Below are 57,671 nucleotides of genomic sequence, written 5' to 3' on the forward strand. Positions count from 1 at the left end.
AGATAGCTTACAAGCGATTATTCTTTCGAAAGCTACTGACACGTTAAGGGCAAAGGCATGTATAGACCTTGCCTGGCAGATGATGCAACAGAACCCCGACTCGGTGCAGCGCCTGGGTAGGTTATGTTTGTCCATATTAAACAATAAGCCAAACGACTTTTTGTATGCCAAGGCATACAATATGATCGCCATTGCACAATCTATGCAGGGCAACCTGGACGAAGCACTAAAGAACTACGATACCTGTTACCTAATTAGGGAGCGCATGAAAGATACGGCAGGTATAGCAGCGGTGCTTAATAACATGGGCAATGTTTACCGATACAAGGGATGGTATGACTTGTCACTTGACTATTTTTTAAAATCTATCAAAATTGAAGAATCGCAGGGAAATCTGCGAAACATAAGCGAAGGTTACGCCAATTTGGGAACAGTTTACGGAGAAATTGAACAACTCGATAAGGCGCTTTTCTATTTCAACAAAGCCTTCCGCATGGAAGAGGAAAGTGGCGGGGGCAATTCAACAGCGGGACTGGCGGCCAATATGGCGAGCATTTATGCTTCATTAGGTAAAAATGATAGTGCTATATACTATGGTAGTTTTTCTCTACAACAGGCGCAAAAGCAGGGAGACAAATATAATCAAAGCGTAGCCTATGCGGCCTTGGGTTTTGCTAATAGCAATTTAAAAAAGTATAGCGAGGCAGCAGGCTTTCATGAAACTGCTTTGGCTATAGCCAAAGAGATTGGGGATGTTAACGGGCAAGCTCAATCATCCATGTCGCTTGGTGATATCTATAAAAATTCCGGTCAATACGATAAGGCCATTGCAAACTGCACCGAGTCTATTTTATTGGCTAAGCAGGTAGAGTCACCACTTATTTTGAAAAAGTGCTATGCTATACTTTCGGAGGTTTATCAACAGCAAGGAAATTTTCAGAAAGCACTAGTGTATAATGAGCTGTTTTTAGCCATGAATGATTCCATTATGAGCGAATCGAAACAACATGCAATGGAAGAAATGCAGGTGAAATTTGACACTGAAAAAAAGGAAACTGAAAATCGATTATTACAACAACAAAACAATATTAATAGCCTCACTATAAGTAAACAGCGAAATCAGATTATAGTACTTATTGCAGGTATTGCTTTGTTGGCTTTGTTAGGGTATTTGTTTTTTCAATATCGCAAAAACAAGCAACAACAACTTCATAACCGCCACATAATGGAACAACAGGAATTGCGAACACGAGCAATAATTGATGCTGAAGAGAAAGAACGGCAACGAATTGGCCGCGAGCTACATGATGGTGTAGGTCAAATGCTTGCAGCAGCCAAAATGAATCTGGCAAGTGTAGCCGAAACAAATGCATCCATTGCCACAGAATTAAAAAGTAAGTTACACAATGCCATTGACATGGTTGATGATTCGGCAAAGGAAATTCGTAATATTTCGCATAACATGTTGCCTAATATGCTTATCAAATCAGGCCTTGCAAATGCTGTGCGTGAGTTAGTAGATAAGATTGCATCTTCGGGCAAACTTAAGGTAGAGCTAGAGATTGTAGGTCTTGAACAGAGGCTCGATGATAACACCGAGTCTTTCTTGTTTAGGATTTTACAAGAATTGGTTGCAAACACAATCAAGCATTCAATGGCAGATAAGATTAATATGCAGCTAATCAGACATGTTGATGAACTTGTTTTTATGATGGAGGATAATGGCAAAGGATTTAATTATCAAGAAGCATTAAAAAAAAATGGAATTGGCTTAAGCAATATATTGTCCAGAGTAAATTACTTGCATGGCAAGATAGATTTTGATGCTGCGCTGGGTAGGGGCACTACGGTTACCATTACCATTCCACTATAAATTGAGTTTGCTGTTTATCAGTTTCTGCATTTGTATTAATCTATCGGCTGGGGCTCTATTGATTGCATAAAAAATAGTAAAGCCACGCAGGAGTTATAAGATAATTGAATCTATCAACATTAGTGTTTAACTCTTAAAGATCGACACTGTTATTCTCGTAATCGTGTTACAATTAAATCTCAATTTAATAAGCGATTAAAACTCAAAGTTAGTTGAAGTTCAAAAGTACCTCGCGCTTAATTTGGGATTGTTGCTCTTTGTTATTCGGCTAAAATACTTACTCGTTTAGTTGTATTGAGTGCCCTTATGCTGGTCCTAATGCATGAGTGTTTGGCGCTTTGGCCATTTTTCTGTGCACTTATTTTTTTGCAAAGCCAACAAATAGATTTATGTCAGAATGAATATTAGTCACCAAGCCCGGGCTAAAATATATCTTTTAATCAAAGCATGATGTAAAAACGATAGCTATAGAGTTTTGTTATCTTAAAGATATTTATATGTTTGCGTCACCTTATATTGAAACTCCTTTTTTTCTTGTAATGCTTGAAATTTTTTGTAGACACGTTAAGGTTAATACTAAGTAATTCAATTTTTAAACATATCATCAAAATGAACTTTAGAAAAGTCCTTTATCCAATTGTAATGGTTATGGTTGCTGCTTTATGTAGTACAAGCTATTTTTTTATGAATGAGAATAATAGGTTGACACAGGCTACTGAGAAGAAGCCGTATAAGCCGTTATTGCCTAAAGAAACGGCTGCAACTACTTCAGACAATGCTGTTGAACCAGTGTCAGTATTGAAACAGTTCCAAATTCCGGTAGCAGTAGTTGAAACAAAAGAAGAAGCTAATTGTTTGGAGCGATCTTTACAAAAGGGTAATCAGGATAAACTAGCGTCTTCTAAGCATGCAGATAATGAAGAGGCAAAGCAAACTGCTAAAGATGGTAAGGAAGAGTGTGATAAGACCTTGGCGAATGCTAGCTCTACTCAAGAAGGGAACGGACTCAACTTATTGGATGATGATTTAGTATCTGGTAATTACCCCTATGATATGAGCCAGATGAAAGATAATGACCATGCTGAAGAAGAGGAAGAAGAGAAAAAGGAAAAAGATGGGCCTGCAGAAATTCTTGCACGTGATATCCTGATGATGAAGGATCCTAAACTTGGATACGTTCCTACGGATAGATTGCTAGCTGCTAAAGATTATAAGGATCAGTTAATGGCACTTTCACTAGGGCCTCTTAGTGGAGTAAGTTGGAAAGAACAAGGTCCAATCAATCAGGGAGGCCGAAGCCGGGCAATAATGGTTGACCCTAATGATGGCACAGGCAATACCGTATGGGCTGGCAGTGTTGGTGGCGGATTATGGAAAACTACCAACATCAATTCAGCTACGCCCAATTGGACGCCTGTTAATGATTTGGCAAGTAACCTTGCAGTAACTTCTATAGCGTACGACCCTTCCAACACACAAATAATGTATTTCGCAACTGGAGAAGGCTATAACAATGGTGATGCCATACGCGGACTCGGTGTTTGGAAAAGTACCAATGGAGGAACTACATGGGCACAATTAGCTTCTACTAACAATGCTAGTTTCCACTACTGCCAGAAAGTTGAAGTTAACAGCACAGGTATTGTGTTTGTGGCAACTAAATCGGGAGGGTTACAACGCTCGGCTGATGGCGGCACAACATGGGCAAAAGTATTGGGCACAGGATTAGGAATAACAGGTGCTGCAAATAATTTTTGCTATGATGTAGACATTGCAGCTAATGGCGATGTATATGCAACGCTAAGTGGTTCGGTACATAAATCTACAAATGCCGGGGTAACTTTTGCTGCTGCACAAACCTTAGGTATAACAGCTGGTAGAATAGAATTAGCCTGTGCCCCCAGTGACGCAAGCTATGCATATGCAGTGGTTGAACTCGGCAATGTTGTGAATGGAATATTGCAAACAACTAATGGTGGCACTTCATGGACAGTGAGAACAGAACCTTTAGATGCTGATCCGGGTATTCCGGCTACAGATTTTTCAAGAGGACAGGCATGGTATGATTTAACAATTGCAGTAGATCCAAATAATAGAGACAGACTTTTTGCAGGAGGTATCGATCTTTTTTTAAGCGCTGATGGCGCTGGCACATGGACCCAGATTACACATTGGTATGGTGGTTTTGGTTTTCAAAATGTGCATGCTGATCAACATAATATTGTTTTTCAAAATGGAAGTTCTTCAGTCACTTATTTTGTAAATGATGGTGGCGTTTATCGTTCTACCAATGCGAATACTGCCACACCTACCATTTCGGATAAAGGCACAAATTACAGAACAGCGCAATTTTATGCCTGTGCAATGCATCCTGCTTCCCAAACTTCTTATTATTTGGCAGGGGCGCAGGACAATGGAACACATCAGTTTAAATTGAGTGGTCTGCAATCAACTGTGGAGGTTACCGGTGGCGATGGTGCCTGGTGTCATATCGATCAAGACCAACCTCAGTTTCAATTTACACAATATGTATTTAATGATTATTATCGGTCAAGTGATAGTGGAAATACATGGACGAATGTGACTTTTGGTGGTACAGGGCAGTTTATTAACCCTTCTGATTATGATGATGTAAATAATAGAATCTATGCTGCCAATAACTCCAACCAATACCTTCGCTGGGATGATCCTCAAACAGGTGCAACGTTTGCCGCGATTAGCGCTACTGCGTTAAATGGACAGGTGTCTGCCGTAAAGGTTTCGCCAAACACAGCAAACCGCGTATTCTTTGGCTCAGTAAGTGGAAGGGTTGTGCAAGTTGATAACGCACATACAGCTACACCAACAATCACAAATATCAGTGCCGGTTTACCAACTTCATATGTTTCTTGCGTAGAAGTTGAAACAGGAAATGATAACCACTTGCTTGCCACATTTAGCAATTACGGAGTTAATAGTGTTTGGGAAAGTACAAATGGAGGAACAAGCTGGACATCGGTAGAAGGTAACTTGCCTGATATGCCAATCCGCTGGGCTTTGTTTAATCCGAATAATAACGATCAGGTTATTATTGCTACTGAACTTGGAGTATGGAGTACCGATAACCTAAATGGAGGAACAACCAATTGGGGAGCCAGTAATTCAGGGCTTGCAAACGTAAGGGTAGACATGTTACAACTTCGTCAGAGTGATAAGTATGTGATAGCTGCCACACATGGCCGTGGTTTATACGCATCAGATTTGTTTACTACACCAACTGCAATTTTTAGTTCTGATATTCAGCTTTCTTATATCAACAGCAGCATTCAATTTACAAGCGAAAGCTATCAGTCCACTTCATGGTCATGGAATTTTGGCGATGGTTCACCACTTTCTACTGCAGAGAATCCTAGTCACACTTATACAACAGCCGGTAAATTCAATGTAACGCTAACCATAAACGCTGGGGCTTCAACTTTAACCAAAACACAGTATATTCAGATTCTACCAAACCGTGGCACTCCTTATGTGGTCGCGAGTGATGGTGGTACCTTCGAAACAAATCCTGATGATTTCGGCTCACAAGCCATACGTGGTGGCATAAACAAATGGGAGCGTGGTGTACCAACCAATTTCTTGACGACTGTTAATTCACCCCAAAATGTATGGAAAACGGACCTCGATGCAGACCTTACTGCAGGGGATTATGCCTGTGTGTTACAAACCCCATCATACAATTTTACTTCAAGCGCAAGTGCTTACACCTTGCGTTTTAGAAGAAGTATGGAAATAACTTTCTGTAATGCCCCTTTTGCGGTGCAGTTGCAATACTCAACTGATAAAGGACTTACCTGGACAAGGTTAGGTGTAAATGCCGACCCTGCTTCTACCAACTGGTATAACCGTGGGCCTGCAGCAGGATGTCCGGTTGATGTAGCTGTTTTTTCTGACCAATATGGTTGGACACTAACAGCTAATAATACATTGTGTACTTATAATATAACAACAGGCGCACCAGCATTGGTAGGACAACCTGATGTTACTTTCCGTTTTGTATTATCTGTAATACCTGGTTACCCTGGTAATGGTTATGCTGTGGATGGTTTTATGATAGATGATTTTGAAATTTTAGGACCTGTAAATGCCCCTGTTTCAAATACAAGCATAACTACTACAGGCACATTAAATCCTTTTACTTCTTGCCAGGGAGCAGTTTCTGCTGAGCAATCATTTACTGTTGCAGGTACAGGACTTACCGCAAACCTTGTGGTAACTGCACCCGCAGACTTCGAGGTTTCGTTAACATCAGGTAGTGGATTTGCAGGATCAGTTTCGTTAACCCCTTCTTCAGGTTCCGTGCCAACCACCACCATTTTGTGCGGTTGAGTGCTTTGGCTTCTGGAACTCCTGCTGGTAACGTTGCTTGCACCTCTATAGGAGCCACAACGCAAAATGTGGCTGCGAGCGGAACAGTGAATACTGCCTCGGTCATCTGCAATCCTATTAGCAATACGAATTGTGTTGGGCCTAATGGAAGTATTACCACATCAACTTCTGGCGGGGCAACCTACTTATGGAGTAATGGCGCAACTACTTCGTCTATAACCGGACTAACTTCAGGTACGTTTACAGTTACTGTTACAAATACCTTAACAGGATGTACTGCAACTTGTAGTTCAACAATTGCAAATAATGCTATCAATCCAACTGTAATATGTACACCAACAAGTAATACAAATTGTGTTGGACCTAATGGAAGTATTACCACTTCAGGTTCTGGAGGGGTAACCTACTTATGGAGTAATGGAGCAACTACTTCGTCTATAGCTGGATTAGCAACTGGTACTTTTACCGTTACCGTTACAAATACCTTAACAGGATGTACGGCAACTTGCAGTTCAAGTATAGTAAATAATGCAAGTAATCCAACTGTAACATGCACACCAACAAACAATACGAATTGCGTTGGGCCTAATGGAAGCATTACCACTTCAGGTTCTGGTGGGGTAACCTACTTATGGAGTAATGGAGCAACTACTTCGTCTATAGCTGGATTAGCGTCAGGTACGTTTACAGTTACGGTTACAAATACATTAACAGGATGTACTGCAACTTGCAGTTCAACTATTGTAAATAATGCAAGTAATCCAACTGTAACATGCACACCTACAAATAACACCAATTGTGTTGCGCCTAATGGAAATATTACCACTTCGGGTTCTGGTGGGGTAACCTACTTATGGAGTAATGGAGCAACTACTTCGTCTATAGCTGGATTAGCGTCAGGTACGTTTACAGTTACGGTTACAAATACATTAACAGGATGTACTGCAACTTGCAGTTCAACTATTGTAAATAATGCAAGTAATCCAACTGTAACATGCACACCTACAAATAACACCAATTGTGTTGCGCCTAATGGAAATATTACCACTTCGGGTTCTGGTGGGGTAACCTACTTATGGAGTAATGGAGCAACTACTTCGTCTATAGCTGGATTAGCGTCAGGTACGTTTACAGTTACGGTTACAAATACATTAACAGGATGCACAGCCACATGCTCAGCAACGGTAAGTAATATTTCAGCCAACCCGACTGTAACTTGCAGTGCTACAGATAATACAAATTGTACCACACCTAATGGAACAGTAAGTGCAACCGCTAGCGGTGTTACGTATGTTTGGAGCAATGGATCAACCAATGCAAACCAGATCGGATTAGCTGCCGGAACCTATACAGTAACGGTAACCGACCAGTCAACCGGATGTACTGCAACATGTTCTGCAACTGTAAATAATAATACAAGCAGCCCAACTGTAACTTGTGGTGCAACAGATAATACAAGTTGCACCATACCGAATGGTACAGTAACTGCTACCGCCACGGGAGTTTCATTTATGTGGGACAGTGGCAATACCAATTCAAGCCAAAGCGGATTAGCAGCCGGAACATATACCGTAACAGTAACTGATCTGTCAACAGGTTGTACAGCCACATGCTCCGCAATGGTAAATAACAATACAAGCAATCCGACAGTAACTTGTGCTGCTACTGACAATACACTATGTATCGGAGCTAATGGAACTGTAAGTGCAACCGCTAGCGGTGTTACGTATGTTTGGAGCAATGGATCAACCAATGCAAACCAGAGCGGATTAGCTGCCGGAACCTATACGGTAACGGTATTCGACCAGTCAACCGGATGTACTGCAACTTGCTCTGCAACGGTAAATAATAATACAAGCAGCCCAACTGTAACTTGTGGTGCAACAGATAATACAAGTTGCACCATACCGAATGGTACAGTAACTGCTACCGCCACGGGAGTGTCATTTATGTGGGACAGTGGCAATACCAATTCAAGCCAAAGCGGATTAGCAGCCGGAACATATACCGTAACAGTAACTGATCTGTCAACAGGTTGTACAGCCACATGCTCCGCAACGGTAAATAACAATACAAGCAATCCGACAGTAACTTGTGCTGCTACTGACAATACACTATGTATCGGAGCTAATGGAACTGTAAGTGCAACCGCTAGCGGTGTTACGTATGTTTGGAGCAATGGATCAACCAATGCAAACCAGATCGGATTAGCAGCCGGAACCTATACGGTAACGGTATTCGACCAGTCAACAGGATGTACAGCAACTTGTTCTGCAACAGTAAATGGCATTACAAGCAACCCAACTGTAACTTGTAGCGCTACAGATAATACAAGTTGCACCATACCGAATGGTACAGTAACCGCTACCGCCACGGGAGTTTCATTTATGTGGGACAATGGAAATACAAATTCAAACCAAAGCGGATTAATAGGCGGAACATATACCGTAACGGTAACTGATCTTACAACAGGATGTACAGCAACTTGTTCTGCAACAATAAATGGCATTACAAGCAACCCAACGGTAACTTGTGCAGCTACTGACAATACACTATGTGTTGGATCTAATGGAACTGTAAGTGCAACATCTAGTGGCGTAACTTATTTATGGAGTAATGGATCTACAGATGCTACCCAAAGCGGATTAGCAGCCGGAACATATACTGTAACAGTAACCGACCAGTCAACAGGATGCACAGCTACTTGTTCGGCAACGGTGCTTGATAACATTACTAATCCAACGGTAACTTGTGCAGCCACTGACAATACGCTATGTGTTGGATCTAATGGAACTGTAAGTGCAACATCTAGTGGCGTAACTTATTTATGGAGTAATGGATCTACAGATGCTACCCAAAGCGGATTAGTAGCCGGAACATATACCGTAACAGTAACTGATCTGTCAACAGGTTGTACAGCCACATGCTCCGCAACGGGCTTAATAACATTACAATCCGACGGTAACTTGTGCTGCTACCGACAATACACTATGTGTTCGGAGCTAATGGAACTGTAAGTGCAACCCTAGCGGTGTTACTTATGTTTGGAGCAATGGATCACCAATGCAACCCAAATCGGATTAGCAGCCGGAACCTATACGGTAACGGTATTCGACCAGTCAACAGGATGTACAGCAACTTGTTCGGCAACAGTAAATGGCATTACCAATCCAACTGTAACTTGTAGCGCTACAGATAATACAAGTTGCACCATACCTAATGGAACAGTAAGTGCAACCGCCACGGGAGTTTCATTTATGGGGACAATGGAAATACAAATTCAAACCAAAGCGGATTAATAGGCGGAACATATACCGTAACGGTAACCGACCTACAACAGGATGTACAGCAACTTGTTCTGCAACAATAAATGGCATTACAAGCAACCCAACGGTAACTTGTGCAGCTACTGACAATACACTATGTGTTGGATCTAATGGAACTGTAAGTGCAACATCTAGTGGCGTAACTTATTTATGGAGTAATGGATCGACTGATGCTACCCAAAGCGGATTAGCAGCCGGAACATATAGCGTAACAGTAACCGACCAGTCAACCGGATGCACAGCTACTTGTTCGGCAACGGTGCTTGATAACATTACTAATCCAACGGTAACTTGTGCAGCCACTGACAATACGCTATGTGTTGGATCTAATGGTACTGTAAGTGCAACATCTAGTGGCGTAACTTATTTATGGAGTAATGGATCGACTGATGCTACCCAAAGCGGATTAGTAGCCGGAACATATACTGTAACAGTAACCGACCAGTCAACAGGATGCACAGCTACTTGTTCGGCAACGGTGCTTGATAACATTACTAATCCAACGGTAACTTGTGCAGCCACTGACAATACGCTATGTGTTGGATCTAATGGAACTGTAAGTGCAGCATATAGTGGCGTAACTTATTTATGGAGTAATGGATCTACAGATGCTACCCAAAGCGGATTAGTATCCGGAACATATACCGTAACGGTATTTGACCAGTCAACCGGATGTACGGCAACTTGCTCAGCAACGGTGTTAGATAATATAATAGTGCCATCCGTAGTTTGCTCTGCCATTAATAATACAGATTGCAGCCAACCAAATGGTAGTGTAAGCGCCACTGCCACTAATGTTTCATATATGTGGAATAATGGAAGTACAAATTCCTCGATAAGTGGAATATTTGCAGGAACATATACGGTGACTGTAACAGATTTGACAACAGGCTGTACCGCCTCCTGTTCGGCAACAGTAATAAATAATGGAACCAACATTCCTGCTACGCCAGCAGCTATTTCCGGACCTATAGTAGTATGCCGAAATTCTACCCAGACGTATGTAATTGCATTAGTACCCGGAGCAAATACGTATACATGGACAGTACCTACAGGTGCCACTGTTACTATTGGTCAGGGAACCAATACAGCAACGGTATTTTTTAGCAACACTTCAATATCGGGCAATGTAACGGTGGTGGCATCCAATTTATGTGGAAGTAGCGCCCCTAGAAATTTGTTCGTAACGGTTGTGCCTAATGTACCTGCAATGCCAACAATTACTGGTTTGCAGCGTGGTGTATGCGGCCGCAAGAATATTGTTTATACCTGCTCTACGGTTGCCGGTGCCACATCGTATACATGGACGGTGCCAACAGGAGCTACCTTAGCAAGCGGTCAGGGAACAACAAGTATCGTAGTGCACTTTGGTAATACATTTACCGGAAGCGGATTTATAACAGTAAAAGCAAATAATGTATGCGGCAGTAGCAATACTCGTTCATACCTTGTGCATGGAAAGCTTTCTCCAACAATTATCGGAGCTAATTTTACGTGCAAGTTTCAAACCGGTGTGGTTTATTCTTGTACCCCTGTTATCGGAGCAACCAGCTATACATGGACGGTGGTTCCCGGAAGTACCATAGTAAGCGGACAAGGAACCACATCTATCGTAGTAAATTGGGGAGCTATTAATGGAGTTATCAAGGTAAAAGCCAATTCGGTTTCGGTATGTTCAGAAAGCGTAAATTCAACACACCCTGTATCGTTCACTTGTCGCGCAGGAAACGAAGGACTGTCAGCTATAGACGTTTATCCTAATCCGGCTAATGATGTATTAAATGTTGAATACGATAGTTACCTGGGAGGGGTTGCTTCCATACAGTTATTCAATTTGCTTGGCGAAGAATTAATGATGCAACAGCACCTTAGCAATGAGGGGTTGAATAAAGTAACCTTCTCGATTGATAAACTGCCGGTGGGTTGTTATATATTAAAAGTTAACAGTATGGGATATACTCAAGTGGTTAAGGTAATTAAGAACTAATACAAGGAAATTTAAAAGTGATTAAGCCGCTGTATTATACAGCGGCTTTTTGCTTTTATTAGAATGCACAGGAGAAGGAAGTGGAGGAGATCGACTAATTTTTCTTAAGAAAAATTGAGTTTATTTGCAGTTCAATTTTTTCAATCGATGCAAAATAGTATAGAGAAGTATATTAATGAAGTTACAGCTTTTGTTGCCGCCAATACTAAGGAATTAGAAGAGTTTCGAATTCAGTACACCGGGAAGAAGGGTGTGCTAACAGATTTATTCGCAGGTTTAAAAAACATAGCTCCTGAAGACCGCAAAGCATATGGTCAACAATTGAACGCACTAAAAAATGCGATAGAAGAGCGCATAAATTATTTTAGAACTCAGTTTGAAAATGGTGAAAGCACCACAGCAACAGATGATATCACCTTGCCTGCAGAACCTAATACACTTGGTAGCCGCCATCCATTAAATTTAATGCGCGACCGGATTATCGAAATATTTTCGCGTATTGGTTTTAGTATTGCTACCGGTCCTGAGATAGATGATGACTGGCATAATTTTTCTGCGCTTAATTTTCCCGAAGAGCATCCGGCTCGTGATATGCAGGATACTTTTTTTATAAGCGAAGAAGAAAAGATTGCCTTGCGCACGCATACCTCATCGGTACAAGTGCGTGTGATGGAAACACAAGCGCCTCCAATCCGAGTGATTTCTCCAGGTCGGGTTTATCGCAACGAAGCTATAAGTGCGCGCGCTCATTGTTTCTTTCATCAGGTTGAGGGTTTGTATATTGATGAGCATGTTTCATTTGCCGACATGAAACAAACCTTGTTGTATTTTGCACAAGAGATGTTTGGTAAGGATACAGAAATTCGCTTGCGACCAAGTTATTTCCCTTTTACTGAGCCAAGTGCCGAAATGGATGTAACGTGTTTCCTTTGCAATGGCAAAGGCTGTAATGTTTGTAAATACAGTGGCTGGGTAGAAATAATGGGTTGTGGGATGGTGGATCCTGCAGTGCTTGAAAATTGTGGCATCGATTGTAAAAAATATTCCGGATATGCTTTTGGTATGGGTATTGAACGCATTACCATGCTAAAATATGGTGTTAATGATTTGCGCATTTTTTCAGAAAACGATGTTCGTTTTCTGCGGCAGTTTGCCGGAATGGGATTGTAGCTTTTATAGGCTTTACCTTACATATATTTAATTTGCAATTACTCAAACCGGAAATTTATTCCAAATAAGAAGTGCCTCCCTGCTTGTGGAAAGAAAAAATTCTCTGTAGTGATAGCACCTCCAGCTTTGTACGAATAGGTATAGCCATTGCTGGCATAGTACGCATTGAGGAGGTTGGTGCAACGTGTGAATACGCTAATCTTAATTTTTTCCCCAACATTTATAGTATGATTTACTAAAAACTCTTCCTGACGATATGGGCGAAGGCTTCGGTTGCTATTGCTTGTATTGTCAAGGTATTGCCTGCCAACATATTTTGAAGTAATGGCAATAGAAAGATTTTTTATCGGTGTATAGGTGAGTTGACCAAATGCGATAGCATTTGGCGAAAAGGCAATGTCAACATTACGGTATACGTTTTCTAACTGTACACTAATATCATAATCATCCATAAAGTCCTGATATACTTTTATTTTATTTTCAGATAAAGTAAGATTTCCGGTAAACATTAATTTCTTAGATATGTTTGATTGAAATTCTATTTCTACACCTTGCCGATAACTCTGAGGAATGTTGACACGTGTATATTCACCGACATCATTAATTTTTCCGTTTAGTATAAGTTGGTTTTTGTATTGCATGCGATATCCATTTACCTTAAGCAGCAAGTTGGTAAGGCGAAGATTATATCCCGCTTCAAAGTCAAGTAAATTTTCGGGTAAGGGTGCATTTTTCAAACTGCTTTGAACAAAATCATCACGCGATGGTTCTTTGTTTGCTACCGCAACACTTGCATAAAATGTGTTTCGCGAATTGTAGTTGTAAGTAATGGCCGCTTTAGGATTTATAAAATGAAGGATAGGATTTTCTTTTTTTCCACTAACCGAAGTATATTGATAATCAACGTTGCGCCATTGCACATCGGTCTTGAACGAAAATTTATTTAATGTATAACTTAACTTGAGAAATAAATTGGCATCCATTTTCTTAGCGGTATCTGAAAAATATTGATACGGAAATTCTGTTCCATTATTAAAAGCAAGCCATTGAACATCATTAAATCTGCCCCCGATATAATTGCTAAGTCCACCTCCTGCAATGATTTCAGTATTTTTGATAGCTGTTGAAACAAAGGAGAAGACCGTACCATAAAAAATATTGTCTAACCATTTTCTTCTGATTAAGTCAGAATTTAAAATAGAATCTTGCATAGAAATAACCGGAGCAATGTTATAAGCATCAAGCAATTCTTGCTTTTTATATTCTTCGAAAAATCCTTTTCCGGTAGTTGTAAAAAAAGAAAGGTTGAGGAAATTATTTGAATTAAAACTAAAATGATTGTGCAGTTGATAATGTGTTTGACGATAGTTGTCCGTTTGATTTTTATAGGTAAACTGGTTGTAGGTGCTTCCACTGTTTAAAAGATTGTAAGCATCAGCACTGTCAAGATAGTTGCGATTAATAAACTCAAGCATTGCCATGGTATCGTTATTAAATCGTGCTTCCGGAATTCCATTCCATGCTTGGTAGGTTTTTTCGTTACCATCAATTAGTACCGCGCGTAGCGAATAATTTTTACTAAAGTAATTTCCTTCCAAAAGCATGGACGACAAATTTGAAAAGGCGCGATCTACAAATCCATCGGAGTTTATTTTTGAAACACTACCACGAAAGCTAAAATGATTAGCAAGAATGCCGCTGTTGAATTGCGCATTGCGTTTGAATGTATTGAAACTACCTCCTGAAAGATTAATTGCAACAGCAGGCTTTTCTGAAAACGATTTGGTAAACATGTTGACGCTTGCTCCAAAGGCTCCCGCGCCCTGCACCGAAGTGCCAACACCACGTTGTACCTGTATGCTTTGCAACGATGTTGCAAGGTCAGGTAAATCTACCCAATACAATTGTTGAGACTCGCCATCGTTTAAGGGTACTCCGTTTAAGGTAACATTGATGCGGGTAGCATCAGTACCTCGAATACGCATTCCAGTATAACCTACACCGGCTCCTGCATCGCTGGTTGTTACCATAGAGGTTAGCGATTGTAGCATGACAGGAATATCAACACCGGTATTCAGTTGTTCTATTTCTTTTTTGTTGAGCTTGGTATAACTAACACCCGATTTTTCGTTTGCCCTGTTTGCGGTAACCAGCACTTCGCCTGTATTAAATGATTTTAATTGCAATTGAATACGTGTTTTTGACGATGATGGAACTATAATAATTTCTTCTTTTGGTTCATAGCCAAGAATTGTTACTGTAACAGTATACGTTCCAACTTTTTTATTTTTAAATAAAAAATTTCCGTCAGCAGCACTTTGGACATTTTCGAAACTTTCCTGCAATTTAATAATGGCACCCGGAAGGGGAGCCCCAGTTTCATCGACCACGGTACCCTGCAAATAGTGCTGTGCATAGGTGCTTATATGCCAACTAATTGCAATGCAAAACATAAACAATGTTTTTACTATCATTTTAATTCAAAATTTGAGGGATATGACAAACTGCGCCAATGAAAACAAACCTTGTTAATTCCTACGCAGGCATTATCCTGTTCAGGTATTGAGGGTTTTATCTCAGCCGGAACATTGTTCACGACACCCCTTTAACTCGCGACAAATGTAATGGAAATTATAATATCATATAAAAAAGTTGTATGTAGTTGAAGTTTGTGGATAAAATTTCTCAAGTTGTTTTATGATTTTCGGGGAATCTTCTTAAAGTATCCCACCATGTTGCTCAATTGCCAGTTGGCAATTGGACTGACTGCGTTGCTATGAATTGAAAAGTATGCATTGATAATTACTGAATACGTTCAGAATAAAATCAGAAGTTTAAACAGGCTTTTCAGATTTCAATTATATTTTTTAAAAATAAAATTCTCAATGTAAGATAACAATTTTACCACTTGCCGCACCAACCTCACCCCCAGCACCTCTCCATTTGGACAGGTGAGCACCAATAACCGCCACACTCACCGCTCTCTAAAAATAAATCCCATTAGTTAGTTGCTCTATATGTAACTTTAAAATTTTTGAAACCGCCATACAAATTCACAAACTAGCCTGATTAGATATTGCTAATAATTGCAAGCACTTTCATTCTATTGGGAGGCGTAAATCGTGAATAGGCAAGATTGCACAAAGGATTACATTTTGATAACAATATAACCATTAAAGCTCCTCAATTTTCCAAGCCAATTTCGCATCTGTTAATAACAATAATGAGCAAAACTTGCTGGTAGTGTTATATTTGTGTTCTAACCAATAAAAATAAGCATTATGAATCTTACAAATATTTTAATCATTTTTAAGATCTCGGCAAGCCTATTTGTTTCATTAGTCGGCATCGACCTGGCAGTGGCGCAAAACTGGAATGGCAATTCTTACAAATTCAGCTCAGCCGACACGGTTTTTACTGTGGGTAATTTATCTACCATCGATGCATCGGGCAATCTTTTTCTGGCCGGGCAATCTAGGTGTATAGCAACCGCAGCAAACGGACAGCCTTGTATTCGGAAAATCTCATCGACCGGAGTATTTCAAAAGCAAATTTATCTGGGATACAGCACTAGTCCTTTTGATGATGTAATTCGAGATATTAAGGTGTACAACAATTCACTCTATGTAGTAATGGACGGTCAGTATAATTTTCCTCCGGGCGATCATGATATTTTGGTTTACAAGTATGACCTGAACTTGAATTTGAAATGGTCGTTTACATACAATAGCGTTGGCGACCTCGAAGATAGGGGTGTAAAAATAATAAGGGGAAATGCAGGTAGTCTGTTAGTTTTGGGAAATAGTGCCGATTCAATATGTGTGCTTAAATTAGATTCTGCATCAGGTAGTCTTCTGAAGCGAAGGAATTTTAGAAATTCCAGTTTGGATGATAGCAATACAGGTGTCGATATTCGCTATTTGAATAATGCGACTTATGTGGCAGGCACCACCGATTTGGGGCCGTTTCAAGGATCTACCGTATTATTGAAATTGGATAATAATTTGAATTTTGTATTTACTGTAATAAAGCATGCTAGTTTTTTTGGCGCTATTGTTCAACGTGATGTGGTAACAACTTTGCAATTAGATGCCGCAGGCAATTGCTTTATTGCCGGACATGTTTTTTCGAAAGCAGCCGCACCAAAAGCGCGCCCATTTTTATTGAAATATAGTTCCACGGGTGTTTTTCAGTATTTAAAAAGATATGGCTATGATAACAACGAGTGTTTTGATTTTTTTGTAGAAAGCACCGGCAATTTAATAATGTACACGAACAAAAACAGGTACCTTAGAATAAGTGCTGCCACCGGGCTTGTAACACTTGGTGCTACGGTGTTATCATCAATTAATTTTCAGGTGGCCGATGTTGCAAAAGGTGCTGATGATAACTTATATGTATATGGTAAAATGTCTTACATGCAAAATTTTAATGGTAGTCCTTTTGAATACAAAGGTGTTCAAGTTACAGGAATAAGCACTGCTGGTGTAACAAGCGTTATCTATCAGGAAAATTATCAAACTCCTTTCCGCTTAGATTTAACTTATACACCAAAACGCATATCGGTACGCAATAGCAATCAGGTATATTTTTCGATGGATGTTGATGACCTGTCGCTACTTCCTAACGAATTTTTTGTGAAGTATGGCTGCAGACAATTTACTCCTGCCCGCCTTCCGTTTGAGACTGCAGAAAATAATGCAAGTTCACTGATCGTATATCCAAATCCGGCACAAAGTATTATCAATGTTACATGGCCAACCATAGTTGCACAAGGCACGCTCCAAATATTCGACTTGCAAGGCAAACTTGTGATTACAAAAAATATTGAGGATGCTTTACAAAATGAAATCAATATTCAAAACATGCATTCAGGAACATATATAATTAAGATGATTAGCAGCAATATAGTTACAACTGATAAGTTTGTGAAATTGTAATTTCAAGTGGTAGATTAGTATTAAGTTTAGGACGCTCGCTTTTAGCGAGCGTCTTGTGTTAAAACTAGTTGCTATCATTCGGAAATCGTTTTGTATACCCTACGCTCAAACTTAGTGGTGAGTATTATTTTGGCCTCCTCGTGCTGCCGCCAACGTCCACGCTGGTGGCATTAACAATACAAATAATAACCATAAAATATTTCATTCCATTTCTTAATAGATTTTTTCTGAAACATTTCACTTCCATTTCCACAAGTGTCCGCACTTGTATCTACAACAATGATATAACTCCACCTTTCATTTTTATTTATGCCACTCAAGTACAATTCAAATCGCCGAAATGCTAATGTGCAACAAGCTTAATAATCTTGGTAGCATATAAATATGTTATCGAGAAAGTATAAAATTAAATTTACATGTTTTGTCACTAGGTAGAAAATATTTTTCGTTGTTCTCTAGCATGCAGTTAAGAAGTTTTTGCTGTTTCGTGATCACTCGACTGAAAAAAGGATAGTTGCTTTATTATTTCTGCCTTCGATTGGTGTTATCACCACTCGCCAAGGTGTTTTCATATCGAATTGCTTTTGTTTTTCTTTAAAATCATTTTCAATTTTTCACACTCGTATTGAGCTCTGCCTAAATAAATTTAGCATGTAAAATTCTTTTTCTCAGTAGTTAACTGTACCACATACAACCCACTTACCCAACCACCATTGTCTGAACCACGAATTAAACAGATTGTTTTGATTAAACTGATTAAAAAACATTCTCAACTTTCAAAACTCTCCAAACTCTTGAACTATTAAACCTTCTAAACTTTCCAAACTCTTGAACCAATAAACTATTAAACTCTTGAACTCTTAAACTACTCCTTAATAAATTTCTTCGACAACCTTTCCTTATCCGTTTCCAAATATACAACATACATCCCACTCGCCCAACCACTACAATCCACATCCACTGTAGCGTAACCGTTATGTAAGGGCACAAAATTTTGTGCCCTTACCAATACTCCCCGCCCATCGTATATACTCACCGTTACATTCTTCCCTTTTAATCCACTTGCATTTATAAACAACTTCTCCCATGCAGATATGTAAGTAATTTGAATTACTCCCTCTCCTTTGGAGAGGGCCGGGGTGAGGTTTGTCCACTGCAACGTATCACAAGGTGAACCGTAAAGCCGCCCCAATTCATAATTGGGATTATTAGGCAAACCATAATAAGTGCGCTTGCCACCGAGGTAAAAACTGAATGGTGTAAAATTGCAATTATCACTATCGGGCTCATTTATTACACTTAGGTTTTCGTTTATATAGTTGTGCACACTATCTGGAAATGGATACATGAATGTGCCAACAGGGTTATACCAACATGATAAATAAATTTTATTGTTTGGCGCCAGTTCTAATAAGCCAGCATAAGCAAGATTTGTTATATCGGCAATTGTATCTTTACTTGCTTGCACATTGGCAGCTTGCAAATCGTATTGGATAACATGATTTAATGAATCATAATCATTATGCAATTGACTTAAATATAAATACCTATTACTGGCCGAAATTTCTAAATCGAAAAACCATGGAAAGCTATCCACTTGATTTGCAACAGGATTTTCAATTCTTAATTCATTACTTAGTTCTCCATTGCATCTGTTAAAATCAAAAACAGTTAATAAACCCCTTCGTTCCATGCAAATTAATTTACTTCCATCTTTCGAAAATTGAACAGTGGTTGCATTATCAACAATAGCCTCACCAATATGTTGCTCATGGTGCAAATAAACACTATCTGGTGTAACTAAATAAAAATAAAAAGCACTATCATAAGGTGGTTGAGTCCATTCTCTTACCACCACCCACCAATCTCTGCCATTGCCATGTTGCACTGCCGCTAAGCCATCCGATGCTATAAAGTTAGTGCCTTGCAAGGGTACATTTTTTTGAATGACAGCACCACGCCCGCTATCTTGGCTCATGTCAATTATTGAATAGTAAAAACCGTGAACCGTAGTAACTCCAGCACTAAACATATAATATTTACTTATATCATTTGGAATAGGAACTGCTACATACTCCCTATACCATGCAGTGCCAACTAAGCTATCACCACCAACAGCTATTTTATTTTCCGAATTATAAACTTTTGCAGCTTGAGGATATTGTGCATTTAATGCCTCAATGGCCCCCTGTTATACTAAATAAATACTTACCTTTTTTATCTGCCACACTGCTCGCACTACCTCTTGAAACACATATTGAAGAATCAATTTTTACGCCTATTGTATCAAATATTATTATACAGCTATCACCGAACACCCAAACCGAATTTCTGTTTTGGCCACTACAAACAGAATAAATAAAAACCACAAAAACCCAAAGTGCTTTCATTATTATTTTAAAAAAAAGGGCATCAAAATGATGCCCATAGGTTACTTGGAAATAATTAATTTTGCGTTACCAATACTTAAATCTAAATTGTACAACTGTGCAATGTAAACACCATTTGGAATTGAGCTTATCACCATTTTGCGGGATAATGTATTTTCCATTGCATAAGTTGAAGAAACTGTCCTACCATATATATCCGCAATAATTATTTTATTAAAGCTTTTATTACTCGAAACCTCAATCTCATTTTTAGCTGGGTTTGGATTTACTTTAATCGTTACTAAATTTAAATTTGTTGCTATTTCTGTCACATCAGCCTTACGCAATCCTAACAAATAATAATCTTCCAAATCTAAATGCAACATAGCACGCGCTATGTAAACCGCCTCACCGCCTTCAATTGCTTTTTTGATAAGCGATGCTTTCAAGTTGTGCGCGAGTCGCAGAATCTAATTCTAATTGCTCGTTATCTATTACATGGTCGAGATAAATTTGTGAGAGTACTTTTAAATTGGTATTGATTTGATTATTCGTGCTCATCGCACTTACTTTTATCTGAGCTGCTTGCTTATTCTTGGCAGCTATGTAATCGCGCACATCTTCAAATTTGCCTATGTTGCTTGCTTCAAGTATCGAAAGATATTCCAAATAAGCTTGGTCGTTAGTGTCAGCCAAGTTGAGCAAGCAACTATCTCTATTGCCTGCACGGTAATACGCTTCATCGTCAAGGTAATCGGAAATAAACAGTATCCTCTCCTCCCCGCAAGCGTCCTCGCTTGTGGCGCTATAGCGAATTGAGAATTGTATTGCATACCCGTTAATTTTTACGAAGGATAATTATTTATTTCAATCAAAACCCTACTCCTCAACCTTAAGCTCAACTTTATTCTCAAGAGCCTTTTCAAACTCCTCCACATTGCAGTAACGTATAGACTTACCGTTACTAAAGAAAACAAAAACAGAAGATTGCAATTTATTTTCTCTTGCTAATTTTTTAAGCTCATTTAGTTTGGCTTCTGTTTTTACAAACACAAAATTAAAAAGCATAGGATTTAATTTTGCTCCCATTACTTCTTCCATTGTGTGGTTTGTTTTTGTGGTGAAAATATACACGGTGTGCATATTCATAATGGGCAAATTGCAGGCTTGGGCATTTGCTTTTTGTGTTGCTTGTAGCGATACAAAAAGGAGAATTAAAAGGAGGAGATTTTTTCATATTTTATTTCGATTTACTTTTTTTATGTTTACATACTAAAACAGCCAAGTACTGCGCAAATACACCCCAAACCCCTTTAGGGGCTTACCTATGCTGCGTTGGGTGTTTGGTTTAATTCAATTTTTTTTTAAAAATTACAATTTTTCTATTTACAATAATCAAAGCCGAGAATAGACAATTCCCCTAAAGGGTATTTAGGGGTGTATTTTGGCTTTCAAAAACAACTTCAAAACTCACAACTTAATTATTTTTCTTGTAAATATATTCTTTCCATCATAAACCATTACATAATACATTCCTGAATTAAGTGTACTCATTTCAATTTCTGTTTGTTCTCTCACAATTTTTTGTTGCAAAACCTCCTTACCCATCACATCAAATATTTTCAACTCCCAGTTTTCATTGTTAAAATCAACAATGCTTATGGTAACAGAATTTAAAAACGGATTTGGTTTTACGATAAACCCTGCATTTAATCCCCCTTGTAGGGGGTTGGGGGTTTCGGGCGTGCTTACCCACTGCAACGTATCACAAGGACTCCCAACCAACCGCCCCAAACTATAATTTGGATTATTGGGCAAACCATAATAAGTGCGCTTACCACCAAGGTAAAAAGAGAAAGGTTGAAAATCGCAGAAGCTACTATCGGGATAATTGATAACACTTAAATTATCTGTAATGTAATTGTGAGTGCTATCAGGGTAAGGATAAAAGAATGTATTTGGAGGATTGTATGCACAAGCCCAATATATTTTGCCATCGGGAGCAAGTTCTATTAAGCCTGCAACGGCACTTTCTTCTCCGGCATACAAGGTATCTCTGCTTGCAGGTATGTTTAGCTGCTTGCAAATCGAAACGTAATAAATAATTAGTAGTATCAAAACTACTGTACACTTCGCTTACATATAAGTAGCGTTTGTTGGGAGAGAGTTCACAATCCCAATACCAGGGAGCGAGGTTTACAAGTAATGCATCTTTTTCAATTGAAATTTCATTGGATAACAAACCAGAGCACCTATCAAAATCAAAAACTGATATCAACCCTTTATTAGTGCAACAAGCTATTTTTTGTCCATCATCAGAAGGTTCAATTCTATAAAAGCTTAATTGTACTGTATCGCCAATATATTGAACATGGTCGAGCGAAATTCCTGCTGGAGTAACTGCATAATAATAAAATTTGTTATTGTAATTTTGCCAATCACGCACCATTACCCACCAATCTCTACCATTACCATGTTTGATGGCAGCAATGCCATCATTAGCATAAAAATTTGTTCCCTGTAATTGTACGTTTTTTTGTATTACTGCACCGCGACCGCTGTCTTGACTGATGTCTATTACGGAGTAGAAAAAACCATCAGGGCCGGTGACAGAAGCTGAGAATAAATAAAACAAACTATCATTAACAGAATTTGGAATTATCAAAAACTGTTTATACCACCCTGTACCCGCAATTGAATCACCATTGATCATTAAATTGTTTTCTTTATTCCAAATAAGCCCTGTGTAGAATGATGGTTTACCAGTTTGTGTTTCTGCATAAAATAGCAATTTGCCGGTTGTGTCGCAAATGCTTGCGCAAGTACCCCTTGTTACCAAAGATGATTTAGTGATACTGTCTGTACCATTTTTATTAAAATGTATTTTTACACTATCACCAAAGCACCAAACTGTATTTTGCCCTTGTCCATTTAAACTAATTGAAGATGCCAGCAATGCAACAACAACAATTATTTTCAACTTTGATTGCATTACTTAATAATTGCAATTTTAGTTTTGGCAATCTCACTTCTTCCACTATAAAGTTTAATTAAATATAAGCCGTTAGGCAGTTCGTTTAATTTTATTGTTTCCGATAATTTATAGTTTGTAATAGGAATGCTTAAAATTGCTTTACCAAGATAATTAGTTATTTCAATATTATTGTATTCCTGCGTACAGGAAAGTTGAAATTCGCCAGTTGTTGGATTAGGGTATACAGTTATAGTTAAAGGCGCAATGCTATTTTTTATAACCTTGGGTTTAACCTGTTTTAAATTACTTCCGCTTGCAAATACATCTTTCCTCAATATTGCTCTTGCAATAAAAACAGCTTCGCCACCAAGAGTTGGGTCTTGGTCTGCAAGTTCGTTAAGTGTGAACAATACTACGCTATCTGTTGGAATACTATCGCTGTGGATTAAATTATTTGCAAATAGTAAAGCCAATGACTTTAAATTTTGATAAATTAAATTGTTGGATGTTATACTGTTTGCTTTATTTATGGCAGCTTGCTTTTCATCGTTAGCCAATAGTTTTTTAATATCTTCAAACTTGCCAATACTTGCCAATTTTATTGCATTGTACCAAGTGGCAATGTATGGATACAATGTATTAATGCTATCCCGTTTTATACTATCTCTATACATCAATTCGTAACTACCTGCATCATCTATGTATCTATTTTGAGCAACATTTTCATCGTACTGTGCCAAATTGAGTGCAGCATTTTGTACTTGTTTTAATGCTGAATTGTCGGGAGTGCTTTCGGGGCAGCCGTTGCTTGATGCATTTGGAAATGGAAAACTGCATTCGAATGATTAAAGGAGCAAACATGTTGCCTTGCACATTGTCACCTTGGTGGTACCAGTCGAGGGGGAAACCTCCATTAAATCCTCCACTAATCCTTTCATTATTATTTGTAAGATAATCGCCATTCCAAGTATTGTCGCTGGCTGTGGAGTTGTCGTAGTAATTATTGCCTGTTACTATGCTTGCATTGTTAAAATTAATACCACGGTTGCTGCTTGTCATGTTGTTGCAACTTATTGTGGCGGGGTTGCAGTCGGCAATTACGTTTATGTCGGTGCCCATGTTTGGGTGTTGTTTAGGTGGAGTAAAACACTACAACTCAGTTTAATTACATACATTGTCTGCACCATGATTTTCTTGATTAAATGATTTACCTGATTTTTATTCCTTAAAAAATTTAGTACTCAATTGCTCCACTTCCGTTTGTAAATGTACAACATACAAACCAGCACTCCAACCTGCACAATCAACATCTACTGTGGCGTAACCAGAATGCACCCCTAAATCCCCTTTAGGGGACTTGCCCGCTACATACTTTTGTTTGCCGGTAGCATCGTATACACTCACCGTTACATTCTTCCCTTTTAACCCACTTGCATTAATAAACAACTTCTCCCAAGCCGTTATGTATGTGGCGTGGAGTTTCCCCTCTCCAAGTGGAGAGGGGTTAGGGGTGAGGTTTGTCCACTGCAACGTATCACAAGGACTCCCAACCAACCGCCCCAACCCATAATTTGGATTATTAGGCAAACCATAATAAGTGCGCTTGCCACCGAGGTAAAAAGAGAAGGGTTGAAAATCGCAATTGCTACTATCGGGATAATTGATAACACTTAAATTATCTGTTATGTAATTGTGGGTGCTATCAGGGTAAGGATAAAAAAATGTACCGGGAGGATAGTAAGCACATGCCCAATAAATTTTGCCATCGGGGGCAAGTTCAATTAAACCTGCCGTTGCTCTGCGTTCGCCTGCATAAAGGGTATCTCGGCTTGCGGGTATATTTGCAGCTTGCAAATCGAACCGGAGCAAATAATTTGTGGTATCAAAATCGGTAAATTCTTGACTCACATATAAGTAACGTTTGTTGGGTGATAGTTCGCAATCCCAGTACCAGGGTATAAGGTTAGTGTTAGGGTTTTGATACTCAATGTTAATTTCATTTGAGAGCCAACCACCACACCTATCAAAGTCAAATACACTTATCAATCCTTGATTAGCAATACATGCAATTTTTTCACCATCATCAGAGGGTTCTATTCTATAAAAGCTATTTTACAGTATCACCAATATATTGCACATGGTCAAGCGCAATTCCTGTTGGAGTAACCGCATAATAATAAAATTTATTATTATATCCATTCCAATCTCTTACCATTACCCACCAATCTCTACCATTACCTTGTTTGATAGCTGTAATGCCATCATTGGCCCAAAACGTAGAGCCTTGCAATTGTACATTTTTTTGTATCACTGCACCACGGCCGCTGTCTTGGCTCATGTCTATTATTGAGTAAAAAAAACCACCTTTGCCAGTGACGGGAGCACTTACAATATAGTACAAGCTATCACTATAAATGTATGGTAGAATAACCATTTCTTTATACCACAAACGAGCCATTATACTATCGCCATTTTGCATTACAAAATTTTCTTTATTGCAATTACCACCAACCTGATATTGAGCTGAAAGGCCATCGGTTGAACCCGCTGCATAAAAAAGTAAATTACCCAATGAGTCGCATATACTAACGCATGTGCCTCTACTATTGCATTTTGTTGAATCGGCAATTGCTGTTCCGTTGGTAAATGTTATTTTGGCATCATTGCCAAAACACCATACATTATTTAGTTTTTGACCAAACAAGTTGCATAACACCAAGGTTAGTGTTATGCAAGAAATTATATTTTTCATTGCAAAATTAGATTACTTGGTTATAACCAATTTTGTGAATAAATATTTTTCGTTTTCGAAATGGCATTTAACTACGTATACACCAGATGTTAGATTTGATATATTAATTTCAATGCTGTTGGCATTTTCTGTTAATTGTAGTTGTTTCACCCGCATGCCTTGCATGTCTTCAATTACTATTTCTTTGATAATTGAATTGCTCGATACAGTAATTTCCTTATTGGCAGGGTTCGGTTTTATTGAAACATCTGCCGTTTCAATAGCACTATTTACTTTGATTTCGTTTTTAACTCGATTTAAATTATTACTAAATGCAAAAATATCTTTTTTCAAAATGGCTCTTGCAATCCAAACCGCTTTACCCCCAATGGTAGGGTCTTGGTCGGCTATAGTATTTAAAACATAAACAACACTACTATCTGTTGGAATGCTATCAGTACTAATTAAATTATTTGCGAAAAGCAATGAAAGTGTTTTTAAATTTTGATAAATAACGCTGCTTGTAATTAAAGTGTTAGCTTTATTAATTGCTGCTTGTCTATTATTTGAGGCAAGCAATTTTTGTATTTCTTCAAACTTGCCAATATTTGCTGTACTCAAATAATTGTACCAATTATCAATATAGCCATATAAATTAGTTAGGCTGTCGCGCATGTTACTATCATTTAATAAAATAGAAAATGCACTGGCATCATCGGCATATCTATTTTGTGTAATAAACTCGTCATACTGTGCTAAATTTAATGCTGCGTTTTGTGCAGCCTTCAACGCAGAGTTATCGGGTGATGATTCGGGGCAGCCGGTGCTTGAGGCGAATTCTTGCGGAGCAACTGCACCAGAATTATAAAAAGGACAAAACATATTATTAGCTGCCAATGCACCTTGGTGATGCCAGTCGAGGGCGAAACCTCCATTAAATCCCCCACTAATCCTTTCATTATTATTTAAAAGATAATCGCCATTCCAGGTATTGTCGGTAGAAGTTAATCTGTGGGATACCAACTAAATGCAGTAATGGTTGCAGCTACAAAATTAATTCCTCTATTACTGCTTGTCATATTGTTGCAACTAATAGTTGCGGGGTCGCAGTTGGCAATTACGTTTATGTCGGTGCCCATGTTTGTGGTGTTGTTTAGGTGGAGTACGCAGTTTGTACTTATGTCCATATTTATGCCTTGCATTAAATCTTGTTGTGCATCATCGCTTACATCGGTACCCAATCGTTCAATAGTGTTTTCTATAATAGAACTATTTGTACAATTTTCTATCCATACGCCAATGTTAGGCAAGTTTAGCACAGCGATATCGGCATTGGTTATTTGTGTGGTATAATGATTCCACCGCACTTGTGCTTCAATGGCATTGCGCAGGTGTATGCCAATTGCCATATTGTTTATTTCGTTCTCTTTTACAATTGGAAAGGCATCTTGCATAATATTTTCTACACGTATGGCTTCCAAACCGTAATCGTCAATATTATATTGTTGGTTTATATTAAATTTATTCAACACAATTTTTGGTGTGCCTTGGCTTTCGCGGCAATAAATGCCAAAGATGCAGTTGTTAAAATTATTTTCATTAAAATTTGCATTGCCTGTGCCCAATGCCAATGCATAGCCGCATGATACGGCTTCAACAGCTTGCAGGCATTTAGTAAACGTGTTTTCTTTTACAATGGGCTCACCGGTATTGTACATTATCACACCATTTTGATAATCGTTGAATGTATTTATTTCGAGGCCGGTACCACCTATTACAATTCCATTCAATTTTTGCATTACATCGCCTTCGAAATTTGTATTGGTGTAAATGGCTGTTTGCGCTTTTGGAAATTGGTCGCAGCAAAGTCCCTTCAAATTTATTATTAACTACTGTCAAATTTTCGGTAAGGGCATAGATACCAAAAGTGGCAGGGCCAAAATTATTTTGCAACAAAATATTGTTTGCATCACCTACTGTCAAATTTTGTAAATCAACACCAAAAATATGATAACGGGGCAACTCATTAATGTGTGGCGCTTTAGTAATTTGCCCACCAGTGCATTTGAATGAGCAACCGGTAATTTTTCCTGTAAGCATATTTACATAATCACCATTTTGTATTTTTAGCGTAATATAATTATGGTCGAAAGTGGAGTTTTCTAAAGTAAATTGTCCTCCATTTTTTGTGTCGTTAGCTATTAGTGCATCCTCAACAGTGCTATTAATTATATTTACCGTACCACCATTGTTTATAATGCCTTGCCACATATCGCCACATGCGTATAAATAGCTATTGTCTTCAATAATTAATGTCGCATTTTGCTCCACAGTAATTTTTTTTCCGGTAGCTATGGCTAAGGTACAGCCGGCCAATGTGATTGTTGTATTTGAAGCAATTACTATGTCATTATTTACTTCATAAAAACGATTTTGTGCATAATCGTTTACATCAAATTCATTCACAATATCACACTTCCAAACTCCAAGCCCACGTACACAAGCAAAAATATTCTCGCTACAAGCTTCCTTTTTTACTTGCATTGCTACTTATTGCAACGCAAACTTTATTTGGTAAATTACCAGTAATATCGCTCCAACAATCATCAACATCACCCGTGTAAGGATTGTAACTACCACGATATACCCTGCCAGTAACAGGCCCTGTACTTGTTAGTTGATAGGCAGTACTTAAATAAATAGTATGACGCCAAGGATTTACTTCTATTGAATTTACTCCTCCATCGGTCTTATCCAGTAAGTCTAAGTACATATTAGTAAATATATCGGTAGGTACAGGATTGGTGCCACACGGGTTGTTGTTTACTAAGGTTTTCGTGCAAGCGGTAGGAAATTCAGAATTAAATATAAGGTACGATGGCTAACTTATCAGGTATAACATCAGCTGTGTTAAATGTAGTTGTACATATAGCGGTCCAACTTAAACCAGCACCGTTGTAACAGTGTATTTGTTTATTAGCAGCGTTTATTGCGAAAATATAATCACCCTGAGGACTAATTACAAAATCTTCACCGAGTTTAATTCCCGGTAAAATACCAATATCAGTCCAAGTCTGATCTGCGGTATTTAACCAATATATCCTTTGAATCGTATTGAGGGCTAAATCCTTATCTTTAGATAATAAATACTGCTGCACTTGTCCATTGGCATCTCTTGCAAATCGGATTTTCTTTGTATCACCACAAAAAGACTTATTCCCATAAGGAACCCATTCAAATGGATTGTTTGCTTCATGATCAAGCATTAAAGTATAACCACGCCCGGTAGTATTACTAAAACCTTCGCCTACACATGCAAATATTTGATTTGACTGATATGGGTTTTCGGTCAGGTAAAAACAATCAGAAAGTGTACCACCTGTAGCACAAATTGCGTTATTGGGAGCATTGGTCATATTTACATTGTAACAGGTTGTACTTGCACTCAAAGCTAAGTCTTCAAAATAACCTGATGTGCCAATACTTAAATCAATTAATCGGTCTTGCATTGCAACCCATAAATTCCCGTTTTTATCAGGCAACACACTTTTGGGAGCAGTGTTTACATAGCCCCTATGCTTGTATTGATTATCGCATGGAGTTGTGTTAACATTAGTATAAATATGTTGCCACTCTGTTAAGCCATAGTTGACAGGGTTAACGGGATTTTTGGTAATAAAAATATTCCCCTGCTTACCTACAATCAAATGATTATCAGGTGTCAATAAAGCTCCATTTATATTACTACAAGGCTTTGCAGCATTCCATCCCCAATCATTGGTGGTGCCCCATACCGGTAGAGCTTGCCAATTTTTATCAGGCATTTTTGTTGTTTGATTTACTCCACATGCAAAAATTCCAACAAAGTAAGGTCCATTATCACAAGGGTCTGTATTGCCAGAGTAAGTAACCGTATTTATTTCATTAAACAACAGCCACCCTGTAATGATATTCGCATTGATGATTGGCTTTAAACTTGTGAACCTTCGTGTATTTTGCTCAGCACTTAAGTCACGAAATTCCTGTATGCAATTCCCTTGATTCTTTCTTTCACCATTTAAGCTTACTATATAATTTTCCCAACTATTAGTTATTTTATCATATAACCAAATACCCCCTAAACTTTGATTATCACTATTAATGGTTATTAAATATTGATTGATTGTTTGTGAATTATTATCATGGTCAATGCTTAAAATAGATGTAACACTATAATGGTCCGAAGAGCTTAAGTTTGGCGCCACTACGGGATCAATGTTTGGTAAATTTGAAAATTGTGTACTGTTAAAATGATAAAGCTCCCGCTGTGTTCCTACCAAAATATCATCATCACCAGCACCATTATAATCTTCATCTACATGCAAGCAAAATACATTTCTGTATTCCGAAGTTGGTTCATTTAAAACTAGGCCTTTTAAATTATACCCTACAACACCGGAAACTGTTGTTTCGGTTGCATCCAAAGTTGCCACATAAAAGTCTTTAATGGTTGCATCTTTGAAATTGTATTCTTCATCATGCACACGAGTAGTGCCGGTAACAAAATAAAAACTGTGTGAATTACCGGGTGCTCCCTTTACATACATATCACTCACCCAAGTTGCTTTTGGAGTACCTGGTGTGGGCTCCCATAACTTGCTAGTTTGTGATGTTTGATTAGTAAGGTCAATTTTATCTATACCCGTTCTATTTAAAACAAATAAATTAGGAGAAGCTGAATGGTAATTGTAAAATTTGTTTACAAATCGAAACAACTCATTATTACTTATATAGTTCCAATTATATTCTGTTGGATCATTCAAATTCAAAGGATCAACATCATTGGCTCTCCAAACTCCACTTACATCTGAACCGACAAAAATATCGTATTTGCTGTTTGCATTTGGATATTGAAACAAAGCACGTTCTTGCCCTCCTGCCCCTATTCCAAATTGTGTCCATCCTTGTGCTGATAATTTTTGTTGTGTAATTAGCATTGTGCAAATTAAAAATAGTAACTTACAAAATTGCTGTGAGCAGTGTGCAGTGCGCTAAAATTTAGCCCAGCAAGTTGATTAATTTTTTTCATTAGATAAATAATTATATTGTTACAATTAAGAATACGGTATCGTAAAAGTATAGAATTTCTATTATATGTTTTACAATATGTAAATAATAAATTTTTAAACAAGCTTAACTTAGTTGTAAAGCACCTCTGACAGTATTATGATACTTATATCTTTTGATTCGGGAATGTAATATTAATTTCGCAAAGCGCTGCATTTAGGGAACAATACTGCAATTATCACTTTATGGTCAGCCAACTTGACTAAACAGATGTGGGGTTTCAAAAACAACATTTTTGTAATTGGTACATAGGCATTCCATAATAGTCAAATTTGATACATTTAGTCGTTTGAATAGATATTGTTTTATTCTTTGATTTAGGTCGTTAACTAATTCTGTTTTTTTACATTCGCCACACCAATTCCAACTTAATATGAAATACCTAAAAATTTGTTTGCCGGCCTTTGTATTAATTTTTATTCAAAACCTAAAGGCAGAGGAGGGCATGTGGCTTCCCATGTTGCTCAAGCAACTGAACGAGGCTGATATGCGCAGGCAGGGCTTTAAACTCACAGCCGAAGATATTTACCGTACCAATGGCACCAGCATGAAAGATGCCGTAGTGTTGTTTGGTGGAGGTTGCACCGGAGAAATAATTAGCAACAGCAGCTTGCTGCTTACCAATCATCATTGCGGTTATAGTCAGATACAATCGCTTAGTACGATCGAAAAAAATTATTTGAAGCATGGATATTGGGCCTATAAGCAGGAAGAAGAATTGCCATGCCCCGGCCTTACGGTTTCGTTTGTAATACGAATAGATGATGTTACCAAACAGATAACAGATAGCCTCAATGCTGGCATGAATGAAAGCGAGCGTAATGAAAAAATAAAGCGCTTAAGCAACGCGTTGGAAATGCAAGCAGTAGCGGGCACTCATTATAAAGCACAGGTACGTCCATATTATTATGGCAACGAGTTTTATATGATAGTAACCGAAACATTTACTGATGTACGTTTTGTGGGAGCGCCACCCGAAACCATGGGCAATTTTGGTGGCGAAACCGACAATTGGATATGGCCACGTCACACAGCAGATTTTTCTTTGTTCCGCATTTATGCAGGTGCCGACAATAAGCCTGCAGCATATTCAAAAGATAACAAGCCGTTTGTTCCGCGCTATTTTTTCCCCATATCCACCAAAGGAGTAAAGGAAGGTGACTTTACCATGGTGTATGGTTTTCCGGGGCGCACCCAACAGTATTTGCCAAGCGTAGCCGTTGATTTTATTGTCAGTCAGCAAGACCCTACCCGTGTGGCCATACGCGATGTGCGTTTAGCCAATATGTATAGTGGCATGCGCGGCAACGACAGCATTCATTTAAAATATGCAAGCAAAGCAAAAAGCCTTGCTAATGCATATAAAAAGTGGAAAGGCGAAATGGAAGGCATTCGCGAAACCAAAGGCATAGATAAAAAGAGAATGCAAGAAGTGCGGATTAAAAATTATTTGCAAGCAAATAGCGAAGCTCAAAAGCAGTATGGTAATGTGTTTGAAGAGTTTAATAAATTGTATGAGGCTTACAAACCACTATCGCGTTTGCAGGATTATACCAACGAAGCAGCACTGGGTGTGGAGTTAATAGAGCATGCTTTGTCCTTTTCTAAATTGATAATTGCGGCACAAACGGATACACTTACCGATACACAACTAAGCGAGTTGTGTAACAAGCAAATAAAAGTGGTGGAGGGTTTTTATAAGAATTACAATCATCTTATAGATAAGAACAACTTTATTGACCTGCTTACTTTATATGGTGATAGCATCAACCCTGAACTGCAACCTGAAGAGCTTAAGAAAATAAAAAATGGACAAGGGTTGCGCAAATATGCCGAAGTACTTTTTGCAAAATCATTTTTTGCCAATCAGCAAAAAATGATGGGTGTACTAAGGAGTGCAAAACGAAAAAAGATTATTGCCTTGCAGCAGGACGAGGCGTATCAACTGGCACGAGAGATTGCACAAAACTATAATCAATACACGGATAAAATAAATGCAAAAATTTCGGAAATTAATTTACTTATGCGCAAGTACATGCGTTTGCAACGTGAGGCCGACAAAGAAAGAATCTTTTATCCCGATGCCAACAGCACCTTGCGTGTAACCTATGGTACCATGCGTGGATATAATCCACGCAATGGAGTTTTTTATTTACCACAAACTACCAGTGCCGGAATTATTCAAAAGAATAATACGATGCAGGAAGATTTTGACGCCCCTGCAAAATTAATTGACATGTTTAGCAAACAGGAAATTCCAACTTGTTTTATTGCAGCTAATCATACTACCGGTGGTAACTCTGGCAGCCCGGTTCTTAATGACAAAGGAGAATTGATTGGTACTAATTTCGACCGCGTTTGGGAAGGTACCATGAGCGATTTAAATTATGATGTAAGCCGTTGTCGCAACATTGCGCTTGATGTGCGCTATACACTTTGGATTATTGGTGAGTATGCACAAGCAAAAAATCTAATTAGCGAAATGAAACTTGTTAGCGAATAATTTTATTACTGCTCCATCAATTCAAGGTCGATGGTTATGGCTACATCGTTGCCAACGGTTAGCCCTCCAGCATCAAGAATTTTATTCCATACTAATCCATAAACCAGGCGGTTGATGGCAGTGGTTGCTCTAAATCCTGCTTTCTTGGTGCCAAAGCCATCTTTCATTATCCCATTAAATGTTACATCAAATGTTACAGGTTTGGTAACATCCTTAATGGTAAGATCACCGGTAAGTTTATATTTTTTTGCGGCAACTTTCTTAAAGGATGTGCCTTTAAAAACAAGGTTTGGATATTTAGCAGCATCAAAAAATTCAGCGCCTCGCAAATGATTGTCACGATCGGCATCATCGGTGCTGATACTTTTAGCATCTGCCGAAAAAAAGATTTGTGCATCAACAAATGTTTCGTCTTTTGAAGCAACCGTGCATTCGAACTGCGCAAATTTACCATCTACATTTGCAATGGTCATGTGGGTTACACTAAACTTAACCTGACTATGCCGTTTGTCTGCTGTCCATACCAACTGTGCATTTACATATTGACATGTGGTAAACGCCAACCACACAAGTAACCCTATTTTTTTCATTTGAGATATAGTTTTATTCAGGAAGATATTCCAGTATGCTGAGTTTGTTTTTTGCAAAAATATCATTTGCTACCTTACGTAATTCGGCAGCAGAAATCGAATTTATTTTTTCGAAAATAGTTTCAAGTTTTTCTACTTTACTGAAATTTAATAGAGTGCGGCCAATAGCCAACATCACCCCTGCGCGATGTTCCTGAGCCATCAGCATTTGGCCTATTAGTTGATTCTTTGCTTGTTTTAATTTAATGTCGCTAATAGGTTTGCTGCAAAGCGATTGCAACACCTGAAAAACTACTGCCGTTGTTTTTTCTTTCAGTCCAGGTTCGGTTCCAAAGTAGATATTGAATATACCAGTATCGCTATAGGCAATATAATTTGCCTCAATACCATAGGTGAGGCCGCGTTTTTCGCGCACTTCTATATTAAGTAACGAGTTCATGGCCGGGCCACCAAGTATGTTGGTAAGCAACAGCAGATGTAGCCTATGTTTGTGGTGCAGCGAGTAAGCGGCATTGCCTATCACTATGTGGGCCTGTTCGGTAGGGCGGGTAGCCGTTACCTTAAATGGTCTATTACGCTTAAATGGATATATTTTTCCATTTAACTGAATGGTTTGCTTGCGGCAAAAACATTTCTCAATCAATAATTGATACTGGCTTATATCAATATTGCCCGTTATGCTTAATACCATTTGTTGCGGGTGGTAATGCCTGCTAATAAAATCGAGCACATCTTTGCGAGAAAAAGATTTTACACTCTCTATGGTTCCCAATATAGGATGTCCCATGGTGTGATTGCGAAACAGCATCGCTTCAAAATCATCGTTCACTTGTTCGGCAGGGTTATCCATATACATGCGAATTTCTTCCAACACCACATCCTTTTCTTTTTCAATTTCCTGTTTTGGAAAAATAGAATTGAACAGGATATCGCTTATTAGTTCCAATGCTTGTGGCAACTGATTTTTTTGTACCGAAGCATGTATGCATGTTTCTTCTTTGGAGGTATAGGCGTTTAATTCTCCACCATGAACCTCGAGGCGGTTAATGATTTGAAGCGCACTGCGTTTTTTTGTTCCTTTAAACAATACGTGTTCCAGAAAATGTGCGAGCCCTTCTTTGCTTTTGGTTTCGTTGCGTGTTCCGGCAGGCATTAAAATGCCGCAATGTGCTATACTTCCCTGTTCTGTATGTTGATGTATTACACGTAAGCCGTTGCTTAGTTTATAAATAGTAAAAGGCGCTTCTTGAGTTGATATCATGCTGATAATTAAAATTCCATTTCTTGCTGATTGCGATCCTGGTTTTGACGTTCTTGTTGTTTCATTTTTTTCATATCCATTTTTCCAAATCGAATGCTTAATGTTCCGGTTATAATTCTTGTATCACGTTTTCGCGAAAATTCGAACAGAAAATTTTGCCCTTCATTGATTACTCTAAAAATGCGGGTGTCAAAAATATCAGAAACATTAAGTGCCACTCCGTACTTGCCACGTTTCCATTCTTTGCGGGCGCCTGCGTCTATTGCCCAATTGGAACGCAACATGCCCTGTGCACCGCGCATGGGGCCGGTGTACGAGCCATTCAATTGAAAGACGTATTCTTTTGGTAACTTTAAATTGTTGCTCATGCGAATTACCCAGCCCGGTCCGTTTTGGCCCAGATTTTTTTCAATATTGCCGGCATTGATCTCGGTATAAAAAATGTTGGACGAAAAATTTATGTTCCACCATTTTTTAAGCTCACCACTGATGCTGAATTCGAATCCACCATCGCGCCTTTGGTTGGCATTTACAAATGTCATGATGGAGTTACCCTGTTCATCAATTTTGCGAAAACGTTGAATGTTATTATTGGTAATACGAACGTATAAGGTGGTGGTTATATTCAATCGGTTAAGCAAATTTCGTTGCGATAGTTCGAAAGAATGTGTCAACTCCGGCATCAACCGTGGATTGCCTACACGAAGGTTTTGCGGGTCGCTAAAGTCAACAAAGGGATTTTGCTGATCGCCACTCGGTCGTTGTATCCGCTTGCTGTAACTCACACCCCATTCGCTCTTGGGAGTTGATTTATACCTTATAAATAACGATGGAAAGAGGTTATTGAATGTTCTGCCAGGAATGGTTTCGTCTGAGCGCTTAAAGCGATTTTGTGTATGTTCATCACGCAAGCCTGCCTGCACCGAAAGTTTTTTATCCGTAAGCATTAACATAGCATAAACAGCATTTACATTTTCAATAAAATTGAAATCGTTAGTTAAGGTATAGGGTGCCTGCCCGTTAAAAATAAAATCGCTGGCCTGTGTCAGGTCATTTGACAAATTACGCATAATGTATTTGACGCCTGCGTCAAACTTTATATTGCTTGTAAGCTGCACGCTGTAATCGCTTTGAGCGTTTATCGAATAGTTGTTTACTCCAAACTGAAATAGTTGATTACCGCTGTTGAGTGGTTGTGCGGTTCCATCAGCATCATACAGGTCAACACTGGCAAAGGTGGTATTGAGGTTTGTATTGCGACTATAGATGGCATCGGCACTTAGTGTTTGATTTTTATTTTTAAAAGTTTTTTTCAGTCCGATAGTTGCATCGTATGAAAAACGATTTTCATCTATATCGTTACTGCGTATTTGATAATTATTAAGAATCTGATTGTTGTCACTATTATAGTATGCGAAGTCTTCACTTTTTTGTTGAACAGATGGATTGGCAGTAATCGAAAAATTAAATGCTGTAGTTTTGTTAAGGTTACAGTCTATTCCGGCACGAATGGTATGTGCCCTGTTTTGCTGTATGAAATAATTTTGCTGGTCAAGGTAAAAGATGGTATCGGGCAATAATGCTGAACGCTGCAAATCGCCTATTGTTAAATTTCGTGCATTGCGATAATTATACGAGGTAAAAAAATTAATGCCATTTACCAGATAATTAATATTAAAAGCAGCGGTATATTTTTCGCGCGTTCCTGCACTTAACGATGCCGAACCATTTAAGCCACGCTCCATATTCTTTTTCATTACAATATTAATGATACCTGCATTTCCTGAGGCTTCAAACTGTGACGATGGATTGGTAATGATTTCGATGCGTTCAATTGCAGCTGCCGGAATCTGATCCATGGCATTTTGATTTTCTCCACTAAGCATTGCCGAGTTGCGGCCATCTACTAATATTTGCATATTATCACTACCACGCATATTCATTCGGTTGTCTTCGTTAATGGCAAGCCCCGGAATTTGTTTCAGTACATCGGCAAGCGTTCCACCTGTTGCTGTAATATCTTTGCCTACATTAAACACCTTACGATCAAGGCTCACCTGCGCATAATTTTTATCGCCCGAAACTTCTACTTCTTTCAGATTAACATTGGTTGGCATTAAAGAAAACTTACCGGCATCGGTAACGCCAACTGCCAAAGCTTGAATTGTTTTTGACGTGTCGGTAACATAGCCAAGGGCTTTTATTACAAGTCGAAAATTTTCAAGCCGATGAAAAATTTGAAATTTACCGGTCTCATCAGCCACAACCGATTTTTCAATTTTGTTATCATTATTTACTAGAGCAATTGCACAAAATGGAATAGGTGAGTCACTTTTTGCATCTACCACCATGCCAGTAACACTTCTCGCATTTTGTGAGTAGCCTTGTATTGATGCTAAACACATAATAGCCAACAAGGCAATTATATTATGAAATCTTATATTGATATTAATTAGCATTAAAAAAACGCGTACGAAGATATGCTAAAAACTTAATCTGCCGATTATAGATTACATCGCCCAGGTCTATTAATTGTTTCATGAATTAGTTTAATTCATGAATCAAGAAAGAGTTTGGTAAACATAATTTTCTAAGAAATTACTAAGTAAACAAAGGCCAATGACCTCTAGCATCATATTTTCACCCTGAATTATAGGCTGTTAGCCTATAAAAGGTATAAAAAATGTAAAATTAACACGAGTGGTTTTTTGAATTCCAAAAAATGCAATACTTTTGGAACAAATCTCAAATTCATAACATTTATTTAAAAAAGATGAAAAAACAAGTACTTACATTAATTGCATCTGGCATCGTATTATTTGCCAATGCACAAGTTAAACAAGGTACGCCAGTGGCGTTACCAATTAAGGCACATAAGGTAATGCCTGCAATTAAGCCTTCTGACAATCAGGCTCCTTATCAAAGTCAAAATCCAAACACGATTAATGTGCCTAAGGGTGGTGGCTATGCCCCTGGAGTGTTTGCTGTTACAGAAGCTATAGCCGGTAATACCGATTATGATTTGCAAACCAATGCAACTTCCTATCCACGCATCATGAAGCACAGCGATGGAACCATGAATGTTACTTGGACAATCATACCTGATGGTGGTGCCAGTGCTCAACGTGGTACAGGTTACAATTATTGGGATGGTTCGGCCTGGGGTGCAGCGCCAACAGCCCGCATTGAGCCAGCAAGCCGTACTGGATTTGTTAACCTTTACACTACTTCAACTGGTATGGAAGGAAGCATGGCTCACTCAAGCACTACTACTAGCGTTCTTAATTGCAGCCGTCCTACAAAAGGAAGTGGTACTTGGGCTGAAATTGACAATACTGGTGGACCAAACTCTGATACATGGGCACGTGTTGCTGTAGGTGGAACTGATGGAAAAACTATCCACTTTATTGTAAATAAAAATGATGTTGCCAACGTTGGTGGTGGTATTGTTTATTCTCGCTCTACAGACGAAGGTGCTACTTGGGGAGTTTTAAGAACTCAAATACCAGGACTTGATGATGCTAGTTACCCAGCCCTATTTGGTGGCGATAATTATTATATTGCTGCAAGTGGCACTACCGTAGCCGTTGTAGTTGGTGACCCTAATACCGATATCGTTCTGTTTAAGTCTACTGACAATGGCGACACTTGGGTAAAAACTATTTTGACTTCTAACTTTGGAACACAAGGATATTTCAATCCTGATGGTGGCATTAGCGATACTAACGGTGATGGCGTAGCTGATACGGTATTATCAACAGGTGGCGATGTTCATTGCGTTATTGATGGAAGTGGTATGGTACATGTAGCTTGGGGGTTAATGCGTATTTTAGATGATGATCCAACTCCAGGTAATACTTCTTTCAATGTTTTCTTAAGTACAAATGGTATCAACTATTGGAAAGAAGGAATGTCTGCACCAGTTTTAGCTGCGCAGTCAGATGATTGGAATGGTAATGGTTTCATTGATGCAGCTACTGAATTAGATGCAAGCTGCGATGCCAATGACTTAAACTGGGGTCGCTACGGTAACATGGGTCTTGCATGTATTCCTACGTTGGCTGTTTCTGGTAGCAATGTATTCTTAGGATATCAGGCTATCAATGAATTAGCTGATACTACCTTATACAAAAAATCGCATTATCAAACATTCATTTCATCTTCTTCTGATGGTGGAATGACTTGGGGTATAGGCTATAATGTAATGACCAACTCTGGTTTTGTTGATTCAAGTTTATCTGAAGGCGCATTCCCTTCTTTATCTACTATGGTTGATGCCAACGTTTATATGGTTTATCAGCGTGACTATGCTCCTGGCCACTCGTTGGCTGCAGGTGCATGCGATATTGCTAATAACGACCCTTCTGCTAATCTTAACGATATCGTTGTTGCTTCTATACCAGTTTCTGATCTGGTTGGTATAAACGAAATTAAGAGCCAAACTCGTTTTAGCGTTTCGCAAAATATGCCAAACCCATTCAGTGGAGTTTCTACATTTACATTATCAACAAAAACTACGGGTGATGTAACTGTTGAAATTACCAATATGTTAGGAAGTGTAGTTTCTACTAAAACGTATGAGAGAATGAATGCTGGAAATCACACGCTTACCTTAGATGCAACTAACTTGCTTGCCGGTGTTTACTACTACGTAGTTAAAATGGGCGATGGTCAGGTTACAAACAAAATGATTGTTAAGTAATTTTAGCAAACAATAAATTAAAAGCCTCTGCAATTGCAGAGGTTTTTTTTTGCATTAAAGTTTCGCCCACCAACTGATAATTTCCTTTTTCTTTGTGGCCTTAATTTTTATTTTTTGAAAATGAAACAGCTTATCGAATGTGTACCCAATTTTAGTGAAGGAAATAACCTTGCAACTATAAAAGAGATAACCAGCGCAATAGAAAGTGTTGAAGGAATCAAACTTTTGGATGTAGATCCAGGAAAAGCCACCAATCGTACCGTGGTTACTTTTGTAGGCGAGCCTAAGGCTGTGGTCGAAGCAGCTTTTAGGGGAATTGCCAGGGCCGCAGAATTAATAGATATGACCTCACACAAAGGTGAACACCCGCGCATGGGAGCCACCGATGTTTGCCCTTTTATCCCTGTATCAAATATTACCTTGGAAGATACTGCTGCATGGAGTAAGAAATTAGCAGAACGTGTAGGCAATGAGTTACACATCCCTGTATATCTTTACGAAGAAGCACAGCCAGATAAATTGCGAAGCAATTTATCGATAATACGATCAGGCGAATACGAAGGATTTGCCGAAAAAATAAAATTACCGGAATGGAAGCCTGATTTTGGCCCTGATAGATTGCCGCCAAAGCATGGTGCAACAGTAATTGGTGCGCGTGATTTTTTAATTGCCTATAATGTAAATATAAATTCGAAGTCAGTAAAAAGAGCTAATAGCATTGCATTTGATATACGAGAAGCGGGACGAATAAAAAAGGATGAGCAAGGCAACAAGGTGATGGATGCCAATGGGAATGAAATACGTATTCCCGGAACCTTAAAGGGAGTGAAAGCAATAGGATGGTATATAGAGGAGTATGGTATTGCACAAGTTTCTATCAATATTACTCAGTTTAAAGAAACTCCCTTGCATAAGGTTTTTGATGAATGTGCTGAAAGTGCATACAAGCGTGGGTATCGTGTTACGGGAAGCGAATTGGTGGGCCTGGTTCCACTAAGTGCCATGCTCGATGCAGGAAAATATTTTCTCGAAAAGCAAAAACTATCGAGTGGAGTAAGCAATAGCGAACTCATACACATAGCAGTAAAGTCAATGGGACTTGATGAACTGGCACCTTTCGACCCTAAGAAAAAAATTATTGAATATGTAATGCAGGATGGTATAACGTTACCGTTAATAGGCATGACCCTCGAACGATTTGCTGACGAAACCGCATCGGAGTCACCTGCCCCGGGTGGTGGCAGCATAAGTGCTTATTGTGGTGCGTTAGGTGCTGCATTAGGAGCAATGGTTGCAAATCTGTCGGCATCCAAGTCAGGTTGGGAAGATAGATGGAAGGAATTTTCTGATTGGGCAGCGAAGGGACAAGAATTAAAAAATCAATTATTACACTTGGTAAACGAAGACACTGCTGCTTTTAATGGAATAATGAATGCCTTTAAACTTCCTAAGAATACGGATGAAGAAAGAAAGGCCCGAACCCAAGCAATACAAGCAGCCACCAAATACGCTACTTTGATTCCGTATCAAACCATGAACGCAGCTTTGCAATGTTTTCCTTTATTGAAACATGTTGCTGCAAATGGAAATCAAAACAGTGTAAGCGATGCAGGTGTTGGTGCACTGTGCGCTCGTGCTGCCGTGATGGGTGCTGTGCTTAATGTGAAAATTAATGCTGCCACATTGAAAGATGAAACATTTAAACAAGAGATGTTTACAAAGGCTACTGAAGCCGAAAAGCAAGTGGCAATTCTTGAAGGTGAAATATTAGCCATGGTAAACAATGCTATTGCAAAGGGATAAGGCAATTGCATTATTTTTTAGGTTGATTAAAATATTCATGTTGGTTGCTCCAGCTATCATATCCAATATGATAGCATAACAACTCAATTTGCATTTATATACAGTTGCAGGTAAATCGTATTAGTTCATAAGGAAACGTTAATGACTTTCTTGTTTTTAGATTTTAAATTTTACCTTTATCCATCAAAATAAAAATTCAATGCTTAAGAAATACCTCATCATTATATTCCTCTTTTTATCAAGTAACATACAGGCGCAAGTCAAGGATTCTTCTGTAATAAGAAGTATCTATAACGAAGCTCTTGTAAATGGCAAAGCATATGACTGGCTGAGCCAGCTATGTTATGATATTGGCCATCGTATAAGCGGATCGCCACAAGCTGCCAAGGCAGTAGCATGGGCTGATAGCTTGATGCAGCAACAAACGTTCGACCGTGTATTTAAACAAGAATGCATGGTACCACATTGGGTGCGCGGCAAGAGCGAGACAGCGTATATGGTAACCGATACAGAAAAGCAACCATGCGCCATTCTGGCTTTGGGAGGAAGCATTGCAACCCCAGCAGGAGGGCTCAAAGCGCCTGTGGTAATGTTTAACAGCCTGGATGAGTTGAAAAATGCAGGCATGGCTGAGTGCCGCGGTCGTATTGTGTTTATTAATGGTAAAATGGATCAAAAGAACATACGCACTTTTGTAAGCTATGGACATTGTGTTGGGCAGCGCTGGGCAGGAGCTGCCACAGCTGCAAAAAAAGGGGCACTGGGAGTTGTGGTGCGCAGTGTAGGCTCAAGTACCGATGATTACCCACATACCGGAAGCATGGGATACGAAGAAGATGTTGAAAAAATTCCGGCTTGTGCCATAAGCACCCTTGCAGCAGATAGGTTAGAAGCCGCCATGCATGATAAGCAACCTGACGAAGATGTGCAATTCTTTTTTGAGCAAAATTGCGAAATGCAACCCGATGTAAAATCATACAATGTAATTGGCGAAATAAGAGGAAGCGAATTTCCGGATGAGATAATTGTAGTTGGTGGTCACCTCGACTCATGGGATGTTGGTCATGGAGCACATGATGATGGTGCCGGGGTGGTACAATCAATAGAAGCATTGCGAATATTTAGGGCATTAACACTGAATCCGAAGCGTACCATACGCTGTGTACTCTTTATGAATGAAGAGAATGGTGGGCGCGGTGGAGCCAAGTACGCAGAACTTGCTAAACTGAATAAAGAAAAAAATATAGCAGCCATTGAAACCGATGCAGGTGGCTTTACACCACTCGGCTTCACGTTTAGTAATGATAGCATCAAAGCACATCAAGTGCGATTGTGGAAAGAACTTTTTCCAAAATACCAACTTTATGATTGGGAAGGAGAGGGTGGTGGTGCCGATATCAATCATTTGCGTGATCAGGGAACCCTCATGATTGGTTTATCACCCGACTCGCAGCGATACTTCGATTTGCATCATACCGCGGCCGATACTTTTGATAAAGTTAATAAACGCGAGTTGCATTTAGGTGCTGCTGCATTGGCGTCATTAATTTATCTGCTCAGCGAGTACGGAGTAGGAAATAGTAATAGCAAGTTTTAATTGTTGCTTGCAATAGGCAATATTGCTTCTGCCTTTGTAGAAATTACTTCAGGATAACCTTTCCCATCAAATTTGAGAATTATAATTTCTCCTTCTGTATCTGTTCTGTTTTCAGTTTTATAAATCACGAAGTTAAAATCAAGTTGCAGAAAGATGTAACGGTAACGATGTACGTTCAGTTTCTGTTCGTTTATTATTCTTTCTTGATTTTGCTTGTCAGCAAAATTTCCATAGGCTGCACCAGGTCGCACTTTATGATTTAGGTAATAATCTATTGCAACAAGTTGATGCAGTATGTTGTCGTTATAGGCAAAAACAAAGTCATTTAGAACCTTATAAATATCCCCTAATTGATGACCATGATTTCCAAGTTGTGATACAAACAGCTTTCCTAATCCAAGCAAAAAATCAAAAACATCATAGTTTTTGCAAACATATTTTAATGTATTAATCGCCCTTTTCTTATTCCAGTATATTTCGAGTGCATGCTCAAGCTGGGTTAATTGTAACAATTCGTTTTTCGACAAGAAGTTACTTTCTATTAATTGGTAAGGGGGATTTTCATCAAAGGCAAAACCATGCTCAGTAGCTTTCATGCGCACCGGTGTGCCTTTTAAAAATTTTAAAAATCCCAATTGCAGTTCAGGTGGTTGTATTGCCATCACCTCATTAATGCTGTGCTTTATATCTTCCCAATAGTCATGTGGCAAACCAACTATCAAGTCAAGGTGCATCTCTATTTTATCCTGCAATTGCAGGATTACTGTTTTGGTCTTTTCAAAATTTTGCTTGCGGCTAACCGCAAGGTTTGCTTTTTGATTCACGGTTTGTATGCCTATTTCAAAACGAAACACACCCGGTGGTACTTGAGCATTTATAAATTCGATTATTTCGGGGTGTACAATATCTGCCGTAATTTCAAATTGAAAAATATTGCCGGGCTTTCTATGGTCAAGAATAAATTTAAAAATCTCAATAGTAAAATCTTTTTTAACGTTAAACGTTCGGTCAAGAAATTTTATCACCCGGCCATGCTCCATCAGGAAGAGGAGGTTACGCTTAATACTATCCATTGATAGTTGGCGAACTTTATTGTCAAGGCTTGCCAGGCAAAATTCGCATTTGTAAGGACACCCACGCGATGTTTCAATATAAAGTATTTTATGTTTTAATGCCTCCATATCATCATATTGATATGGAAGTATATGGTCATAGTTACATAAATCAAAAATGGTTGACTCCGGAAAAAAAACTATTTCTTCGTTTTTTTTATAAGCCAGTCCGGGAATATTTTCCGGGTTGAGTTGATTTTTTAGAAACAGCGAAAAAGGAATTTCGCCTTCTCCTACTATGATATAATCAATGCAAGGTCGTAACAAAACAGCATTAAATTCATAGCTAACCTCTGGGCCACCCAATAGTATTTTTATGGCCGGGTTAAGTTTCTTAAGCTTGGCAGCAACCTCCAGTGTTTGGGTAATATTCCAAATATAACAGCTAAAGGCTACCAGGTCGTAGTGCTTACAAGCTTCAGCAATTTCATCTACAGGTAATTTGATTGCATATTCCTTCCATTCCAGACCCTTATAATGCCTGTTTAGCTGATATAGCAGCCTAATAGCCAGATTGGTATGAATATATTTGGCATTAAGCGTAGTAAGTAAAATGTGCACCATGAAACTTTTGCTGTAAATATACGTCTAACCCTGCATTAACTTGTACAACCTTTATTTTTTTAAAAACTATGGTTTTGAGTGAATTATTTATTACTTAGCAGTCTTAATTTTTAAAGCAAAATATTAATGAAAAAAATTCTTCTTTACTCAGCAATGTTTATGCTGGTATTATCTGCATGTCGTAAAAAAGACAAATGCGAAATAACTGCCGGCTTTTCTACTACGTACGATTCTATTAATGGCAAAGTAACATTTACGAGCACCTCATCGGGTGATGTAACTGCTTATGCATGGAATTTTGGTGATGGAACTACCGGCAGCGGTGCAAGTGTTGTTAAGGCATTTACCAAAAGCGGTACCAAGAATGTGTCGCTAACAATTACTGGTTCTGAGAGTAGCTGTACTAATAGTACTTCGCGTGCAGTTTCGGTTCCATTAAGCATGATTGCAATTGAACAAAAGAAACGTGCCATTTTATTTGATTTTTCTGAAACATGGTGCCCTCCTTGCGGAAGCTATGGCGGCCCAAGTTTTGACAGTTGTATTGTGTTAGAGAACTCGAAAATTTCTTTAATGAAAGTTTATGGCTCTTCTCAACCTAGCAGCATGAATTTTGGCACACCGTATAATAGCATGAATTCTGCATTTAATGTTTCAGGAGTACCAACATTTTTTGTAAACGAAACCGAAATGTTTGGCGGTGGTGGTGTTTCAGCTACCATATCTTATAATGTAAATTGGGTAAAAACGAAGGCAGATGCATTTGCCACAGGCACGGTGGATGCCGGTCTTAACCTGGGAATGTCAATTGTTGGAGATACCATTGTTGCCGAGTCAACAGTTAAGTTTTTTACTGCGCAGGCTAGTGGCGATTTCCGCCTGGCTTTGTATGTAGTAGAGGATGAAATTATTGCCTCGCAATCTACAGGTACTGGTGTTGTTAGCAACTATGAGCACCGCAATCTTGCTCGCGCATGTAATGCTACTACCTACACAGGTGCCAAGCTTAACAATAGTATTGCAGTTACGGCAGGACAAAAGTTCAGCACAACACATAAGTTTGCAATTAATTCAGCTTGGAAAAAAGATCACCTGAAATTGATTGGTGTAATTTATAAGATGAATGGAAGCAAAGGAACGGTGGTAAACTCATTAACCTTTAAGCAATAGTTATTAGGTAATATAATATAAAAAAGGCCGCTCCAACTGAGCGGCTTTTTTATTTACTTACTTTTATTTCGCGAGGCCAAATACTGTCGATAATCTCGCTAAAAAATAATTTTACACCTATCGAGAACGTAAAGTTGCTTACGCGTGTATCTATATCGGGATTGTTTTTTAACATGGCCCTGTAGCCAATGCCAAATCCTACGCCTACCCACCGCATTACTTTATAATGCCCGCTTATGCCAGGCTCTATCAACAATATTCCACTTTCAAAAGCGCGGTCTTTTTTTCCTTTACTTACAAAGTAAGTAAAGTATGATTTGCCAATTCCAATTTCAACAGGTATCGAAACCTGCCAGGGGTCTTTTTTATAAATTATATATTCAACACCGGGAGCGTAATACAATAGTTGTAAATTAGCACGTACCAAGGTATCCTGCAGATTAGCGAGTCTTACTTTTTTTACTTCTACGATATCGGAGATCAACTTATACCTGGCAAAAGAGAATTTAATCGTATTATCAAAAGATAAGCCCACCTTGAGCCCTGAAAGGTCAGCTGTTGCTCCTTGTACGAAACTATTGCGCGACTCAAATCCACCATATACCGATGGGCGTTTTTTTAGTACGCTCGATAGGGATTGTCCTTGCAGGATAACGCTACAAAACAACAAGCAAATTAGTAAGTAATAATTTTTTTTGTTCACCAATTAAAACTATTCCAATGCGGTATTAATGAATTGTAAAAAGGGAGTGATAATCTTGTACCCGTCAGCAATTTCTTTAACAAGTGTTTTACCGGTAAGTTGAGCATCATTAATCTTGTGAGAAAAAATATATGAGGTTAACTTTAGCAACTCAATATCAGGATGTGATTTATCGTAACCCTTAGGAGGATTGCTTAAGCGATGATTTTCAAGCTCGCCCCAATAATTTTGGAATTTTTTATTTGCGATAATTTTTTTGAAATCAGTTGTATTGTAATCTATTTCCTGTCTTATTTTTTTTAGCAGTGGAGCATCTGGTTGCCACGCACCTGCGGCCATAAATGAACCTCCGGGTTCAATATGTATATAAAATCCTGTAGTTTTGTTTTCCTTGCCACCCTTGCTTATAATGGCACCCATATGTGATTTGTAAGGCGATTTATCTTTACTAAAACGAACATCGCGGTATATACGAAACACGGTTTTTTTCGAATCAATATCTTTTAACGAAGCATCAGTTTTGGAGCATGCCTTAAGCACTTCTTCCATAAGTGATTCTACTTCCGACTTCATTAATAAAAACGTGGGTTTGTTTTTTTCAAACCATTCGCGATTATTATTTTTCTTTAACTTAACAAGAAAATCAAGCGTGACTTTGGATAACATATAAATGTTTTTTTGTGCAAGGTAAAAAGGAAAATCTTACAAATTTCTATTTCATAGTAATCATCAGCGATAATTTTTCTACATTTAGCTATTCAAAAATTAAAGTTTATCAATCATGAGAAAATCTATTCTATTTATGGGTGCTATGTTCACTTGCCTACTATGCTACTCGCAGGGAGGTATATGGACATGGGTACATGGTAATTCAACATTAACCACTGCAGATGTATATGCTACTTACGATACCTATGACCCCGCCAATGTGCCCGGTATGCGCTACGAGGCAAGTTACTGGCAAGATAAGGACAAGTGTTTGTGGGTAATGGATGGTGATGTAAATTGGGATTCGGTTGCCTTGTGGCAATATAATCCGTATACCAATTTATGGAGAATGAGAAAGAGGTATAGTAATGCCATTGTTTTTGGAGCGATGGGAGTGCCATCGCCATTTAACTCGCCCGGCAAAAGACAAATAGGCTCTGTAACTTGGGTCGATCAAAATGGTGGATTTTGGGTAATGGGTGGTCTTGCCGGTGGTAGTGATATGTTCCGACTTGATACAGCAACACTTGAGTGGACCTATATGCGTGGCAGTTTTAGTCAAAAGTTTCCGGTGTATGGTGTGCAGGGAGTACCAAGCACAACTAATGAACCGGGTGTGCGTACTGAGTGTAACGCAAGCTGGGTAGATGCGTTTGGCGATTTATGGGTGTTTGGTGGGCAGGTAGGAATTGGCGGTCCACAAAATGATTTGTTCCGATATAATCACAATACCAATGAATGGACATGGATGAAAGGAGATACGATTAATAACAGCACCCTGTTCAGCTATGGAACGAAAGGCGTTTCGGCAACAACTAACTTGCCTCGTGCCAGAAATTGTTACCAAAAAAGCATATCGGCCGATAAGTTGAAATTTTATTTTTTCGGAGGCTCAGGAGCTAATGGAATGTTTAGCGACTTGTGGGAATATAACAGCCTTACCAACAACTGGACATGGGTTGCAGGCAGCAGCAATGTAAACCAAATATCAGCGCCTCCTGCAAGTTGCGCCCTCACCAATACTTTTACGCCATACTGCCGCAACGAAAATAAAGCGTGTGCAACAGATGCATGTGGTAATTTTTGGATTTTTGGTGGATGGACAAGCGGGGGAAGCGGCAATTGTAGCGATGTCTGGATCTATTATCCCGACTCTGCAAAGTTTAGTTACGTACGTGGGCCTGCCGCAGGTACCGGTATTTGGGGAACCAAAGGTGTGGCAAGTCCGCTAAGCTATCCTCCCGGGCGTGGAGGTGGCCTCGCATTTATCGATTCGCTTGGGCGATTTTTTATTTATGGTGGATTAAACTTTAACGATGTTTGGAAATTTGAAATTGATACCGCATGTTACATTGCATGTGCACCACAAAGTGCGGCACCCATTGCAAACTTTAGCAGCAGCGATACCATCCTTTGCGAAAAATCGTGTATCGATTTTAATGATATGTCGCTTAACAGCCCAACTACATGGTATTGGCAATTTACGGGCGCGCAACCCGATACTTCGGTTTTGCAAAATCCTACTAACATTTGTTTTAATAATTATGGAACGTATACGGTTACGTTAACAGCTACCAATGCCAATGGGCAAAGTGTAGCAATTAAAAATGCATTTATTAACGTGGTTGCTAATCCTCCAAAGCCGACCATAACGGTAAGTAACGATACTATGTATAGCTCGTCAGGAGTTACCTACCAATGGTATTTTAATGGTCAGCCTATACCAAATGCAACCTTGCCTTATTATTACTATACGCAAAATGGACCCTATTATGTTATCATAACCGATACAAATGACTGTGCAAGTGCGAGCGACTTAATAGCAACCGCAATTGGAGAAAACGCAAGTGTTTTTGGAGCATTGTCTATTTCGCCAAACCCTGCACAATCATCGTTATCAATTACGTGGAACCATGTTTTACTACAAAAGGCAATACTCGAAGTGTACGATTCAAAGGGAACACAGTGCAAGATGGAGATGCTTGAACCCGGATTGTTAAATTATAATTTGCTTATAGAAAACCTGCAGAATGGCCTGTACACACTGATATTGAGCACAGGTGATGAAAAACTAAAAAGGACTTTTGTAAAACAGTAAATGCAGTGGGTTAACCTACTGCGCGTATGCTCAATAAATTTTATCAGGAATTAAAAGGCTGCAATAAAAAAAGTGATGAACAACATGGGTTGATTCATCGGTTATCACGTCTCGTGATAATTAATTACATTATGTCCACCTTCTTTCAAATACTTATCGCGGCTGAATAATGAAACATCTGAAGCCACCATTTCACCTACCAATTCTGCTAGCGTATATCGTGGTTCCCAACCTAGTTTTTGTTTTGTTTTAGTGGGGTCACCAATCAATAGGTCCACTTCGGTTGGGCGATAGTAGCGTTTATCTATTTCCATAACTAATTGCCCTTGGGGCAATTGATATTCGGCTTTGTTACATTTAACTACATATGCTTTTTCGTTTTCATCTTTACCTTCAAAACGTATTTCTATTCCAACCTCACCAAAGGCCATGCGTATAAAATCGCGCACACTGGTTGTAGTGCCTGTTGCCACTACATAGTCATCGGGAGTATCTTGTTGTAGCATCATCCACATGGCTTCTACATAGTCGCGTGCATGTCCCCAGTCGCGTTTGGCATCAATGTTACCCATATACACTTTTTGCTCAAGCCCAAGGGCTATGCGTGCCACGGCACGAGTTATTTTGCGCGTAACAAATGTTTCGCCACGTAAAGGCGACTCGTGGTTAAACAGGATACCATTTACAGTAAACATGTTATATGCTTCGCGATAATTTTTCATAATCCAGTAAGCATACAACTTAGCCACAGCATAAGGTGAACGAGGGTAAAAAGGAGTAGTTTCTTTTTGTGGAATTTCTTGAACCAAGCCATACAACTCCGAAGTGGAGGCCTGATATACTTTGGTCTTATCGGTTAGGTTAAGCATGCGTACAGCTTCAAGTACGCGCAGGGCGCCAATGCCATCGGCATTGGCCGTGTACTCAGGTGTTTCAAAACTCACTTTTACATGCGACATTGCGCCAAGGTTGTAAATCTCATCGGGTTGTACCTCTTGCACAATGCGTATAATATTGGTGCTATCGGTAAGGTCACCATAGTGCAATTTAAAGTGCACATCTTTCTTATGAAAGTCTTGATATAGGTGGTCTATACGCTCTGTATTGAATAAGGAGCTCCTGCGTTTAATACCATGAACCATGTATCCTTTTTGCAGCAAAAACTCGGCAAGGTATGCGCCATCTTGCCCTGTAACTCCGGTGATGAGTGCGGTTTTCATCCTGTTTGATTTATTTAATTGCAAAGAAGCGTAAATTAATTCAGTATAAAAAATACCGGTTGTATTGGAGATATAGTTTGTGGTTTTTGAATTTGTGCCAGTCTTTTTTACTACAACACAGGACAAAAACAATAGTGCCGTTAGGTTAAAAATTGATTCCAATTAGTCCTGACAGAAGTCGCATTTGCCTTTTAGCAGCATTGGTCATATCCATTTATTACCACTGCAATATTTTATTGGAAAAAGGAAAGTTAATGAAAATATGATTGATGAAAGGGAGTTAAATTAACTAAGAAACTAATGGGTAAGGGAAAATGTACCTTTATAAATCTTTTGCATTACCAATTGAAATTTTTTTGATGATGGAAAATATTTAGCAATAAAAATTTGGTTGCATTAAAAATAATATATATTTGCATTACGCTCTTTGAAAAAATCTGTACTTCTTTTTGAAAAAATCTTTCTGCATCGAGAAGTAAACTCGTTTGATTTTATTATCATGCTTCTCAACGCTGCCAAGTGTTGCTTTTATTTTTGATTTACCCACTGTTCAAGATATTTTTAATTATGCGAGTTATTAAGTCTTATTATTAAATACAAAAACTATGAGCACACAAAATTTAAAATCAGTGTTAGGTGTGTGGAATACCACCGGACAACTTAAAGCAGCACAGCACAGCGCAGCACAGCACAGCACAGCACAGCACAGCACAGCACAGCACAGCACAGCACAGCACAGCACAGCACAGCACAGCACAGCACAGTTTGAAAAATTAATAAAGTTAGCATGTTTATTTTTATTTTTCAATACAAATATTTTTGCACAACAACTACAGCATTGGTCGCTTCCAAATGGTAATTCAATAAATTTTACCCCAAACTCCGCTACCTTAATTAATTCCCTTTATGATAATGGAAACCCATCATCAACTGTTGACAGGTTTTATAATTGCATGCATAAAGCTGACGGCACGCTATGGTTTTTTGTGAACGAAGAAGGCGTATTTGATGAAAACGGCAATTTGTTTTTTAATTTTAATGCTGTAATTGGTCAAGGTGGACATGTTGAGCAGAGATTTCTAAACATGTCGGAGATTGGGATAGTGCCAATTCCGGGATACTGTGATAGGTTTTACATAATTGGTGGTGGATGGTATTACTATTTTGAACCATGCAACAACTACTGGTCCGGACCATTTGATTTTAGTAACTTTGACAAAGTAGGCAATGCTCCCGTTGTGCCATCTGCATACGCCACCGGTGTTGCAATTAGTAATATCAGGTATGCTCCCTATACACATTATATCGTGATTTTACATAACGAGCAACAAATTTCTTTTTACGAATTAAATACAAACGGCTTTACACATATTGGCGAGTTGCATTGTAACAATTTCAATTTTTTGGCCGAGTGGTTTAATTATAGCCCAGAGTCAGAATGTGTAGATCTTCCAAATGGAAATATCCGATATGCGGTTGTTTGGCCAAAAGGTCAAAATGGCCCCGATAATATTAATGATGTGCGCATATTAATCGCTGATTTCAATTTCGGGGCTGCGCCTCCTTATTCAACACCAACTAATTTTCATGTAGGTTATGAAATGGCTAATTCAAACGCACTTCCTGGTGGGCCGCTAATTGTGCCAATGGGACTTGAATTTAATAATGATGGTAGCAGGTTATTTTTAACTGCAAATACTTTTAATGGTAACCAGCCCTCTTTATATTATTTGGATTTGGCAAGCGGATTAAATTCAGTTACAGAAAACATCATTCCTAACAATACCATAGACAATCAATGGAGTACTCTTGAACTTGCACGTGATGGAAACATCTACCTAAGATTTGATAACACCCTTGCCAGAATAACTGATATTAATACTACTCCCATCTACAATCCTAACTTTGGCACTAATATATCGCAAGCAGTGAATACTCATCCTTTAGGACTGATTCTAACTGATAATGTAGCCTCCTCAGATCAAATTGATGGCTTTAATATGAATGATGCAATTGGCTCGGTTCCGTTTTTTATAAATAATGTGGATTGGGAAAAAATATGCACCAGCCTGCCAGTTAATTTAAATGCACCATCTGGATTTTGCTCCTATTTATGGTCTAATGGTAATACTACATCCTCTACTGTAGTATATGTTCCAGGTACTTATACAGTTACAGTAACATATGGGTGCAATAGTACTTTTACGTCTTCGGTTATTGTTGCTAACTTTCCTCCAATTAGTTTAAATGTTACTAGCACAAAGTCTTGCTCAGGTCAAGCTACTGGTAGTTTAACTGCAAATGCAACAGGAACTGGCCAGTTACAATATTTATGGAGTAATGGAGCAACAACTTCTACAATAACAGGGCTACCGGCAGGAGTTTATTCTGTTCTTGTAACAGATTTTAATGGTTGTAAAATGGGGCAATCGGTTGTAGTAGGAAGTTTTCCAAATTTTTCAATTGTGCCTTCGTCTATCGCTGATTGCTCAGGAAGTGGAGGCATTATACAATTAAACATGGATAATTTAGGTACATACACATTCCTTTGGAGCAACGGACAAACCACCAATCCAATAACATCCTTATCAGCAGGAACATATACATGTACCGTTACAGATATTAATGGTTGTACTAAAACAATTTCAACCGTAATTTATGACTTATCGGAAGCCAATCCAATTATTTCTGGGTCAAGTTATACAGGCTGTGATGAATCTGCTGGCGGCTTACAAATCATTGACCTCACTATAGACAATTATGTAAATGACCCCAACTATGTATATACATGGTCAATAAGTGGTGGGCCAACCTTAACAGCAAATGGTGGCACAGCTACAGTGGTATGTACCAATGGCATCGGAGGCACGGTTACAGTTACATTAAGTGCATACGGTTGCGATTATACCTCTTATTATTACATACAAGATTGCTGCGAACCACTACCTGCGGAAATTGGAACTGAATTAATCATAACCGATGTCAATTCATCCTCATTAGCTTTTGGCAATGTCACTCAACTTGGCCCTGTTTATATTAATGGTACGTTTACCGTTGACAATAGTTTTAGTTTTACATCCTGCCCATTAATTAAAATGGCTCCGGCAGCACGCATTGTAGTTACCAACCAAGGATACCTGAATATTAATAATTGCACAATGCTTGCCGGTTGCGAAAAAATGTGGTATGGAATAATTGGACAACACGGCTCGCAAGTTGTAGTTGTAAACAGCACCGTTCAAGATGCACAATATGCAGTTCAAATGTTGGACTTTTGTAATATTACACTAAAAAACAACGAATTTCAAAATAACTTTGTATCCTTGTATGCAGCACCAAACAATAGCATGATAACTGTGAATGCCACAGTAACAAGTAATACTTTTGAAGCAGGGGCAACTCCATTGATAGCACCTTATCTTGGGCAAAGCCCGGCATTGGGGGCTAAGCCATTTGCAGGCGTATTGGTGAATGAGGTTGCCTACATCGCTGTTGGCAGCATAGGCAGCCCTACCACAGGTTTTAATAATTTTAACTTAATGAGTAACGGGATACTATCATACAATAGTAATATAACCAGCGTGCACAACCGCTTTCAGGATATTAGACGCGATGCTGCTTATGATGTACTTACAACAGGTACGCCATTTAATCATAATGCAACAGGAGTTTTTGCAACCGGCTTAGGAAGCAGCGCCTTTATATATGGAGATAATAATCAAAATAGCATGGACTTTTATAATTGCAACAGGGCCGTATATGTAAACGAATTGCAAGCAGATGTGTATGGCTTGCATATGACAGGCACCGGTTTTAATAGGTTTGGTGTGGCAGCGTCTAACTATTTTCATGCTCAATGTAACATTTATGACAATAATATGGATATAAGTGTAATTGGTATTAATGCGCTGGAATGCTATCAAAGCCTTAAAGCATACAACAATAACATTACGATGAATAATTTGCTAAATAATAATGCCATGCGCACGGGTATATTTATTCGTAATTTTAGTAACGTATTAGGCACATCTATTGAATTAGACGATAATACAGTATACATGAACGATGCCCGCAGAGGAATTTGGTTGCAAAATATACAAGGGGCATGGGTGCATGAGAATGAGGTACATATGTTGTTCCCAACATTTTACCACTCAAGTGGCGTGCTTGACTATGGTGTATTAGTTGAAAACAGCCCTCGCTGCATTATTGATTGTAACACGGTGCAAGGCAACACCTACCAAGGCGACCCGGGTGCGGCCCCACAAAATAAGCTGCAACCACAGCGACAATACCGATGTAGGTTTTAACTTTACAGGTGCCTGCCAAAATACTGATTTTAAAGGCAACCAAATTGACAGGCATTGGGCGGGGTTGAGGCTGGCATCTTCTATTTTTGGCCAGCAACATGATAAAGGAAATTTGTGGCATCTTACACATGTGTATCCTAAGTTTGGGGCTTGGCTGGATGGGGCGCCTGGCATATTTAATCTAATATTTACGCCAACAGGATTGCCTTATACTCCGAGTAATAATGGGGGTGTTGGTTTATTTGCTTGGTTTCAACCACCCAGCAATACACCATTTAGTTGTTCAACTTTTTACTGTGCATCTCCATTTCGTATTGGAAATGATAGCAACATTATTAATGAAGATGAATTGCGAGCAATACATGGAGATACGGTTGTTACCGAATTTAATCCACAAGTGAGTGATGATACTAAGAAAAGACTTTTTGAAAAATTACTTAGTAATCCTACTTTACAAAATGCAAATGGCGATGTAGCACAATACTTTTTAGATGCACAAAATAGTGACATAGGAACTGCAAACGCTGTAAAAAATAAAACAAGTGAAGTAGGTGAATTAATTTACAGCAATGAGATTTTAATTAATCCGCTTGCTAATGCACAAATTGCATTGTTGTTGCAGCTGAGAACAAATGATAGTATAATTAATTCTACAACTGATAGCTTACTTCAATTAATTTTGGTGGTGCAAAATAAGAATCTAAGTAAAGCCCTTGACAGTTTAAAAACGCAAATTGAAACAATAATTATTGGGCAGCAAATTGTAGAAAACCAAAAGTATGATGAAGCAAAAATTTTAAATAATAATATGATGGCCCAAGAAATTTTCGACTACAATGCAAGTATGTTAAATGATATTTATTTATCTCACATTGCAAAAAACCATTTTCAATTAAGCACAACACAAATTATTGAAGTCGCGAGCATTGCAAACATGTGTCCACTAATTGGTGGCCCTGCAGTGTATTTGGCGCGCCCTATTGCAGAGTTGTATAATGAGAGTATTGTTTACAACGACCAAGCGGTTTGCTTGAGCCAAGGTGTAAATATGAAATTAGCGAATAACAATAACACAGAAGCACAAAGCGAAAACAGCCAAGTTAAAGTATATCCAGTACCAAGTAATGAAGTTGTAAATTTTGATTTTGGAAATATCCAATTTAGCATGCTCTTGATATTTGATAGTTTTGGTAAGCAAATACAAGAGATAAAATTAAATGCAAAGCAGCAATACATTTTAAATACAAACTTGTATGCAAACGGAATATATCGTTATAAATTGATAAACGATAATGATGAATACTTGGGTAAAATTGTGATTTTAAAATAAATATTAAAAAGGGAAACTGATAGCACAGTTTCCCTTATATTTTTATATATAGCAATGAAAAAAATTATTTTATTTTTATTTTTAAGTTTTTCTTCTTCAGCAATAGTGGCCCAAAAGTATTTGAATAATCTTACTTTTGATGGAAATCAATATTGGAATAATGATTCTAATTTTGTATTAACTGATTATAAAACAGGCACACCTGTTTATCAATACATTGATTCATCAGATTTGCTAATGAGTCGCTTTGCAGCTTTTATAGCTGATAGTACAGGTCAATTAATTTTTTATACGAATGGGTGTAGTATTGGAAATAAAGATTTTGACATGATAACTGGAACTGACACTTTAGATTATACTAGCATTAGCATTAGTTGCCCTTATGGTCAACATGGAATAAATAGTGGCTTTTTCTTAAATTCATTATCAGATACAAATGAAATATTATTATTTCATAATGATTTTCAGGGCAATTATTCATTTTCAAACTGGGTTTTTGGAACTAGTTACAATACTTGGTTTACCGTGTTAGATAAAACAATGAACAATGGATTGGGCGGTTTGGTGTCAAGAAACAATTTATTTTACAATGCCGAAATATGCAGAGATGGCATACAAGCGGTTAAACATGCAAATGGCAGGGACTATTGGATAGTGCTTCAAGATTTTGATACAAGTAATTTCATTACTTTTTTATATACTCCCATAGGCTTTTATGGGCCTTATTATCAAAATATGAATATTCCACTTTATCGCGGAGGCCAACCCAATGCATTATTCAATAGGCAAGGCACAAAATATGCTACAACTGCCTGGAATAATAATTTAATGTTATTTGATTTTGATAGATGTACTGGGCAGTTTTCTTACAACAATCAAGTTGATACAACATGGCAATATTTGGGCTTTGCCTTTTGTTTTTCGGCTGGTGGCAACAAAATATATCGTATGGATAATAGCGACAAAATTTATCAATACGATACTGCCGATGTTGACTTCAATATTTCGCGCGATACTGTTGCTATATACGATGGTTATTACGATATGGATTCCACGAAATTTGGTGGGATGTATTTAGCACAAGATGATAAAATATACAATGGTTCTGTAAATGGTTATATACATGTGATAAATAAGCCTGACTTAAATGGTCTTTCTT

General features: G+C 38.5%; 37 protein-coding genes, 1 pseudogene and 1 riboswitch (1 of these 39 running past the window's edge). Of the genes and pseudogenes, 16 read left to right on the forward strand and 22 right to left on the reverse strand.

Annotation, left to right across the window (positions count from 1 at the left end; translation table 11 throughout):
* The 6 genes from IPO27_17460 to pheS form a co-directional block, all read left to right on the forward strand.
* A partial coding sequence (locus tag IPO27_17460) for a sensor histidine kinase (GenBank protein MBK8848219.1) occupies positions 1 to 1,873 on the forward strand: 1,873 nt, incomplete at its 5' end.
* A gap of 609 nt (positions 1,874 to 2,482) precedes the next feature.
* The gene (locus IPO27_17465; GenBank protein MBK8848220.1) at positions 2,483 to 6,238 is read left to right on the forward strand and encodes a PKD domain-containing protein; all 3,756 of its coding nucleotides are present in this window, start codon (positions 2,483 to 2,485) and stop codon (positions 6,236 to 6,238) included.
* Entirely contained in the window at positions 6,235 to 9,255 is a 3,021-nt protein-coding gene (locus tag IPO27_17470; protein MBK8848221.1) for a hypothetical protein, read from the forward strand. The genes IPO27_17465 and IPO27_17470 overlap by 4 nt, the downstream gene beginning before the upstream one ends.
* A gap of 27 nt (positions 9,256 to 9,282) precedes the next feature.
* Positions 9,283 to 9,537: a hypothetical protein gene (locus IPO27_17475; protein ID MBK8848222.1), complete on the forward strand. Its 255-nt coding sequence runs from the start codon at positions 9,283 to 9,285 to the stop codon at positions 9,535 to 9,537.
* Positions 9,470 to 11,551 (forward strand): T9SS type A sorting domain-containing protein, encoded by a 2,082-nt coding sequence (locus tag IPO27_17480; protein ID MBK8848223.1) that lies wholly within the window; start codon positions 9,470 to 9,472, stop codon positions 11,549 to 11,551. Before IPO27_17475 ends, IPO27_17480 begins: the two co-directional genes overlap by 68 nt.
* 147 nt (positions 11,552 to 11,698) lie before the next feature.
* Positions 11,699 to 12,721, forward strand: coding sequence for a phenylalanine--tRNA ligase subunit alpha (gene pheS, locus IPO27_17485; GenBank protein MBK8848224.1), 1,023 nt, complete (start codon positions 11,699 to 11,701; stop codon positions 12,719 to 12,721).
* 38 nt (positions 12,722 to 12,759) lie between these two features.
* On the opposite strand, the gene IPO27_17490 is transcribed toward pheS, so the two are convergent.
* The gene (locus IPO27_17490) at positions 12,760 to 15,195 is read right to left on the reverse strand and encodes a TonB-dependent receptor (GenBank protein ID MBK8848225.1); all 2,436 of its coding nucleotides are present in this window, start codon (positions 15,193 to 15,195) and stop codon (positions 12,760 to 12,762) included.
* Positions 15,196 to 15,236: 41 nt separating this feature from the next.
* Positions 15,237 to 15,336, reverse strand: a riboswitch (TPP riboswitch).
* A 666-nt stretch (positions 15,337 to 16,002) separates the two neighbouring features.
* Here IPO27_17490 and IPO27_17495 point away from each other — a divergent pair.
* Entirely contained in the window at positions 16,003 to 17,661 is a 1,659-nt protein-coding gene (locus IPO27_17495) for a T9SS type A sorting domain-containing protein (protein MBK8848226.1), read from the forward strand.
* Positions 17,662 to 18,526: 865 nt separating this feature from the next.
* Here IPO27_17495 and IPO27_17500 read toward each other — a convergent pair.
* From IPO27_17500 to IPO27_17565, 14 genes are all read right to left on the reverse strand, one after another.
* Positions 18,527 to 19,693, reverse strand: coding sequence for a T9SS type A sorting domain-containing protein (locus IPO27_17500; GenBank protein MBK8848227.1), 1,167 nt, complete (start codon positions 19,691 to 19,693; stop codon positions 18,527 to 18,529).
* Positions 19,694 to 20,092: 399 nt separating this feature from the next.
* Positions 20,093 to 20,479: a T9SS type A sorting domain-containing protein gene (locus IPO27_17505; protein ID MBK8848228.1), complete on the reverse strand. Its 387-nt coding sequence runs from the start codon at positions 20,477 to 20,479 to the stop codon at positions 20,093 to 20,095.
* On the reverse strand, positions 20,448 to 20,726 hold the full coding sequence (locus tag IPO27_17510; protein MBK8848229.1) for a hypothetical protein: 279 nt from the start codon (positions 20,724 to 20,726) through the stop codon (positions 20,448 to 20,450). The genes IPO27_17505 and IPO27_17510 overlap by 32 nt, the downstream gene beginning before the upstream one ends.
* A gap of 183 nt (positions 20,727 to 20,909) precedes the next feature.
* The gene (locus IPO27_17515; GenBank protein MBK8848230.1) at positions 20,910 to 21,131 is read right to left on the reverse strand and encodes a hypothetical protein; all 222 of its coding nucleotides are present in this window, start codon (positions 21,129 to 21,131) and stop codon (positions 20,910 to 20,912) included.
* 369 nt (positions 21,132 to 21,500) lie between these two features.
* Positions 21,501 to 22,079: a T9SS type A sorting domain-containing protein gene (locus IPO27_17520; protein MBK8848231.1), complete on the reverse strand. Its 579-nt coding sequence runs from the start codon at positions 22,077 to 22,079 to the stop codon at positions 21,501 to 21,503.
* Positions 21,964 to 23,022 carry a hypothetical protein gene (locus tag IPO27_17525; GenBank protein MBK8848232.1) on the reverse strand — a complete coding sequence of 353 codons (1,059 nt, stop codon included), beginning with the start codon at positions 23,020 to 23,022 and terminating at the stop codon, positions 21,964 to 21,966. The genes IPO27_17520 and IPO27_17525 overlap by 116 nt, the downstream gene beginning before the upstream one ends.
* Entirely contained in the window at positions 23,022 to 23,600 is a 579-nt protein-coding gene (locus IPO27_17530) for a T9SS type A sorting domain-containing protein (GenBank protein MBK8848233.1), read from the reverse strand. The genes IPO27_17525 and IPO27_17530 overlap by 1 nt, the downstream gene beginning before the upstream one ends.
* A 127-nt stretch (positions 23,601 to 23,727) precedes the next feature.
* Positions 23,728 to 24,123 carry a hypothetical protein gene (locus tag IPO27_17535; GenBank protein ID MBK8848234.1) on the reverse strand — a complete coding sequence of 132 codons (396 nt, stop codon included), beginning with the start codon at positions 24,121 to 24,123 and terminating at the stop codon, positions 23,728 to 23,730.
* 99 nt (positions 24,124 to 24,222) lie between these two features.
* On the reverse strand, positions 24,223 to 25,050 hold the full coding sequence (locus tag IPO27_17540; protein ID MBK8848235.1) for a T9SS type A sorting domain-containing protein: 828 nt from the start codon (positions 25,048 to 25,050) through the stop codon (positions 24,223 to 24,225).
* Between the two features lie 61 nt (positions 25,051 to 25,111).
* Positions 25,112 to 25,756, reverse strand: coding sequence for a hypothetical protein (locus tag IPO27_17545; GenBank protein ID MBK8848236.1), 645 nt, complete (start codon positions 25,754 to 25,756; stop codon positions 25,112 to 25,114).
* A gap of 12 nt (positions 25,757 to 25,768) precedes the next feature.
* Positions 25,769 to 26,758, reverse strand: a complete 990-nt coding sequence (locus IPO27_17550) for a T9SS type A sorting domain-containing protein (GenBank protein MBK8848237.1) — start codon at positions 26,756 to 26,758, stop codon at positions 25,769 to 25,771.
* Positions 26,740 to 27,612: a hypothetical protein gene (locus IPO27_17555; GenBank protein ID MBK8848238.1), complete on the reverse strand. Its 873-nt coding sequence runs from the start codon at positions 27,610 to 27,612 to the stop codon at positions 26,740 to 26,742. Before IPO27_17555 ends, IPO27_17550 begins: the two co-directional genes overlap by 19 nt.
* Positions 27,613 to 28,253: 641 nt before the next feature.
* Entirely contained in the window at positions 28,254 to 28,508 is a 255-nt protein-coding gene (locus IPO27_17560) for a hypothetical protein (GenBank protein ID MBK8848239.1), read from the reverse strand.
* A gap of 88 nt (positions 28,509 to 28,596) precedes the next feature.
* Positions 28,597 to 30,711: a hypothetical protein gene (locus tag IPO27_17565; protein MBK8848240.1), complete on the reverse strand. Its 2,115-nt coding sequence runs from the start codon at positions 30,709 to 30,711 to the stop codon at positions 28,597 to 28,599.
* Between the two features lie 503 nt (positions 30,712 to 31,214).
* Here IPO27_17565 and IPO27_17570 point away from each other — a divergent pair.
* The gene (locus tag IPO27_17570; protein ID MBK8848241.1) at positions 31,215 to 33,344 is read left to right on the forward strand and encodes a S46 family peptidase; all 2,130 of its coding nucleotides are present in this window, start codon (positions 31,215 to 31,217) and stop codon (positions 33,342 to 33,344) included.
* A gap of 5 nt (positions 33,345 to 33,349) precedes the next feature.
* Here IPO27_17570 and IPO27_17575 read toward each other — a convergent pair whose 3' ends face one another.
* From IPO27_17575 to IPO27_17585, 3 genes are read right to left on the reverse strand one after another with little or no spacing between them, the layout of a single operon-like run.
* Entirely contained in the window at positions 33,350 to 33,934 is a 585-nt protein-coding gene (locus IPO27_17575; GenBank protein ID MBK8848242.1) for a YceI family protein, read from the reverse strand.
* 13 nt (positions 33,935 to 33,947) lie between these two features.
* On the reverse strand, positions 33,948 to 35,195 hold the full coding sequence (locus tag IPO27_17580) for an insulinase family protein (protein MBK8848243.1): 1,248 nt from the start codon (positions 35,193 to 35,195) through the stop codon (positions 33,948 to 33,950).
* Between the two features lie 8 nt (positions 35,196 to 35,203).
* Positions 35,204 to 37,600 carry a TonB-dependent receptor gene (locus IPO27_17585; GenBank protein ID MBK8848244.1) on the reverse strand — a complete coding sequence of 799 codons (2,397 nt, stop codon included), beginning with the start codon at positions 37,598 to 37,600 and terminating at the stop codon, positions 35,204 to 35,206.
* Positions 37,601 to 37,968: 368 nt separating this feature from the next.
* Between IPO27_17585 and IPO27_17590 the strand changes: the two genes are divergently transcribed.
* From IPO27_17590 to IPO27_17600, 3 genes are all read left to right on the forward strand, one after another.
* A complete protein-coding gene (locus IPO27_17590; GenBank protein ID MBK8848245.1) occupies positions 37,969 to 39,897 on the forward strand; it encodes a T9SS type A sorting domain-containing protein in 1,929 nt (642 codons plus the stop codon).
* A gap of 120 nt (positions 39,898 to 40,017) precedes the next feature.
* On the forward strand, positions 40,018 to 41,700 hold the full coding sequence (gene ftcD / locus IPO27_17595; protein MBK8848246.1) for a glutamate formimidoyltransferase: 1,683 nt from the start codon (positions 40,018 to 40,020) through the stop codon (positions 41,698 to 41,700).
* Between the two features lie 199 nt (positions 41,701 to 41,899).
* A complete protein-coding gene (locus IPO27_17600) occupies positions 41,900 to 43,297 on the forward strand; it encodes a M20/M25/M40 family metallo-hydrolase (GenBank protein ID MBK8848247.1) in 1,398 nt (465 codons plus the stop codon).
* Here the strand turns inward: IPO27_17600 and IPO27_17605 are convergent.
* Entirely contained in the window at positions 43,294 to 44,973 is a 1,680-nt protein-coding gene (locus IPO27_17605) for a DUF4080 domain-containing protein (GenBank protein MBK8848248.1), read from the reverse strand. The two genes, IPO27_17600 and IPO27_17605, sit on opposite strands and share 4 nt — an antisense overlap.
* A gap of 126 nt (positions 44,974 to 45,099) precedes the next feature.
* Between IPO27_17605 and IPO27_17610 the strand changes: the two genes are divergently transcribed.
* Entirely contained in the window at positions 45,100 to 46,143 is a 1,044-nt protein-coding gene (locus tag IPO27_17610) for an Omp28-related outer membrane protein (GenBank protein MBK8848249.1), read from the forward strand.
* Between the two features lie 49 nt (positions 46,144 to 46,192).
* Here IPO27_17610 and IPO27_17615 read toward each other — a convergent pair whose 3' ends face one another.
* Positions 46,193 to 46,846: a hypothetical protein gene (locus IPO27_17615; GenBank protein ID MBK8848250.1), complete on the reverse strand. Its 654-nt coding sequence runs from the start codon at positions 46,844 to 46,846 to the stop codon at positions 46,193 to 46,195.
* Positions 46,847 to 46,855: 9 nt separating this feature from the next.
* A complete protein-coding gene (locus IPO27_17620) occupies positions 46,856 to 47,512 on the reverse strand; it encodes a DUF2461 domain-containing protein (protein MBK8848251.1) in 657 nt (218 codons plus the stop codon).
* 115 nt (positions 47,513 to 47,627) lie between these two features.
* Between IPO27_17620 and IPO27_17625 the strand changes: the two genes are divergently transcribed.
* Positions 47,628 to 49,652, forward strand: a complete 2,025-nt coding sequence (locus IPO27_17625; GenBank protein MBK8848252.1) for a hypothetical protein — start codon at positions 47,628 to 47,630, stop codon at positions 49,650 to 49,652.
* 104 nt (positions 49,653 to 49,756) lie between these two features.
* On the opposite strand, the gene gmd is transcribed toward IPO27_17625, so the two are convergent.
* The gene (gene gmd, locus IPO27_17630) at positions 49,757 to 50,872 is read right to left on the reverse strand and encodes a GDP-mannose 4,6-dehydratase (protein ID MBK8848253.1); all 1,116 of its coding nucleotides are present in this window, start codon (positions 50,870 to 50,872) and stop codon (positions 49,757 to 49,759) included.
* A gap of 638 nt (positions 50,873 to 51,510) precedes the next feature.
* On the opposite strand from gmd, the pseudogene IPO27_17635 reads away from it, so the two are divergent.
* The 3 genes and pseudogenes from IPO27_17635 to IPO27_17645 form a co-directional block, all read left to right on the forward strand.
* Positions 51,511 to 51,636 (forward strand): annotated as a pseudogene (locus tag IPO27_17635) (adenine methyltransferase).
* Positions 51,637 to 55,579: 3,943 nt separating this feature from the next.
* The gene (locus tag IPO27_17640; protein ID MBK8848254.1) at positions 55,580 to 56,512 is read left to right on the forward strand and encodes a T9SS type A sorting domain-containing protein; all 933 of its coding nucleotides are present in this window, start codon (positions 55,580 to 55,582) and stop codon (positions 56,510 to 56,512) included.
* Positions 56,513 to 56,566: 54 nt separating this feature from the next.
* Positions 56,567 to 57,671: the 5' portion of a T9SS type A sorting domain-containing protein gene (locus IPO27_17645; GenBank protein ID MBK8848255.1), read on the forward strand. Its footprint extends 389 nt past the window's final position; 1,105 of the gene's 1,494 nt are visible here — the first part of the coding sequence; it begins with the start codon at positions 56,567 to 56,569; its stop codon lies beyond the right edge, outside the window.

This window comes from Bacteroidota bacterium, assembly GCA_016714535.1.
In the GTDB taxonomy this organism is placed as follows: domain Bacteria; phylum Bacteroidota; class Bacteroidia; order AKYH767-A; family OLB10; genus JADKFV01.

Bases quoted from the DNA above. Each gene is read 5' to 3' on its own strand.
- IPO27_17465 (MBK8848220.1), top strand. From the start codon at position 2,483: ATGAACTTTAGAAAAGTCCTTTATCCAATTGTAATGGTTATGGTTGCT.
- pheS (MBK8848224.1), top strand. From the start codon at position 11,699: ATGCAAAATAGTATAGAGAAGTATATTAATGAAGTTACAGCTTTTGTT.
- IPO27_17490 (MBK8848225.1), bottom strand. From the start codon at position 15,195: ATGATAGTAAAAACATTGTTTATGTTTTGCATTGCAATTAGTTGGCAT.
- IPO27_17495 (MBK8848226.1), top strand. From the start codon at position 16,003: ATGAATCTTACAAATATTTTAATCATTTTTAAGATCTCGGCAAGCCTA.
- IPO27_17500 (MBK8848227.1), bottom strand. From the start codon at position 19,693: ATGTTTAGTGCTGGAGTTACTACGGTTCACGGTTTTTACTATTCAATA.
- IPO27_17515 (MBK8848230.1), bottom strand. From the start codon at position 21,131: ATGGAAGAAGTAATGGGAGCAAAATTAAATCCTATGCTTTTTAATTTT.
- IPO27_17525 (MBK8848232.1), bottom strand. From the start codon at position 23,022: ATGCAATCAAAGTTGAAAATAATTGTTGTTGTTGCATTGCTGGCATCT.
- IPO27_17535 (MBK8848234.1), bottom strand. From the start codon at position 24,123: ATGGGCACCGACATAAACGTAATTGCCGACTGCAACCCCGCCACAATA.
- IPO27_17545 (MBK8848236.1), bottom strand. From the start codon at position 25,756: ATGAAAAATATAATTTCTTGCATAACACTAACCTTGGTGTTATGCAAC.
- IPO27_17560 (MBK8848239.1), bottom strand. From the start codon at position 28,508: ATGTACTTAGACTTACTGGATAAGACCGATGGAGGAGTAAATTCAATA.
- IPO27_17565 (MBK8848240.1), bottom strand. From the start codon at position 30,711: ATGCTAATTACACAACAAAAATTATCAGCACAAGGATGGACACAATTT.
- IPO27_17570 (MBK8848241.1), top strand. From the start codon at position 31,215: ATGAAATACCTAAAAATTTGTTTGCCGGCCTTTGTATTAATTTTTATT.
- IPO27_17575 (MBK8848242.1), bottom strand. From the start codon at position 33,934: ATGAAAAAAATAGGGTTACTTGTGTGGTTGGCGTTTACCACATGTCAA.
- IPO27_17580 (MBK8848243.1), bottom strand. From the start codon at position 35,195: ATGATATCAACTCAAGAAGCGCCTTTTACTATTTATAAACTAAGCAAC.
- IPO27_17585 (MBK8848244.1), bottom strand. From the start codon at position 37,600: ATGTGTTTAGCATCAATACAAGGCTACTCACAAAATGCGAGAAGTGTT.
- IPO27_17590 (MBK8848245.1), top strand. From the start codon at position 37,969: ATGAAAAAACAAGTACTTACATTAATTGCATCTGGCATCGTATTATTT.
- ftcD (MBK8848246.1), top strand. From the start codon at position 40,018: ATGAAACAGCTTATCGAATGTGTACCCAATTTTAGTGAAGGAAATAAC.
- IPO27_17600 (MBK8848247.1), top strand. From the start codon at position 41,900: ATGCTTAAGAAATACCTCATCATTATATTCCTCTTTTTATCAAGTAAC.
- IPO27_17605 (MBK8848248.1), bottom strand. From the start codon at position 44,973: ATGGTGCACATTTTACTTACTACGCTTAATGCCAAATATATTCATACC.
- IPO27_17610 (MBK8848249.1), top strand. From the start codon at position 45,100: ATGAAAAAAATTCTTCTTTACTCAGCAATGTTTATGCTGGTATTATCT.
- IPO27_17620 (MBK8848251.1), bottom strand. From the start codon at position 47,512: ATGTTATCCAAAGTCACGCTTGATTTTCTTGTTAAGTTAAAGAAAAAT.
- IPO27_17625 (MBK8848252.1), top strand. From the start codon at position 47,628: ATGAGAAAATCTATTCTATTTATGGGTGCTATGTTCACTTGCCTACTA.
- gmd (MBK8848253.1), bottom strand. From the start codon at position 50,872: ATGAAAACCGCACTCATCACCGGAGTTACAGGGCAAGATGGCGCATAC.